The following is a 56,129-nucleotide window of genomic DNA, read 5'->3' as shown; positions in this document are numbered from 1 at the left end:
CAGCGCCACGACGATGGCCGAGCCCTCGGGAACATCGGCGAGCGCGGTTCGCACGGCCAGGCGGATCTCGGCGATGGCAGGAGGGAGAGACGGCACGGTTCCACGCTAAAGCACGGCGGCGGATCGTGCGCCCGATGCGTGCGGCCCCCGGAAGGGCAGGACTAGTCTGGCGCCGTGGCCGAACATCGCTCTGCGCAGAAGTTCTCGACCGAACGCTTCAAGGCATTCGTCGACGCGGTCGTCGCGATCGCGATGACGCTGCTGATCCTGCCGCTCATGGAGGCGGTGTCGGATGCCGGGTCGGGAAAGCTGACGACAACGGAGTTCTTCGACGAGCACTCCGGTCAGCTGCTGAGCTTCGCGCTGAGCTTCTTGCTCATCGCGACGTTCTGGATGGGACACCACAGTCAGTACCGCGACGTCGAGTGGATCACGGCGCCGCTGATGTGGATCAATGTGGCGTGGATGGCCACGATCGTCTGGCTGCCGGTGCCCACGGCGATGTTGGGGCAGATCGATTCCGACCCGCTTCAGAAGGTCGTCTACATCGGCACGCTCATCACGACGCAGCTCGCGACGCTCGCCGGCGGGATCTACCTCGTGCGGCACCCCGAGCTGTCGACGGCGCCGTCATCGACCTACCGTGCGGGGGTGCTCGGAGACCTCGCCGCGATCATCCTGTTCGCCGTGGCGCTCGTGGTCGCGGTGCTCGTCCCCTCCATCGGATACGCCGCTCTCTTCGTCATGCTCCTGAACGCCCCGGTGTCCCGCCTCGTCGACCGGGTCTCCCGGGGGCGTGACGACTCCCGCGCTCAGACACCCGGGAGCCCCGAGTAGGCTGGTTCGCGGCATCCAACCGATTTTTCTCCTGAGGAGCACACGCATGGGCGCACACGACGCCGTCATCGAGATTCCCCGCGGCAGCCGCGTGAAGTACGAGGTCGACCACGAGACCGGACGAGTGCACCTCGACCGCGTGCTCTACACGTCGTTCGGCTACCCCGCCGACTACGGCTACTTCGACAACACGCTCGGCGAGGACGGCGACCCGCTCGACGTGCTCGTGCTGCTCGACCACGCCATCTACCCGGGCGTCGTCGTCGAGGTGCGCCCCGTGGCCGTGCTGAAGATGAGCGACGAGGCCGGTGGCGACGACAAGCTGGTCGCCGTCCTGTCGAAGGACCCCCGCTGGGCCCACATCCAGGACATCGACGACATCGCCGAGTTCACGAAGAAGGAGATCTCGCACTTCTTCGAGCACTACAAAGACCTCGAGCCCAACAAGTGGGTCAAGGTCGACGAGTGGGGCAACGCGGCAGAGGCGCAGCGCATCCTCGACGAGGCGATCGTGCGGTTCGGCGAGCAGGGTCACTGACCCTCCCCTTCCCCTTGGGTCGCTGAGCCTGTCGAAAGCGAAAGACCCCCGGTTCCGCTCAGCGGCCGGGGGTCTTCTGCATGTCTGGAGGGCGGATGCTCAGATCGAGACGCCCCGTGCCGCCATGAAGTCGGCGGGGTTGGTGTAGCGGCCGTTGATGTAGACCTCGAAGTGGAGGTGGCATCCGAATGATCCGCCGGTGTTGCCCGCGTAGGCGATGACCTGTCCGGCGCTGACGCGCTGGCCGCTGCGCACCGCGAAACCGTTCGGCTTGATGTGCGCGTAGCCGGTGCCGACGCCGTCGCCGTGCTGGATGCGCACGTAGTTGCCGTATCCGCCGTTGGCGCCGGCGTAATCGACCGTGCCGGCCTGGGCGGCGTAGATCGCCGCGCCGCAGCCGTTGGCGAGATCGATGCCGTAGTGCCAGCTCGACGAGCATCCGTTCGCTCCGCACTGCTGCGAGCGGGGTCCGTAGCCCGAGCTGCGGGATCCGCCGTGGGGGCGCACCCATCCGCCGGTGCCGGGGGTTCCGCCGCCGCCGGAGTTGCCACCGGAGTTGGCCGCGGCCTCTGCCGCTGCCTTCTCCTTGCGGGCCTTCTCTTCGGCAGCGCGCTGCGCGACACCGGCCTGGTAGCCGGCGACCGTCTGCGTGGTCGCGTCCTTCAGGGCGGCGAGCTGCGCCTGCATCGTCTCGAGGTTCGCGGCCTGCTCGTCGAGCGCGGCCTGCGCGGCGTCGGCGGCCTGCTGCGCGGCGACCATCTTCTGCTCGGCGACCTGCTGCAGGCGGTCGCGCTCGGTGCGCGCGACGATGGCCTGATCGGTCAGCGACTGCGCGGAGTTGCGGGCCGCGACGGCGTCGTCGTAGACCGACTGGTTGTATTCGAGCAGCTTGTCCATCGTGCCGAGGCGCGACAGCAGCTCGTCGGCGTTCTCAGCGGAACCCGCGAAGAACAGTTCGAGCGAGGTGTCGTCGCCACCGTTGCGGTAGATCTGGGCGGCGACCTGGCCGGCCTTGCGAGCGGATGCATCGGCGATGCCTGCCTGCTCGTCGGCCTTGGCCTGCAGGGTGTCGGCTTCCGCGATCGCGGCGAAGTACTCCTGCTGCGCGACGTAGAACTCGTCGGAGGCGACCTGCGCCGCCGCCTGCGTCTCGGCCACCTTCTGGGTGAGCGACTGGATGAGGCCTTCGATGCGAGTGACCTCTGCGGCCTTGCTCGCTTCGTTGTTCTTGGCGCGCTGCACGTCGTCCCAGCTGGGGTACGACGCGGCGTAGGCGGCGGAGACGCCGGAGGAAACACCGAACGCGCTGAGCGCGACGACGCCGAGCACGCCGAGTCCGATCGCACCGCGGCGGCTCACACCGGGCTTGCGGAACGCGTCGCGTTCGGCAGGAGTGGGCGCGCAACCGCATTCTGCGGACGCCGCAGCTGCAGCATCCAGCGTGGTCTGATCGTTCACACGGCCCCTTCCACCGGTTTCACACGTTTCACAGTAACAACAACTTTCACATCCGCAACAGGGTGTGTCAGTGGATTCCGCGACAGGGTGATGTCCCCATCGTGCCCCGCAACACGCCCGCGATCCCGGCGGCGCGCCCTCGATTCGCAATTCGCCTCGAATATCCCTTATGCTTGAGCGTCGGCAAGGAAGTCCCCCGGGACTGACATCCGGCCCCATCGTTTAGCGGCCTAGGACGCCGCCCTTTCACGGCGGTAGCACGGGTTCGAATCCCGTTGGGGTCACAACATCCGATACAATTGAAAACAAGTATGGCCCTGTAGCGCAGTTGGTTAGCGTGCCGCCCTGTCACGGCGGAGGTCGCGGGTTCAAGTCCCGTCAGGGTCGCTCCGGTTCGTCGGGCTCTTTCTTCGGAGAGGGCCCTTCGTCTAGGATGCGACAGGTTCGCCGGTCGCACGGCTCTGTAGCTCAGTTGGTAGAGCGCACGACTGAAAATCGTGAGGTCACGGGATCGACGCCCGTCGGAGCCACAGGGTGATCATTACAGTCACCTTAGAAACCCCCACCTAGCTTCTAACATGGTGGGGGTTTTGCTTTGCCCTGGTGAGCCTTCTTCCCCGTTCCGTCGAGCGCGAACTCCTCGACGCCGCCTCAGTCGCTCGGGTGCCGCCAGGGCGCGGTCGGATCCGGCCGCAGCACGAGCACGTCGCCGGGCTGGATCTGCTTCGCACCGAACCGGTCGTTGTAGACGCCCACCGTGACGAAGTCGATGCAGAATCGCTCGCCGATGCCGATCAGGCTGTCACCCGAGACGACCGTGTAGCTCTCGATCAGACCTTCGGCGTTTAGGCCAACGGGGCCGGCGGCGACGGACGACTCCCCCATGTCGACCAGCTCGCCCACGAGCTCGACGGGATCGTCGGTTCCGGACTCGTGCCAGGGCGTCGTGATCACGGAATTGGTCGTGCAGTTGCCCGGACCTTGGGCGGAGAACGCGCCACGGCCGTCGTCGAGTGTGATGACCGCCTCCTCGTCGCCCGCAGCACTCCCGTTCACGCCCGCATCAGGGTCTGCGGTCCCGACCGCGCCGACGGCAACAGGGGCGGGTGCGGCCGCGGGAGCCGGCATCAGCGCAGAGACTGCGGGCGCCGCGACCGCGACGAGTCCTGCGACGACGAGGCCGGACACGGCGAGGGCGATCTTCTGCGAGCGATTCATCGCAGTGATCTTCTCATCGCGCGGCGTCGAAGTGCCAGAGCGAGCCTCCGCGCTCGGTCACTCGAGCAGGAGGTATCCGCCGAAGCCGGTCCCGACGCGAGACCGTTCGCCGATCGATCCGCTGCCGTTGCCCGGATAGAGGTAGAGCTCACCCTGTGCCGTGCGGGCGATGAAGTCCGCCTTGCTGTCGCCGTCGTAATCGACGCCCCCGGTGAGCGCGGTGAACTCTGCCCAGCCTCCTCCGACCTTCCAGCGGTCGCTGAACCCGTTCGTCACGCCCGGGTAGAAATGCAGGCGGCCCTCGTTGTCGACGGCCATGATATCGCCCCGGCCGTCATTGTTGAAGTCGCCGCCGACGAACTGCGGGAAGTACTGCCAGCCGGGGCCGATCGTCTGGGAGCCGGAGAAGCCACCGCTGCCGTTGCCCGCGTAGATCATGAGCGTGCCGTCGGCCGTGACGACGAGCACGTCCTGCTTGCCGTCGCCGGTGTAGTCCGCACCGGACGCGACGTGGAGCATGTCGTACCACCCGGTCGCGATGGAACTGAACGAGCCGAACCCGCCTGACGCGTTGCCCGCATAGAGTTCGAGCACGCCATCACTGCGCGCGACGAGGATGTCGGCGCGCTTGTCGCCATTGAAGTCGGTGTGCGTGACGTGCCGACGATTGCCCCAGACGCCCGTGATGATCGACGCGCTCTGGAACGACCCCGAGCCGTTGCCGGCCAGGAAGTGCAGATCGCTGTCGCCGGCGATCCCCAGCAGATCTGCCTTGCCGTCGCCGTTGTAGTCGGCCGAGAGAACCGTCGACGGGTTCGAGGCGGTCGCGAGTCCCGGGAACGTCATCGGGATCGTTGCGCCGCGCGAGACATTCGCGAGACAGGTGAAACCGTTGTTGATCGCCGCGTAGACGCTGCCGTTGCGCCACACCTCGAAGTGCAGGTGGTACGCGGTGGTGGCACCGGTCTTGCCGACCACGCCGATCTGCTGGCCACGGGTCACCCGAGTGCCCGGCGCCTGCATTCCCGGCGAGGCCATGTGCCCGTAGCGGGTGACGTATCCACCCGGATGCTCGATGTCGACGTAGTTGCCGTACCCCGAGTTCGCGGTGCGCGTCTTGATGACGCCGTCGTATGCGGCCAGGATCGGCGTTCCACCCTGGTTCGAGATGTCGATGCCGTCGTGCGCACGGTAGTTTTCGCGGCATCCGTCGCCCACCTTGGACTGGATGTTCCCCGATGCCGGGTAGACCATCTGCCCGTCGGTCGCCGCCGATGCCTGCAGTCCATCGGTGAACACCGGCGCGAACGCTCCGATGACGACCGCCAGGACGGCCACGATCGCAAGCCGGCGGAACGGCGCGCGGGACGATCGCTTCATGTCGCTTGACTCTCGTGCTCGATCGGCCCCAGTGGACGCCGCGTCCCCACCGTCACCGTATCAGCGGCCCGCCCCTCCATGAGGGAGCCGCTCGGTGCCGAGTCGCAGCCGATTTCGGTGCGGTGTCGAGCATCCGGCGATCGGAGGAACGGATCACAACATGTCGAACGCGCCTCCGAACGGAGCAGTATCGTCGCCGGTGTCACGGGGGTCGAAGTCCACCGTCCCGACCGAGATCACGACGTGGGTCGCCAACGAGACGAGCACGCTCACCACACGGTTTCCCACGGTCACGAAGTCGACGAATCGACCGCCCTCCTGCGCCGCCGCCTCGATCCGAGTTTTCAGTTCCTCGACGTCCTGGCCCTGCGCCAGCAGGAATCCGACGTCGTTCACTGCCACTTGGGTTCGCGTCATCGTGTGCATCTCGCCTGCGTCACTCATCTCTCTCACCCTCCTGTTCACGCGCCGACCATAACCCCGAGAGCACCTCTTCAGGAGGGGGATTGCATCGGAGGCGCAGATGAGGCAGGCACCACCCGTGAAGAGGGCGTAAGTTTCTGAGTATGGGCAGGCTCAGATACGACGGAATCTCCGATCCGATCCTCATCGAGGATGCGACGCTCGCGCACCTCAAGATCGTCATCGCCACCAAGCTCCGCCGCCAGGAGAGCTTCATGATGACCTGGCGCCCGCGCGGCGACGGCCCCGACAAGAGGGCCACCGTCTGGATCCATCCGGCCATCCCCCTGCAGTTCGGATTCGACGACGAAGAGATCCCCCCGGTCGATCCGCACCGCATCGCAGAACTCATGCGCCTGCTCAACGCCAGCGGCGAGCTGGTGCTCGACCACGTGCTGCTTCCGAGCTGAGCCGTCTCGCCCGACGTCGCGCCCGAACCACCGCTACGCTGTGGCCGTGGACAACCCGACCTATCTCCTCCTCGGCCTCTTGGTACTCGCCCTCATCATCGGCGGTCCCTTTCTCAAGGGCTGGGCGAACCGCAAGGCGGCGAGTGCGGGCGAGAACGCAGGTAAGAAGTTCGCCGCGTCGCAACTGGTGAAGGTGCTGCCGGAGTTCGGCACGACGCTGATCATCCACGCCCCGGAGCACTCCGCGCGGGAGATCGTCGCCGAGGCCGCGGCCAAGAAGCCCAAGGACTTCCCGGCGCGCGCCGACGGCGGCTACGGCATCCGCTTCGCCGAGGCCGACGACACGATCGTGCGGCTGGTCCCCGACCCTGCGGGCACGCGCGTGCAGGTCGAGACGTTCCGCGAATACATGGGATTCCCGCAGACCGCGCCGTTCTGGACGGACCTGCGCGAGCGCATCGCGAGCGCCGCGGGTGCACGCGACACCGCCGTCTCGGAAGGTCCGCGCCTGGAGTACCTGCGCGGGGCCCTCCTCGACGCGAGGAACGCGCGCTGGACCCTCGACGCCTGAGCGTTCGGCTCATCCGCGCCCTCCGAATCAGGCGCACATCTCACAGCCGACGCAACTAGGCTGGGCGTGTCAGCGAGCATGCGGCACGGGCTCCGCCCGAACGATGCCGCGGCACGGACCCTCACGACTCCCCCTCGGTCCCTGTGACCTGCGCCAGAAAGGCACGAACGCATGAGCGAATCCTCTGGAACCGACAATCGCGGCGACGACCGCTCCCCCGATTTCTTCGATCAACTGATCGAGACCACCCCGCGCGAACAGCAGTCCTCGCCGTCTCAGTCGGCGTTCACGATCGGCTTCCGCGGCTACGACAAGGCCGAGGTCGACTCGGCTCTCTCGACGCTGCGTAACCAGCTGCAGCAGGCCGCCGCCGACCTCGCCGATGCCGAGGTGCGCCATGCTGACGCCATCGACGCCGTGCGCGCCGAAGCGGAATCCGCACGGGAAGCCGTCGAGAGCGAACTCACCGCCGTCAAGGCGCAGGCCGCCGAGACCGAGCAGCAGGTCGCGACCCTCACCTCCGAGCTCGTCGACGCTCCGACCGCCGACGGCGAAGAGGCACCGTCCCGCCAGCAGTTCGAGGCGATCCTGCGGGTCGCTGAAGAGCAGGCCAACGTGCTCATCCAGAACGCGGCCGTGCAGGCCGACCGCTTGATGGCCGCCGCTCGCGAGCAGGTCACCTCGCAGCGCGCAGAGGCAGACGCCGATGTCGCACGCATCATCGCGCAGGCCGAACGCGACGCCGACCAGGTGCGCCTGAAGATCGATACCGAGTACACCGCGCACGAAGCACGCATCGAGCGGGAGTCCGCGCACGCCGCCGAGAAGGTCAACCAGGCCTCGCAGGAGGCCACGGCGATCCGCACCGAGGCAGAGAAGGGCGCCGCGGCGCTGCGCTCGCTCGTCACTCGCGAGACCACGCAGCTGCGCACCGACGCCGAACGCGACGTGCGCGAGATGAACGCTCGTGTGCTCGAATTCGAAGAGACGCTCACCCGTCGTCAGGACGACGCGCAGCAGGAGTTCCTCGTGCTGCACAACCAGGCCGTCGCCCATGCCGAGCGCATCACGAGCGATGCGAACGAGCAGGTCACGGCGTCTCTCGAGCACGCGCAGCGCATCTCCGGCAAGGCCGACGACTACGAGCGCCTCTCGCGCTCGCAGGCCCAGGCAATCGAAGCGGATGCTCAGGTCCGCGCCCGCGAGACCCTCGACCGTGCTCGCGTGAAGTCGCAGAAGATCGTCGAATCCGTCACCAGCCACACCACCGAGGTACTGCGCGACGCTGAAGACCGCACGCGTCAGCTGCGCTGGCAGCAGCAGCAGCTCACGAGCTTCATGGCCGAGGTCCGCGAGCTCATCCGCCCCGACGGGATCTTCTCCGACGAGGGCGCCGAATCGATCACCGCGCTCGGCGGCCGCAGCGCGTCGGCAGACGACAGCGCTGCGACCGAGGAGTTCCTCGGTGACGAGGTGCTCGACGACGAAGCCATCGATGACGACCGCCCGCTCGAGAAGATCACCATCGAAGTGGTCGACGCCGACGAGGAGTCGGGACGCTAACGCTCCCACATACGAAGAAGGCCCGAGCGGATGATCCGCTCGGGCCTTCTTCGTCATGTCTGCGTGCTTACGCGCGGCGGAACTGCGAGGCCGCCGGGCAGTCGAAGGGATCGGCTGCCGCGAGACCGACGCGGTTCAGGTACTCGATGATGATGCCGTACGACCGCAGGATGGTCGTCTCGGTGTACGGCACGTTGTTGGCCGCGCAGTAGTCGCGCACGATACCCCGTGCCTTCGACAGGTGCAGACGCGACATGTTCGGGAAGAGGTGGTGCTCGACCTGGTGGTTGAGACCGCCCATGAACCAGGTGGCCCACCAGGTGCCGGTGACGTTACGCGAGGTGCGCACCTGCTTCGAGAAGAAGTCGAGCTTCGCGTCGGGAGCGATGATCGGCATGCCCTTGTGGTTCGGGGCGAAGGAGGCTCCCATGTAGACGCCGAAGACGGCGAGCTGCACGCCCATGAAGGCGAACGCCATTCCGAGCGGCAGGAAGAGGAAGACCGGCACGATGACCAGCGAGAGGCGGAGGGTGATGAGCGCCAGCTCGGTCCAGCGTCCCTTGACGTTCTTCTGCGTCGTGAGGTGCTTGAGGCTGATGTAGTGGAGGTTGATTCCCTCGAGCATGAGCAGGGGGAAGAACAGCCACCCCTGCTTGCGGGTGATCACTCGAATGAGACCGCGCGACTTCTCGGCATCCGTCTCGAGGAACGAGATCGTGTCGATCTCGATGTCGGGGTCGCGACCGACCTGGTTCGGGTTGCCGTGGTGGCGGGTGTGCTTCGAGTCCCACCAGTGGTAGCTCATGCCGACGGCGCCAGCGGCGAGAACGCGCGCCAGGCGGAAGTTCGACGGCCCCGAGGCTAGGATCTGACGGTGCGCCGCCTCGTGAGCGAGGAACGCGATCTGGGTGAAGACGATTCCGAGTGCTGCAGCGATGAGCAGCTGGAACCAGCTGTCGCCGAGCAGGATGAAACCGGTGATGCAACCACCCAGTGCCAGCAGCAACGCTGCGCCGACGAGAGAGTAGAAGACGGGGGTGCGCTGCAGGAGTCCGGTCTCGCGGACCACCTGCTGCACATCACGATAGGCCTTGGCCATCGGGGGGAAATCAGCATTTCCGGCATATGTCTGGCGCACGCGTCCGAGAGTGGACGATGTGGCGTCGACCTGAGTGATGGAGATGATTCTCTCCTTCCGTTCAGAAGCCCTGAAGCTCGGGAGCAAAGGCGGATGCCGTTCGCTGACCTCAGGCTAGCCCGGGCCGCATGCGCCGTACGGCATACGAATACGGTTCACGGCGCATTCGTAGACGGCGTCATCGGGAAATTAGGCGCCTCGAAAACGGGGGGTCAGGGCCGCGCGCGGCGCGGACGCCGCAGGAGGGCGCGGGGAATGGAGAATCCGCGCACTCGACGGGTGGGTTCGCCGACGGTCTCGAGGGCGTTGCGGGCGTCGTCGAATCGGACGAATCGGCCGATGTCAACCCCCCGCGCATCGCGGACGAGGTGGGCGGATCCGTCGAATTCGACGAAGCCGGCGAATTCGCCGTCGCGAGTGGCGACGTGCACATCGGTGTCGGCCTGCTTCCAGGTCAACGGATCGGACGGAGGAAAAGTTGTCGTAGTCATGGTGGTGCTCATTGCTATGGGGCGGGCGCATGGGCGCTCCGCAAATCTGAAGATCAAGGGCGGATGCCGCGCGCATCGATGTGCGTGGTCCTTAATGGCCCTGATCAGTGGCGACGTGGCGGCCGAGAGGGGCGATGCACACACGTTGCACGATAAGCATAACAGATCTCAGGCAGATGCCGTTTTCTCACCGAGAGGCGGCCGGATCACGAGCACGACGACGATGATCACCATGATCAGCGCAGTCAGGGCCACCGGAACGGGAAGCGCGGGGTCGAGCAGCACCAGGACGGCACCGAGCGGGACCACGGTGTTCACGACCCTGTCGGCGCTGCGCCTGATCGCGACCAGCCAGACGCAGATCAGGAAGACGGCGATCGGAATCGTGACGGTGAACGACGCCACCATGCTCGACAGCTCGCTCTTGCCCGTGAGCACATCGAGCTCCACCTCGATGCCGGCCGAGAACGCGGCGGCCGCCGCGAAGACGAAGTAGTGCGTATAGCCATAGGCCAGGGAATTGCGGAACGAGACGATCGCGCGGTGGTGGGGCGGCCAGAAGTAGATCCACCAGAGCGATGCCGTCACCACGAGCGTGAGCACGCTGATAGAGATGAACGGAACGAACGATTCCGCCTCGTGCAACGCCTCGATGATCGCGTTGGCAGACGCGAGCAGACTCTCGCCGAGAACGATGAGAGTGAAGAGTCCGTATCGCTCGGTGATGTGGTGCGGATGCCAGGGGGTCTGCTGCTTGTGTTCGGCGAAGACGGGAACCGATATCTCGAGCAGTGCGAAGCAGACGAAGGCCACGACCTGCAACGAGCCCTCGGGGATCAGCAGGAAGAGAATCCAGAGAATCTGCACCGCGGCGATGCTGCACGCGTATCGGAGCGTCGCGGCGCGTAACCGGCCCGCCGCCCGGGATGCGCGCAGCCACTGGGCGACCATGGCGATGCGCATCACCACGTACCCGATGACGACGAGAGTGAATTTCCCGTGCTCGAACGCGCTGGGTATCCCCGCTGCCAAGATCAGCACGCCACTCATCTGCACGATGGTGGTCACCCGGTAGAGCCAGTCATCCGTGTCGAAGGCGGTGGCGAACCACGAGAAGTTCATCCACGCCCACCAGATCGCGAAGAACAACATCGCATACGAGGTGATCCCGTGCACGAAGTGCCCGCCGCTGAGGGCGTGGTGAAGCTGGGCCGACGCCGTGCTGACGGCGACGACGAAGACGAGGTCGAAGAAGAGCTCGAGTGAGCTGGCGGCACGGTGCGGCTGGGTCGGATCCCGCGGGATCATGCGGCTGAGACGAAGTCGCGGCACGGTGGCGTTAGGGATCACCGCGCCAGAATAGACCCGAGCGCGCGATGGGCGCCCGGACTTCCGGAATATCGTTTCGTCCATTCGTGTGAGGAATCTTCCGAACGTCCCTGCCTTCAGCTATGCTGAGGCTGTCTGCAGTATCTGCTGTGTGCGTTCGCCGTGTGGGACGGTGATCGCTCGGACCGTGGTGTGGGATCACGGATTGACAGCAGAACCCGAGGGGTCGGGATTGCAGACGAAACCGCGAGCGTGGGGCTGGCGGTCTGGGGAAATATCTGGGGAAACGAATGTCGCACTGGGGATTTTTGCGTACATCAATGGCTCATGGAGCCTCGGCATGACTTCCGTCGAGGGTGCCGTGAGCATCACTCGCGCGGGCTCGGCGTTCGTGCCGCTTGCCACTCCACGAGCCGTAAAGCCGGTGCCGCGCACGGTGGAAACGCCGCGCGCCTCCGCAACGCTGGAACGCCGCCGTCAGTGGGAACGGCGATATCGGATGCGACTGCGGACAACGGATGCTGCGGTCATCCTGCTCGCCGTCGGTCTGACGGCGGCGATCCAGTTGTTCATCGGCCTGAGCGGCACCGAGGTGCTGCGCGCGAGCCTTCCGCTCGCGGGACTGTGGTTCGTCATGTTGAGTGCGCTGCACACGCGTGATGCCGCCCTTTTCCAGGCCAGCGCCACGGAGTATCGCGGCGTCGCGCACGCCAGCGGTCTGGCCTTCGGGCTCGTCGCGATCATCGCGGTACTCCTCGCGTGGGAATCGATGCAGCTGACGCTCGTCGTCGGCTTCCCCCTCGGTCTGGTCGCCCTCCTGCTCACCCGTTGGGCATGGCGGCACTGGCTGCAGGGACAGCGGCGTCACGGACGCTTCGCCTCGCGCACGCTCGTCGTCGGCAACCGAGACGACGTCGAGTACGTCGTCCGCACGCTGCACCCCATCGGAGCCTCCGGCTACCAGGTCGTGGGGGCGACGCTGCTCGACGGCAACGCGCGCGACGTCGAGGTCGAGGGCATCCGCTTCCCCGTGCTCGGCAACACGAACACCGTCGCCGCCGTCGCGAGCGAACTCGGCGCCGACACGATCATCGTGGCCAGTCGACCGGAGGGCGATCCCGACTTCGTCAAGCAACTGAGCTGGCAGCTCGAGGGCACGGCGGCAGAGCTCGTGCTCTCCAGCCGGCTGACCGATGTCGCCGGCCCCCGCATCTCCTTCGCCGCGGTGGAGGGACTTCCTCTGATCCAGGTGCAGATCCCGACCTACGAAGGTGGAAAGCATCTGCTCAAGAGAGCACTCGACATCGCCGTCTCGGCTCTCGCCCTCATTCCGATCGGGCTGGTCCTTCCCCTACTCGCACTGCTCATCAAGGTCGACTCCGCGGGGCCGGTCTTCTTCCACCAGGAGCGCGTCGGCCGCGACGGACGTCGATTCAAGATGGTGAAGCTGCGCTCGATGCGCACAGATGCCGAGCAGCAGCTGGCGGCTCTGAAAGAGCAGAACGAAGGATCAGGACTTCTCTTCAAGATGAAGGACGATCCGCGCGTGACCCGTATCGGGCGCGTGCTGCGCAAGCTCTCACTCGATGAGCTGCCCCAGTTCTGGAACGTCCTCATCGGCGACATGAGCGTCGTGGGCCCTCGCCCCCCGCTGCCGAACGAAGTCACCGCCTACGACGGCACGGTCGTGCGACGCCTCTACATCAAGCCCGGCATCACGGGCCTCTGGCAGATCTCCGGTCGAAGCGACCTCTCGTGGGACGAGAGCGTGCGACTCGATCTGCGCTACGTCGAGAACTGGTCGGTCATGAACGACCTTCAGATCATGTGGCGCACCGCCAAGGTCATGGTGCAGCCGAGCGGGGCATACTGAACGCATGAGCACCCCGGCGCCCTCTGACGACGGCCCCTCCGTTCTGGTCGCCGTCACCACGTTCCGGCGGGTGGAGCTGCTGCCGCCACTCGTCGCCGCGATTCGAGCGAACGCCGGAGACGCAGGCGGCAGGATGCGGATCGCCCTCGTCGACAACGACCCGCTGCAGTCCGCGGCCGCGAGCGCCGTCGCGCTCGACGTCGACTACGTCTCCGAACCCACCCCGGGGATCGCCGCGGCCCGCCAGGCAGCACTCGATGCCGCCCGAGGAGATGAACTCGTCGCCATGGTCGACGACGATGTCATGCCGCAATCCGGATGGCTCGACGCCCTCATCCGCGTCTGGGTCGCCGAGCACCCCGCCGTCGTCATGGGGTACGTCGAATACGTGTGGCCGGAGGGCACCGATCCCTGGATCATCGCCGGCGGTTTCATGCGTCGGCGACGACGCGTCACCGGCCAGCACCTCGAGGCGCTGGCGACCGGAAACGTTCTCGTCGACGCTACGCAGGTGAAGCGCCTCGGGGTGCGGTTCGACACCAGCCTGGGTCTCGCCGGAGGCGAAGACATGCTCTTCGGACGCGCGATCCTCCACAGCGGCGCGAAGATCATCGCATCCGCGGACTCCGTCGTGCGCGACGATGTGCCGCTCGCGCGCACCACGCGGGCGTTCGTGCGCCGTCGCACGATCTCGCAGGGCCAGATGCGCACGCGCCTCCTCACGCGAAGCGGTTCGAGCGCGCGACGTCTTGTTCTGCGCGCCGTGCATCTTTTCGGCGGGCTCGTGCGGTGGGTCGTCTTCTCTGTGCGCGGACTGGTCGCTCGTCTGCGCCGAGACCAGGCCGCGCAGGCCGTGCTGCAGCGTCGCACCTGGTTCGCCCAGGGCCGCATACTGGGTGCCGTTGGTCGCATCACGCCCGAGTACGCGCGCACGACGACCGCCGCGACGTCGGCCACTGCGTCCTGAGGCAGGTTCCGGGGCTCACGGTTGCGCGGCGAGTCTCCGCGCGCGGAGCGAAGCCGAGGTGTGCCGACCGCTCGGCCCCACGCTCCGCCCACCGCGGCCCAGATGCGGGGAGAAACGGATCTTCCGTCCGCCCTCCCCGCATCGTGTCTACTGCGGGATGACCACCGCGAAGCGGTCGAACGCGAGCTTCGTCGCCGGGTTGGTCGATGCCGAACTGAGCGACGTCTTGATGCCGACTCCCCCGGCAGCTTGCAGGGCGGCTGTCGTGTCCGTGCCCTGCAGCTGCCAACCGGTGGGTTCGGTCTGACCTTCGACCCAGACCTTCGCGGCGATCGTCGTCGGGTTCGTCCCCGTGACGGAGAGCCGGGTGTGCAGAACCTGACCCGGCGTGTAGGCGGTCGGGAGAACGTAGCTCCCCCCGATCGCCGTCTCGTCACGCAGGATGTAGAGGCGGATGACGCCCGCCGGTTCGAAACGCACTCGAGCGGAGTAGTTCGACGTGCCCACGGTGCGCCCGAGCAGAGTGACGCTCGCCGTTCCTCCGGTCGAAGCGACATCGGACGAGAACGTCGTGTCGAGCACGGTGTTCGTCGCCGACACCCCGAGTCGGGCCTCACGGGTCTGCGAGGGAGCGAGAGTCACCACCCCGGCGCCACCCGCGACCGTGAAGGCCGGGTTGCCGCCGGTGGTCGTCCATGCGCCTCCGAGATCGGCCGTGCCCCACCCACCGGCGACCGAGCGGTTGAACTCGTCGGTGGCGAGCGGCGTCGGACCCGCAGGCGGGTCGACTGGCGGATCGACCACGGGCGCCGTCACCGTGACGGGCGCCGTGACGGTGTGCGTCGCGCCGTCGTCGTCGGTGACCGTCAACGTCACGGTGTACGTACCGGTCGCGGCGTACGGGTGCGACGCGGTGACCCCGGTCGCTGTGGCCCCGTCGCCGAAGTTCCAGGCGTACGACGTGATCGTTCCGTCGGAGTCGCCCGACGTACTGGCGTCGACACTCGCCGTGAGGCCGCTCGCCGAGGAGACGAACGCGGCTGTCGGCGCCTGGTTCGGCGGTGCCACGACCGCGCCCGAGACCACCTTGATGTCGTCGATGCTGATGACCGACGAGACGGTGGAGACCGAGCTGATGGCCATCTTGAGACCGACGGAGCCTGCCTGTTGCATCGCGGCCGTGGTGTCGGTCGCCTGCAGCTGCGGGTTCGTGGGTTCGGTGGTTCCGGTACGCCAGACCTTGAGCGACAGCGTGGTCGGAGATGTTCCCCGCACCGACAGTGCCGCCGACAGGCTCTCACCTGCGGTGTAGTTGCCCGGGAGCACGACGCTGTTGCCGATCGCGGTCTCGTTGCGCAGCAGGTACAGACGGATGACGCCCGTCGCCTCGACCTTGATACGGCCCGAGTACACGTCGTTCCCGACCTGTCGACCGTTGACCGTCAGGTTGAATGCTCCGCCCGAGGTGGCCTTGCTCGACGAGATCGTCAGCGAGGTGATCGTCTCGGTCTTGCTGATGCCGCCGAGGCGCGCCTCTCGGGTCTGCCCCGGGGCCAGCGCGATCTTGCCGACACCGTCAGCGACCGAGAACGCCGCTGCGCCGCCGGTGGTCGTCCAGGCGCCTCCGACGTCGGCGCTCCCCCACGACGAGGTCGCGGAGCGGGCGAAGGCATCGCGGGCGATGACGTCTTCGGTCGAGGCCGGAGCCACGATGACCGAGGAGGTCGTCTGATGCGTCGCACCGTCGTCGTCGGTCACGATGAGCGTCACCGTGTACGTACCGGCGGTCGTGTAGGCGTGCGTCGCCGTCGCGCCGGTGGCGGTCGCACCGTCACCGAAGTTCCACGAGTACCCGACGATCGTGCCGTCGGTGTCGCTGGAGCCGCTTCCGTCGGCCGAGACAGTCATGCCGTCGGCACCCCGCACGACGTTCGATACGGCCTTGGGCGCCACGTTCGCCGCTTCGACGACGACCGACTGCGTGCTCGTCGCCGAGCCGCCGCGGTCATCTGCGACGGTGAGCGTCACCTCGTACGTGCCGTTGGCCGTGTAGGTGTGGGCCGCCGTCGCCCCGGTGGCGGATGCCCCGTCACCGAAGTTCCACGAGTACGCCGCGATGGTTCCGTCGGGATCCGTACTCCCCGAACCGTCGACTGACAGTGCGCGGAAGTCCTTGGCCGTCGTGAACGCCGCCGTCGGCAACGCGTTCGGAGCGCGGACCACCACGTCGTGACTGACCGAGGTCGTGAGGGATCCGCTGTCGCGGACCGTCAATGTCACCGTGTAGGTGCCCGGCGTCGTGTAGACGTGGGTCGGGGCGACCCCGGTTCCCAGCTCGCCGTCACCGAAGTTCCAGCTGTACTCCGCGATCGGCCCTTCGGCATCGCTCGACGTCGAGGCGTCGAACGCCACCGACAGGTCGGTCGGAGTGGTCGTGAACTGCGCGACCGGAAGCTCGTTGCCCTGACCGGTCTTGCCCAGCTGGAAGTGCTGCAGCACCTGGCTGCTGGTGAGCGGCGCCGAGTAGATGGCGACCTCGTCGACGGAGCCGACCCAGAACGGGTTGCCCTCCCACGTGGTGTCGCCGCCGACCCGCCAGTATCCGGCGTAGTCCTCGGCGTTGGAGACGCTGTTGGACGCGACCTCCACGCCGTCGACGAACAGCTGCATGCCGCTCGGCGACTGCTGCGCCACGACGTGGTGCCACTGGTTGTCGCGGTAGGTGCTCGGCGCGGTGAGGATGTTCTCCCCGCCGTTGTAGACGCCGAACTTCAGCCGTCCGCTGGTGTCCATATAGAGATGACGGTCGTAGTTCGTGCTGGCGTTGGCGGCGTTCGTGTTGCTGTTGCCGAAGCCGACGATCTTTCCGCCACCGGTGGTGGTGGTCTTGAACCATGTCTCGATCGAGTAGATGTCGGAGGCGGCGTACTGCCGATCACTGACCACGTTCTGGCGGTTGTTCCAGGTCGTGCCGCTGCGCGACGAGGTGAACCGGATCGACTTGTCGGTCGCACCTGCCAGCGCGCCGGTCTCGCCGCGCTGGATCGATGCGCTGCCGGTGGTCTTGTAACTCCCGGTGCTGCCGTCGCGTCCGGAGTCGGCCGCGACCGTTCCCGAGGTTTCGCCCAGGCGCCAGTACAGCGTGGGGTCGAGGTCGTACACGGCCTTGCCGTAAGCATCCGCCGGCGCCGCCGGCAGAGCCGAGGCGCGTCCCGAGGCGACGAAGTGCGCGTCGACGACATCGCGGGTGATCGCCGTGTCGTAGATCGCCACGTCGGCGATGCGCCCGTTCAGGTACCCGGAGGACCCGGCCGAAGGCCAACTGCCCAGGGAGTCGCCGCCGATGCGCCAGTAACCGGAGTAGCTCTGCCCCGTCGTGGTGTCGGACCGCGACCCGACGCGCTTGCCGTCGAGGAACAGCACCATGCCGGAGGAGCTCATCGTGCCGACCACGTGGTGCCACTGACCGTCGTTGAACCCGGCACTGCTGGTCACTGCACGCGAGGTGCCCGGGTAGACGCCGAACGAGACCTGACCGGTGTTGTTGATGTAGATGTGCCGGTCGTAGCTGCCGGAGTTGCCGGTGGCGTTGTTGCCGAAGCCGACGATCTTGCCGCCGCTCGTGCTCGTGGTCTGGAACCAGGCCTCGACCGAGAACGTGTTGGGTCCGACCTCGGAGACCGAGGAACCCGCGGTGCCGTTCGACCCGTTGAACGCCGTCGACGACGAGGGGGCTCCGACGACCTGGCCGGCCTGGCCACGTGTCGTCCCGCCTGTGAGGCCGACGTCATTGCCGGCCATCCAGTCGATGCCGGAGGCACCGGATGCCTCGTTGAGCGGCCAGTAGTACTTGGGCGCCGAATTCAGAACTGCCGTGTTGTAGGCGTTCTCGGTACCGGCGGCGGCGACGGTCGCCGACGTCCAGTCGGACGTGGTGCTGTTGCCGTTCGGGTCGGTCACCTTGACGCGATATTGATATGTCTGCCCCGCGGTCACCGTGGTGTCGGAGTAGGTCATGCGCGGTCGCACCCAGTAGGTGGACTCGGCGGTCGTCGTGTAGACCGGCTGCGCGATGTCGCGCCGGTACACCTCGTATGTGAGCTTGGCGTTGTCGGCATCGTGGTTGGCCGACCACGCCACCCGCACCTGACCGGCGCGGAACGACTGGGTGCTGATCTGGTACGCGCCGCCCTGGATGGTCGGACCGACCTTGTTGGGCGCGGTCGACGGCTTGGCGAAGCGCACCAGACCCTGCTGGGCGACCCCGCCGACGGCCGTGAACTCACCGCCGTAGATCAGGTATTCACCCGCTCCGGTGACCGACCAGCCGGCCTGGTCCATGCCCGAGACCGAGCCCGGCTGCCACTTCGGGTACCAGTGCAGCAGCTTCGCGGCAGGGTTGCCGGTGAAGCTGCGGTACCCGTAGGGGTCGGGAGTGATCGTGCGGTTCGACGGGTTCTTGTCGAACGCGAGCGAGTGGTTGAAGTTCCACGGGTCGAGTTGCGGGAACTCGCCGATGTTGCCGCAGTAGTGCGTGTGCGAAGCGGTGTAGAGCACGCCGCCCGTCGGGTAGATCGAGTACGTGTCGCCGTGGCAGTCTTCCATCCACGCCATCGACCCGTCGCTCCAGTTGGCGCGGAAGGCGCCTTCGAAGTCGTCTTCGGTCTTGGATCCGCCGAAGTCGTAGCCACTGCCGTAGACGCTGTCGCCGTCGGAGGCGAGGGCGTAGATGGATGCTCCGGTGCCGGCGTTGCGGATCACGCTGTTGATGGCCCAGGGCAGGCTCTGACCCGTCGTCGCGTCGAGGGCGGCCATGCCGCGCCCGGGGTTCGTCGAGCCGTTGGTCGAGGTGAACGACCCGCCGATGACGACCTTGGACTTGTCGGGCGAGACGACCACGGCGCGCACGCCGTAGCCGCCGGCGAGCACCGGGTTGAAGTCGAGGACGGCGCCGGTGGATGCGCTCAGCGCGGCCACGCCGGTGCGGGCGACGTTGTTGATGTTGGAGAACTCTCCGGTGACGTACACCGTGGTGTCGGTGGCGACGATGCCCTGCACGACGGTGTTGGTGCCCGGGGTCCAGGTCGAGATCAGCTGACCGGTGGCGGTGTTGAAGGCGGCGAGGCGGTACCGGTTCTGGCCGTTGACCGCGGTGAAGCCACCGCCGATGTAGAGCCGGGATCCGTCGGGCGAGACGGCGACCGCAAGGATGCGCCCGTTCACGGTGGGGTTGAACGACGTGTCGAGCACCCCGGTCGCGAGGTCGTATGCGAGCAGGTTCGACCGGGCGGTCTCGTTCGTGCCCGCGGCGGCGCCCGCCGGGCGCGCACTGGTGAACTGTCCGCCGGCGTAGACCTTGCTGCCCGCGACGGCCTGCGCCCAGACGATCCCGTTGATCTGCACGGTCGGCAGCGGATCGGCGCTCATGGTCTGCGGCAGGGCCGGATCGGTCGGAACCGTGTCAGCCTGCGCGGCAGGAGCCGTCAGGGCGGCACCGAGGAGCGTCGTCACCACAACGGTGACGATCCCCATCGCGATACGGCGGAACGGACGTGCATTCGAATCGAGATCGTGATCGATCGCGTCGAGTCGACGGACTCGCATAGCGCCTCCCCAGGCGGCTGCCGAGTGATCGGCAAAAGAAGTGGATTCCCCCGCGTCCCCCATAGACGCATCCGCGGTAACCATAGCGCAGAACGGCGGTGGATACCAGAAGAACTTTCTCGGCCCGTGGTGACGGGCATCCGTCGGTCCGTCAGAGCAGGATCGCGGCCAGGTGCGCGCACATCTCCCGGGTGGTGAATCGTTCCTCGACCTGGCGTCGCCCTGCGACGCCCATCGCTTCGGCGCGCTGCGGATCGTCGAGCAGACCGATCAACCGCTCCGCCATCGCGTCGGCATCGCCGAGAGGAACGAGATGTCCCGTGCGCCCCTCGGCCACGTACTGCGACATGCCGGGGGTGTCGGTGTTCACGACGGGGCGCCCGGTGGCGAAGGCCTCGAGCGTCACGGTCATGCCCGACACGTGCAGGTTCGGTCGCGTGGCCGTCGCGATCACGGATGCCGTCGCATAGAGCTCGTGAAGCTCGCCGTGGCTCATCCGCTGCACGATCTGCACGCCCTCGGGAGCATCCGTCGCCGAGGTCTGGACGATGAGCTCTGCGTCGGGTCGCGCCTCGTGCACCCGGGCGAGCGCGCGGAAGAGCGTCTGCGGGTCGCGGTCGCGGTCGTTGCCGATGCTCACGATGCGCGGACGCTCGGGGAACGGCTGCGGCGAGAAGAAGTCGGCGTCGACGCCGAACGGCACCGCGACGACGCGCGGCCCGGTGGTTCCGAACATCGCGCGCAACGGCTCCACCTGCGCCTCGCTCAACACCCACAGGGTCTCCGCGCCGCGGAGGACGTCGATCAGACGATCGGGCACCGTGCCACGCTGCACCATGTCGGTGAGCCAGATCACTCCGGAGGCGAAGCGGCGATGCGGGGTGGCGACCTGCATGCGGAACGCGGCGTTCTCGTCCCACGTGAACGCCGTCTCGACGCGCTGTCGGGGGCCGAGCCCCGCACGCGCACGCAGTCGCGCGACGCGGCCGGGGGCCGGCAGGTCGAGCACGGCCACCGGGGCGTACTCGCAGAGCCCGTCGAGTCCGTAGGGCCAGATGCTCGGCACCTCGCCCGCGGAGTGCCGCCGCTCCCAACGCGTCACCGAGTGCTCGGCGGGGAAACCCCAGACCAGGGGGTGGCGTTCGTGCTGCGCGGTGGACACGGCCTCAGGATAGCCCCACGGCCCGGAGCGGTGTCGGCGCCCTCGGGCATACTTGTGCGATGCACACCGCCACCGATCCGTCGTCGACGTCCTTGCGCATCGCCCTCATCGGCACCCGCGGAATCCCCGCCGCCTATGGCGGGTTCGAGACCGCCGTCGAAGAGGTGGGTCGTCGTCTCGTCGAGCGCGGCCATCGCGTGCTCGTGTACGGACGCGATGCGGGCACCGCGGGCGATGTGCATCTCGGCATGCGGCGCGTGACGCTGCCCGCGGTGCGCCAGAAGGCGCTCGAGACCCTGAGCCACACGGCGCTGTCGACGATGCATGCGGTGACCAGGGCGCGCCCGGATGCCGCGTTCGTGTTCAATGCGGCGAACTCGCCGTTCCTCCCCCTGCTGCGGGCGCGGCGCATCCCCGTCGCTCTCCACATGGACGGCCTGGAGTGGCGTCGATCGAAGTGGGGGCCGCGCGGCAAGGCCTACTACCGCTCGGCCGAGTCCTTCGGTGTTCGCCAGGCCGACGCGATCATCGCCGATGCCCCCGGCATCGCCGACTACTACGAGCACCAGTTCGGGGTCGGCAGCGAGATGATCCGTTACGGCGCCCCGCTGCTCGATGAGGCACCGACCGACGGCATCCGCGAACGGGGTCTCGAGCCCGGCGGCTACCACCTGGTCGTCGCCCGCTTCGAACCCGAGAACCACGTGCGCGAGATCGTCGAGGGCTATGCGGCATCCGCTGCGACCAAGCCGCTCGTGGTCGTGGGTTCGGCGCCGTACGCGGCCGAGTACACGGCCGACATCGATCGGATCGCTGCCGCCGACCCGCGCATCCACCTGCTGGGTGCGGTGTACGACCAAGAGCTGCTCGACGCGCTCTACCACCACGCTTTCACGTACCTGCACGGCCATTCGGTCGGCGGCACGAACCCGTCACTGCTGCGCGCGATGGGTGCCGGCACTGCAGTGATCGCGTTCGACGTGGGCTTCAACCGGGAGGTGCTCGACGGGCAGGGGTGGTACTTCGCCGGGCCGTCGGGTGTCGCCGCCGCGGTCGACGCCGCCGAAGCGGACGCGTCTGCTGTCGAGACGACCGGCCTGCGCCTGCGCGACCGCGCGGCGGAGGCGTTCTCGTGGGACGACGTGGCCGCCGCGTACGAAGACCTCGCCGTGCGGCTGGTCGCCGGCGAGTCCATCCACCCGCACGCCCGCCGCGCCCGCCGCGCGGATACGGAGTGGCCCGGCTAACCGACCTCGACGTCGGGCGAGGCCACCGGATCGACCTCCGGCTTCAACAGCCGTTCGCGGTGCCGATGGATGTAGATCGAGTACGGGATCACCTGGCAGACGAGCAGCGCGAAGCACACGCCCAGCAGCGGGCCGACGATGCCGAGCAGCGGGGTCAGCACGAGCGAGAGCACGATGCTCACGGCCGCCATGGCGAGGGTCGGGATCACCTGGAAGCGGATGCCGGGCTTGTCCATGATGAACATGCCGAGCGGGTACACGGCGGCGGTGAGCATGATCATCGCGCCGAACGCGAGGATCGTCGATGTGCGCACGTCGAGCTCGCCCCGGGTGATGAACTCGAACAGCCACGGCGAAACGAGCCAGACGAAGAACGTCGCGACCGCGATCGCCCCGGCGAAGAGCAACGAGAGCAGGTACGGCCCGCGCTGCAGCTGTCCCTTGTGGCGCAGCCGGGCGAACTGGGGCCACAGCGCCACTCCGGCGGCCATGACCAAACCGTTCAGCGCGAAGAACACCTGCCCGGCGACACCGTACTCGGCGACGTCGGTCGGCGTGCCGAACTGGGCGAGCACGTAGCGCTGCGACCCGACCGCGATCGGGTACGTGACCATCTGCGCGAGCATCGGCCAGCCGACGTCCATCACGCGCACGCCGGGCACGCTGCGCCAACGGAACAGGTTCTTGAGTGCCGACGGGATCAGCGGCCGCGTCGAGCGGGTGACCAGCAGGAACCCGACGATCGCCGAGAACAGCGACGCACCGTACGAGGCGATCGCGAGGAATGAGTCGAGGTCGCGCCCGCCGAAGGTGAGCATGAGCCAGACTCCGCCGAGCGTCACGGGCGAGATCATGCCCTGCACCAGGATCACGAGGTGGTTGCGTCGCTGTCCGAGCAGGATGCGGAACCAGACGCCGAGGGTGATCGACAGGCTGAAGAGCGTGATGCAGAGGAACGCGGCGAGCGCGGCGCCGGGAATCGCTCCGGCATCTCCGAACAGCGCACGCCACCCGCCCGTCACGAGGAGCACGGTGTTGATGACCATGAGCCCGGTGGCGAACATCAGCAGGATGCGGCCGACCGAGGTGACCTGCAGGCGCAGCTTGCGGTCGGTGCGGATGTCGTCGCTCGTCGCGACTGCATTGACGAGAACCGCGCCGCTGCCGAGGTCGGTGAACGTCAGCAGCGACGGGATCGTGATCAGCAGCGAGTACAGCGCGTAGTGCTGGATGTCGGTCTCGCCGAGGATGAGACGGGTCGTGATCACGCCGCAGACGAGCGACACGACCATGGTCAGCGCGCGGGCGCCGAGTGCCAGAAGAGAGTTCATGGCGCCGTCAGCGCGTGGTTCGCAGGCTGAACCGGGGGCGCACGCCCTTCGGTCGATCGTCCGTGTAGTACGGGCTCTTCGCCGCCCCGCGGATGCCGTTGAGCACGATGCCGAGAACCGGCGTCCTGGTCGACTCCAGCGAGCCGAGGGCTCGTGCGAGGTCGGCGGCCTTCGTGCGGTTGGATCGCACGACGAACAGCGTGCCGTCGGCCATCGTCGACAGCCACAGCGCATCGCTCACCGACAGCACCGGCGCGGTGTCGATGATGACGTAGTCGTAGGCGTCGCGCGCCTCGTCGACGATGCGGTGCAGTCCCCCGCTCGACAGCAACTGACCGGGGTTCGGGGGCTGGGCGCCCGCGGTGAGGATGTCGAGTCCCGGCCGTCCCCACTGCTGCACGGCGTCGGCGAGTTCGACGTCGCCGATGAGCACCGTGGTGAGCCCGACGGACCCCTCGAGCTGGGTGTAGGTGGCGGTGCTCGGCCGGCGCAGGTCGGCTTCGATGAAGAGCACCGAGCGACCGCCCTCGGCGAGGGTCAGGGCGAGGCCGAGGCTCACCGATGACTTGCCCTCCTGCGCGGAGCAGGAGGTGACGAGGATGACGCGGCGGTTCTTGTCGACGTCGACGAACTTCAGGCTCGCGGCGACCTGTCGCATCGCCTCGGCGACGCGACCGTCGGGCTGCGAGCGGATGATCCGGGCGATCGTGTGGGTGTCGGATGCTTCGGGGATCTCGCCGAGGAGCGCGACATCGGTGGCTTCGGCGAGCGTGCGGGCGGTGGTGATGCGGGTGGCGAACCGGCGGCGCAGCACGGCGAACAGCACACCGAGCGCGATGCCGGCGGCCGCACCGACCGCGACGTTCAGGCGGGTGTTCGGCGAGACGGGAACGGTGGGCGTGCGGGCCGGGGAGATCGTCTCGATCCGCACGGCCGGGGCTCCGTCGGCGCTGACGGGCGAGACATCGGCGACCGCGGTCGCGAGCTCGTCGGCGATCGCGTTCGCGGTGTCGGCAGCACTCTCGCCGTCGGCATCCGTCACGCCGATCTCGATGACGACGGTGTTGAGCGGCACGTTGACGTCGACCCGGCGCGCCAGACGGTTCGGGGTCTCATCGACGCCCAGTTCGTCGATCACCGGATCGAGCACCGTGGGCGAGCTCACCAGCAGCGTGTACGTCTGCACGAGGCTCTGCACGTAGTTCGAGCCCTGCACCAGTTCGGTGGTGCTCTCACCGCGGGTCGGGATCACCATGACCTGCGCTTCGGCCCGATACTCCGGGTCGATGAACTGCGAATACCCGTAGGCGGATCCCGCGCCGAGCACCATGAGTACGACGATCACGATCCAGTGGCTCTTCAACGACTGGAAATAGTCCTGCAGTGTCATGTGTCCCCGTATCCCCTCGGCACGTCGTCGTGCCTTGGTATATCGCACGGTGCCTTCCCCGCGACCATTATCACCTATGTTGGAGGATCGGGCCGGTGCGATCGTGTCGGCACCACGACGGGGGAAACACACGTGACGCACAGACTGATCTTCGTCTGCGAGGCCAACATCTGCCGGTCTCCTCTGATGGAGCTCGTTCTTCGGGCACAGGAAGACGCGTCGGAGTGGCAGATTTCCAGCGCCGGAACACGCGTCGGCCCTGCGGGCGGTCGCATGTGCGCCACGTCTGCCGAGATCGCGACGACCGCCGGCGATGCCGAGACGGAGGTGCTCGCCGCGGGGCACCGCTCCGAGGGCATCGATGCCGACGATCTGCGGGCGGCCGACCTCATCCTCACGGCGAGCCGTGCCGAACGCGGCGCCGTCGCAGCGCTCGTCCCCGAGGCCCGATCGCGGGCATTCACCCTGCGCGAGGCGATCCATCTGGGCGCCGAGCCCGTGGAGGTCCGCGAGTTCGAGAACATCGCCCAGTTCGATGCGGATGCCGCGAACACCACCGGTCTCGCCCGCTACGCCGAGGCGCTGCACGCCCGCCGCGGGTTCACCGCTCCTCCGAAGGCCGGGCGCACGCTGTTCGGCAAGCGCCGACGCAACCCGTACGACATCGCGGATGCGCACCACGATTCGCCGCGCGAGCATCGCGCGATGCTGACGGCGGTCGCCGCCGAGGTGCAGCAGTTCCGGCAGCAGGCCGCGGCGTTCCTCGACTCCGCGGCGGCGGATCCCCGCTAACGCCGCGCGAGCGCGCGGAAGAACTCCGCGGTCGTGCGCCGGTACTGCGCGGGGGCGAAGCGTTCGCGCGCCGACTCCCGATCCGCCACCGCCTGACGGCTTCGTTCCGACCAGTCCTCGGCGACGCGAGTGAGGGCCGCGGCGAGGGCCGGAGCATCCGCCGCCGTCACGAAGGTCGCCGACTCGTAGACGCCCACCGCCTCGCGCAGCCCGGCGATATCGCTCGCGATGACCGGGCGCGCGGCGAGGATGCCCTCGACGGCCGTGTTGCCGAAGGATTCGTCGAGCCGTGACGGGACGACGAGCACATCGGCCTTTGCCAGCAGCGGCCACACGTCGGCCTGGAACCCGCGGTGCCGCACGCGATCGGCCACGGCGAGGTCGGCGGCGCGGTCGCGAAGCGCCCGATCGTAGGCTTCGTTCCCCTCGAACACGGTGCCGATGAGGTCGAGTTCGGCGTCGACGCCCGCATCACCGAGCAGCGCGAGCGCGTCGACGACGACGTCGGGACCCTTGCGGTGCGAGATGCGCCCGACGTAGGCGATGCGCAGTCGGTCGATCCGGGTGCGCGGTTTCGCCACGGCATCCGGCGATCCCACCCCGTTGGGGATGACCGTCGCGCGACGAGCGAGTGCGGGGATCGCGCCGGCGACCGTGCGCCATGTGAAGTCGCTGTTGACGATCAGCCGGTGCGACGCCAGGTGCGGTGCGTACAGCGCGAGGGTGACCGCGCGGGGTGCATTCGGTTCGGCCTCGTGCACGTGGGTGATGGTCGGCACACGCATCAGTCGCCCGACGAGGGGCCACAGGGGCAGCACGATCGTGCTCACGTACAGGGTCTGCGGGCGCAGCCGGCGGACGATCACGATCGATGCCACGAATCCCCGGATCGCATCCCGGATCGAGCGCAGCCAGTTGCGCGGGTGCAGCGAGGACTTGCGCAGCACGAAGGTCGGAGGGAGCAGCACGTCGACGCCCTCCGCCTGCAGGTGCGCGACGAGCGGTCCTCGCGCGGGGAGGGCAACGACGACGCGTTCGCCGGCCTCCCGCAGACCTCGGGCCGTCTCGAGCAGCATCCGGTCGGACCCGAACAGTTCCCACCCGGGGTGCACGAGCAGATGCGGGGGGCGGGGGGCGGCGGTCACGGATCCATTCTGCCCGGGCGGATGCTCCGGCGCTCCCCCGTCTTCGTCTGCGGGTAAGACGGAACCCGCCCGCCCCATCGAACGATGGGACGGGCGGGCGGATCGGATGCCGGGTGTCAGCGTCCTGTGCCGAGCAGAACCGCCCCCGTCGTCACTCCGAGGAGTGTGGCGAGGGCCGCGCTCAGCGGGCGAGCCGTGGCCGCGTTCGCCGCCACGTCGTCGGCCATCGCCGCGAACGGCTCGGGCGACGAGGTCATCGCGTTCTTCCACGCCGGGTTCTTCGCCGCGGCGAGGGCCTGCGGGGTCGAGAACGTCTCGTAGACGTTGCCCGAGCCGCCCCAGGTCACCATCGACGGTCCGCCCTTCGACTGGCTGAAGAGGTTGCCGTCGATCGTGAGGTTCCACGTGTCGACCGCGCGCCCGGTCTGCGTGTCGTGGGCGAAGATGGCCCGCGGTCCACCGGCGCCGAACACATTGTTGCGGATCGTGATGTTGCGCGTGATCCACGTCACGGTCGGGTCGGCCCCGCTCACCCGCGGGTCGCGCCCGACCTTGTGGGTGGCCTGGCGACGTTCGTCCTGCATGAGGTTGATGTCGTGCCGCGAGTTGTTGCCGAGGTCGTTGTTCGTGATGAGCACGTTCTCGGAGTCGAAGACGCGGATGCCCTCCTTGTTGTTGAACGTCTGGCTGCGCGCGATCGTCACCTGCGACGAGAGCTCGGCATGGATGCCGATCTCGGTGTTGTCGTTCGACGTGACGTCGACGATGTTCACGTCGAAGCACGACTCGTCGAACCAGGTGCCGCTTCCCACGTTGCGACTGGTATCGACGTTGGTCATGTCGACACCGCGCGAGCGCGTCACCTTGATGCCACCGGCGACGGGAGACCCGTTGAATCGCTCGTTGTTGTTATCGGTGATGAGCGAGTCCGACACGGTCGAGTTGTACGCGGTGGTCAGCGACATGCCGAGCAGCCCGTTACGACGGATCGTGAGGTTGTCGACGGTCGCGCGGTCGTTGCCCACGAAGAGCCCGATCGTCGCGTTGTCTTCGATCACGAGGTCGCGCAGGGTGATGTCGACGTTGTGCATACGGATGGTTCCGAGCACGTCGTACGAGGTCGCGTAACGCCGCACACCGAAGCCCTTGAGCTGCGAGTTCGCGGAACGCACGTTGAACGCCTGCCCGAGGTCGCTGGCGCGCACCTGCTTGCCCGTCGGGTCGGTGCCGAGGATCAGTCGGTCGCTCGCATAGTCGACGGCGAAGGTTCCCGCGACGACCTCGGATGCCGAGGCGACCTGCTTCTGGGCGACACCGTCGATGAACAGCATGTCGGGGTGGTTCGCCATCGGGTACTTCGGGTCGACGAACCAGCTGGCGTTGCCGTTCAGCATGTCGTCGTCGAACTCAGCCGTCCATCCGGCGCTCACCCACGACGACCCGGACTTCGACCACGAGGTGACGCGGGTGGATCCGTCGAACCAGACCACCTCGCCCGGGTAGGCCTGGATGGTCATGGTCTTGTTGAAGGGCACTTCCACGGACTCGTGATACTCACCGGCACGCACCACGATGGTGGAGCCGGCGGGCGAGGCGTTCACTGCGGCCTGCACGCTGCGGTACGGCGCGGCGGCCGAGCCGTTCTGCGCGCCGGCGGTCGATGCCCCGTTGACGAACACGGCACCCTGGGGCACGGAATACGACGCCGTTCCGACGGTGGCGGAGCCGCGGGCGTCGAGACCGGTTCCCGGCTGGGGCTGCGGCTCGGGTTCGGGTTCCGGCTGCGGCTCCGGTTCGGGTTCGGGCTGCGGCTCGGGCTCGGGCTCCGGCTGCGGAACGATGACCTCGCTGCTCAGCGGGCCCGTGGCGACCGTGGCCTCGAGCGCGTCGAGCTGCAGGGTGGATGGCGCGTTGCCACTGCTGGAGGCATAGCCCCAGATGGCCAGGCCGCCCTCACCGGCGAGCCTGTTCGCCGACGAATCGGTGACGGTCAGCTGCGGCGCACCGGGCGTGGTGCCCGCAGGCGTCAGCCGGGCTTCGAAGGTCACGGCATCCGTTCCGGTGACGGTCGCGTCGAACGTGTACCAGGAGTCGCCGAGGATGCTGCCGGGCACCGTGACCGACTTCAGCTCGGTCTCTTTGCCGCCCTGGGTGCGCAGCACCGATAGCTGCACCTGCCCCTGGGCGTCGGTCAGGAGCCGCACGCGGTACGACGAGCCGTCGCTCTGCACGCGGGTGGTGAAGGCGTAATAGCCGCGCCCGCCGGTCGACGAGAGTCGCACGTCGGCGGAGAGTCGCACGTCTTGCGCCTGCACCGATCGCGGCGTCAGGTAGGCGGATTCGCCGGGCTTGAGCGCGATGGTCGCTGCGCCGTCGGCGACGCTCGCGACAGCCGCACGCGAAGACCACGAGGTGTAGGTGAGCCCGTTGTCGGATTCTCCCCAGCCGGTCGCGGCCGTGCGGTCGAAGTCATCGGCGAGGAGCACCGTGGGGGCGACGGCGGTGGCTGTCGTCGGAGCATCCGATGACACCGGGGAATCGGATGCCGTCGGTTCGGGCTCGACGGCACCGGTGTCGGTGTCGGTATCGGTACTCGTGTCGGTCGCCGTGGGTTCGGGCGCCGGCGTCTCTTCCGCGGATGCGGGAGCGCCGACGAGGCCGAACAGCAGAGTCACGGCTGCGATCGCAGCGGTGGCACCGGTGGCCGCCAGGCGAGGGGAGGGATCGGAAGGGTGAAGGTGACGTCGAAGACGCAACAGGGTTCTCCTTGGGGTTTCAGCCCGCGTACACCGCGCCCCTCCAACTAGCCCCCTCCAGGGCGAGATGGTGTGCAGTTTTCGGTACGCATCGCCTGCCCGGAGGGCGACGACCAGGGGTCAGTGTACACACGAGCCCTGGGAGATCGTTGCCGAAACGAAATATTCCGACGACACGAGCGCCCGCTTCACTGCGGTGTGGCCGGGGCCTCGCTGCGGATGAACCGCATCTTGCCGCCGACCTGCGCGATGCTGTCGACTTTCTCGAGCGTCACCGGCGCGAGGCCCTTGGTGGCGAATCGCAGACGCGCCAGGGCGCCGTCGATCCCGTGCTGCGCCTCGGCCGAATCGCTCGGGATGCAGCGCAGCGTGACCGCGTAGTCGGCTGCCTGGACGATCTCGAACTGCCGGATCGACAGGGGCGCGTCGTCGAAGATGTGGCCGAGCGCGCCCGCGATCGTCGTTCCGTCGGGCAACCGCACCGCGTCGGACGAACGACCCGAGATCGCTCCCAGTCGCGGCAGACCGCGCCCGCACGCGCACGTTCCCGGAAGGTAACTGCTGATGTCACCGAGTCGGTAGCGAACGACGGGGAACACCCTGTTCGTGAGATCGGAGGCGATGACCTCGCCCTCGACGCCGTGCGGGGCCGGGGCATCTTTCCCATCGACGATCTCGATGCGGCGCACATCGGAGAACACGTGCAGCCCGCTCTGCTCGGCGCACTCCCCCGCCATCCACGGGATCTCCGCCGAACGATAGTGGTCGTAGCAGGGTGCTCCGAAGGCCGACTCGATCTCGGCGCGGGTACCGGGGGTCAGCGGCGCGGCCGTGACGGCGACCGCCCGTGGCGCGGTGACCGAGAGCCCCAGCCTCTGCATGCGACGGACCGTATCGAGCACGCCGCCGCCGTACCCGATGAGGAACGGAGGGCGGACGCGGTTCCAGGACCGCACGAACTCGGCGACGGCTTCGTCGGTGATCTGGAAGGCGTCGAGCTGCACGCGGCGCGAGGGCAACCAGCCCAGATCGTGGCGCAGTCGCGCAGCTCCGCTGAGCACGTGCCGGGTGACGATTCCGCGGTCGTCCCAGGGGTTCACCCCCCACCAGTCGAAGAGGCGCCATTCGAGCGCGCGCGCCGGGAATCGCAGATCCCGCAGCAGATGCAGCGGAAGCCCGGTGCTTCCGCCGGTCTTCGACACCACGCTGGTGCGGTCGTTCGCCTCATCGGTGCGGATGCTGTCGAAGTTCTCGCGCAGCATCGCCTTGTCGACGATCGGCAGCGTCGAGAAGGCTGCGGGGTCCCGCAGATCATCGGCTGTGAAACCGTGCGATGAATAGAGCTCGCGATAGAACGGGCTGTGCGCGAATGCGAAGCGGGCATGCTCCGAGGCGCGCTGCGCACTGATGTCGGCGAGGGGTTCGGGTTCGAGCGCGTCGATGGCGAGGAACTCGCGGTACGCCTCGGTGCTGGTGCGTCCGCCGAGCGCGGTCTTGAGCCGGAACGCCGCTTCGCGGATCACGCGTCCGCTCCTCGCGGGCGCACGCCGGCCCGCCGTCCGCGCAGTGCGGCGCGGTACGCCGAGGCATGCGCGGCTCCGGCATCCGCCCATTCGCGGCGCGACAGGTCGGGCCGCTCGGAGGTGATCGCACGCACTTCGCGCAGAGCATCCGTCAACGCCCGCCCGTCGACCTCGCCGTCGTACATCTGCACCCACTCGGGCCCGACCTCGGCGGCGAGCGCCTCGTTGGGCTCGTTGCGCGGCACGAGCACCGGACGATCGAGCGACAGCGCAGCGAGCACACTGCCGGAGTTGTGCATGAACCGGTAGGCGAGCACGACCAGCTCGGATGCCGTGACCAGTTCGACGAGTTCGGCATCGCTGAGGAACGCGAGCTGCAGAGTCACCCCGGGGAGTCCGTCGACGCGTGCCCGCAGATCGTCGGCCAGCTCCTGCGTCGAGGCCTTGCCGCCGATGACCATGCTGAGATCGTCGTCGCGCGTGACCGCCTCGGCGTAGGCGTCGACGAAACCCGAGACGCCCTTGTACCGCCGCACTCCCCCGAACGTGCCGAGTCGTCCCGGCACACGCTCGGCGCGGGGCTGGGGTCGGTACCAGTCGCGGTAGTGACCGTGCAGGATCACGGTGCGCGCCGTGCCCTCGGGCAGCAGCGTCGTCTCATTGAGCACGATGCGATGGTCGGCCTGGTGCTCGATGCGACGCAGCAGCCACAGACGGGCGGCGTTGTCGTCGGGCAGTTCGAGGTTGTGCACCGTGCGCACCACGGCGATCCGGCGGGAGAACGAATGCCGCAGCGACAGCAGCGTCGCGAGCACGTACTTGCCGAACGCCGACACCGGACTGCCCGCGTGCAGCTTGACCTCGGGCCAGTGCCAGTGGAAGACGTCGTACCGCCCCAGGAGCGCGCGCTTCCACGAGAACCGCAGGTGCTCGACCTCGTCGGACGCGGCGAGCGCCTGGTCGAGCATCGTGATGTACGGGTTGGTGGTCACCCGCGGAGCGCCGAACGACTGCATGACCCGGATCGGGCGGCGCTGTTCAGCCATTGCTCTGCAGCCCTCGGATCGACCGGTACCACCGCAGGGCGGCCAGGAACAGCAGCAGCGCGTTGATCGCCGCGAGCGCGGTGTAGATCACGACGAAACCCTGCTGCCACCACAGCAGCGCGAAGGCGAGGCAGAGGAAGCCGTAGTCGCTGGGGATGACGGCGAGCGAGTAGAGCGACCCCGATCGCCACGCTTCGCGCGGCGCCTCTTCGGTCTCGGGCGGAGACTGCAAGCGATGGATGCGCCTCAGGAAGTCGGCGGCGATGATGCCGAAGAAGAACGTGTTGGCGATGACCGCGAAGGCGAGCGGCACGAACAGCCAGACGTCGTCGAGATCGTAGAAGCGGAACCAGCACACGAGCACCGCCAGGTGGATGCTCGCGAGCTTGAGCGAGTCGAAGAAGTGGTCGATCCACTCACCGGCCAGCGAGCCGGTGCCGGTGAGGCGCGCCAGTTGCCCGTCGGCCGAATCGAGCGCGTACCCGAGCACGAGCAGGGCCGCCACGAGCACCGACGACCAGATGGTCGGCGCGAGCAGCGCGATCAGCGCGACACCGGTCAGCGTGCACAGGGCGCTCACGATCGTCACCTGCGCGGGCGTCATCCCCAGCACGAAGGCGGTCGCCGCCAACGGGCGCCCCAAAGGTCGATTGACGTAGCGCGAATACGCGGCTGCGCCCTTCGATGATTTCTGCGCCTCTTTCAGACGCAGCATTGCCCCACGAATCTCTGACACGACATCTCCCCAGGTGGCGTCAAATGTAGCCTTCACTATAGCCACAGGGTCCCTCATGCGGGTCCTGGGTTCGAACAACGGGGAGAACGCACCGATGGATGCAGCGAGAGCGCTGGCGATCGTCGTGGTCAACTACGCCTCGGCAGGGCTGCTCGCCGAGAATCTGGTGGCCACCGCCGACGCGGTTCCGGATGCTCGCATCGTCGTCGTCGACAATCGTTCGAGCGCCGAGGAGCGCGCCCTGGTCGAATCGCTGTGCACCGCACAGGGCTGGCACCTCGTGGCGATGCACGACAACGCCGGCTTCGGCGGCGGCGTCAATGCCGGAGCCGCCGCCGCGTTCGACGAACTCGGCGCGACGGACATTCTGCTCCTCAACCCGGATGCGCGGATCGACGCGCGTTCGGTCGCCCTGCTCGCCGACGCGACGGCCGACGGCATGACCGTCGCGTCGCCCCGCGTCGAAGACGTCGCGGGGCGTACGTGGTTCGCGGGCATGGATGTGTACCTCGACGACGGTTCGATGGGCGGTCCGCGCCGACGAGATCGCGAACCGGATGCGCGCCGACTCCCCTGGCTCAGCGGCGCATGCCTGTGGATCCCGAAGGACGTCTGGGCGCTGGTGGGCGGTTTCCACGACGCTTACTTCCTCTACTGGGAAGACGTCGACATCTCAGTGCGGGCGGCGCGGGCGGGCGCCCGTCTGCGCGTCGTCGACGACGCGCTGGCCGTGCACGACGAGGGTGCCACGCACCGGTCCGACGCGCAGCGTCCCGAGGCGAAATCCGAGCTGTACTACTACTACAACATCCGCAATCGCCTGCTCTTCGCGGCGCTCCTGCTCGACCCGGCGGATGCCCGGGCTTGGTCCCGCTCGGCCTGGCGCAATGCCTGGCAGGTGCTGCTTCGGGGTGGGCGGCGCCAGTTCGTGCGCCCGCTCGCCCCGCTGCGCGCCGCGTGGCGCGGAGTGCGCGACGGTCGTCGACTTCTCGCACAGGCAGGTTCGCCGACGGGGCCCGCGGTCTAAACTCTGATCACCGGTCCCGCACTCCACGGGTTCCGGAATGGGGAGACATGGGGAACACGGGGGTCATGCGATGACTGCGAACGAGGTGACACCGCCGAATCGTCGGCGCGTCTGGATCACACTGTCGGTGCTGGTGGTCGTGATCGCACTGGCGGTCGTCGGGGCGATCTTCGTGCCACCGCTGCTCGCAGGGACGCCGAGTCCGTCACCATCGGCGACCCCGACCGTGCCGCCGCGCGACATCGTCGACCCCGACGCCCCGCGCCCCACGCAGACGCCCCTGCCGGCTCCGGTCGAGAGCGACGCACCGTTCGCCGAGCTCACGCCCGTCGAACCCGATCAGACCATCGTGACCGACGAGGGCATCGAGATCTCGCTGTCGAAGCTGCAGGCCGTTCAGGGCGAGGCCACCCTCGCCGGTGAGACGTCGGGCCCCGCGATCCGCGCGACCGTGCGGATCGTCAACACCGGCTCCGAACCGCTCGACCTCGAATACGTCACCGTCAACGCCTATGTCGGCGAAGACCGTGCGCCCGCGGGCACGCTCACCCAGCCCGGAGGAGCCCCGTTCGAGGGCGAACTCGCACCGGGAGCATCCGCCGAGGGCACATACATCTTCAGCGTCGCCGAGGCCGACCGCGACGACGTCACCCTCACGGTCGACTACCTGTTCGGCGCGAAGATCGCCGTCTTCCGCGGAGACCTGCGCTGAGCGCCACCTCGAGCATGCTCCACGCGGAGAAGTACACCACCACGTCGATCGTGGCGGCCGCTGCTGCCGCCGCCACGGCGATCAGGTACCAGTTCGGTCCGGGTGTCAGCCTCTCGTTGATCGCCGCGATCGTGCTGCTGCCGGTGTGGTGGTCGGCGCTCGGAAAGTTCCGCTTCGCCCGGTTGCTGCTGTCGCTCGCGGTGATCGCGACGGTGTGGGGCGCCGTATTGACCCTGTTCGAGACGATGCGCCCGGTGTCCACGAGCCTGCTGCTGGAGCAGTCATTCACGCTGCTGTCACTCGCGGGCGGAATCGGGGTGCTGCTGTGGTCGCGCACCCAGATCGGACTCGGCGGCACGGCCATCGCGTTCGGGGTCGGCGCCCTCGCGAACGTCGTGCTGACCGGTGGCAATTCCGCGAACCTGTGGAAGTACTCGCTCGCGGTGCCGGTGATCATCATCCTGCTCGGCATCACGGCCACGAATCGCCGCCGGTGGCTCGATCTGCTCGCGCTCGGCGCGCTGGCCGCCGTCTGCCTGGCATCCGATTCCCGATCGATGACCTCGTTCCTGCTGCTCGCCGGCGTGATCGTGCTGTGGCAGATCTTCATGCCTCCGGGCAGCCGTCGGCCCCGCCCGCTGCAGACCCTCGTGCTGTTGGGGGTGCTCAGTCTGGCCGCGTTCAGCCTCCTGCAGGCCCTGATCCTCGACGGCGCTCTCGGCGATGCGGCTCAGCAGCGCACGCAGGCTCAGATCGATACATCGGGTTCGCTGATCGCGGGCGGTCGCCCCGAGCTCGGCGCCGCGACGGCCCTGATCTCGGAACGCCCGCAGGGCTTCGGCAGCGGTGTGCTGCCGGTCTCGCACGACGTGTGGATCGCGAAGACGGGCATGAGCGAGCTCAACTACGACCCCGACAACGGGTACGTCGAGGGCTACATGTTCGGCGGGCAGTTCGAGGTGCACTCCGTGGTGGGCGATCTGTGGCTGCGTTTCGGGCCGGTCGGCGCGGCTTTCGCCCTCGTGCTGATCGTGTGCGCGATCTACGCCGTGGCACGCAGCGTCTCGCTGAAGGCGGCATCCGGTCTAGCCGTGTGGTTGACGCTGCTGGGAGCCTGGGACACGTTCTTCAGCCCGCTGCTGACCTCGTCGCGCACGCTCGCCCTGCTGTTCGCACTGACCGCGATCCCGCTCGCCGAGCTGGCCTCGCGCACGACGACACCGGCGCCGAGCACCGCCGCCGTGAACCCCTAGAGTTCGCCCGGCCGCATCGCCTCGTGGTCGATCGCACGGATGATGCGCAGCGCCGCCGTGTCGGGCTTCGGTTCGGTGCCGGCACCGCGACGACGGGGGGCGTAGACGACCAGCGAGTGGAACAGGAACCGGGCGAAGAACGCGACGATCAGCGAGAGTCCGGTCGCGAGCACGCTCGAGATGTGCCACGTCTCGACCATGAGCGCCATGACCGGGATGCGCAGCGCCGCTTCGATGCTGTTGAACGCGAACGATGCGGCGAACCGCTGCCACACGCCGCGGGCATCGGTGCGCATATCGGCGAACACGAAGCGTTCCTGCAGCAGGAAGTTGCCGATGATCGTGACGCCCGCGCCGACGATCGCCGCCCAGATGTAGGGCACTCCGGCCGCCGTCAGCGCCCACATGATCGCCAGGTTGGCGACGGCGCCGATCACGCCGATGAGCGCGAACAGCGACATCTTTCCGAACCGCAGCCGCGCCAGGTGCGCGATGAAGGTTCCGCCCTGGCGCAGGCTCGCCTTCGAGGTGCCGTGGCGTCGCTCGCCGAACTCCATCGGGACTTCGGCGATGCGCAGATCGGTGCGGGCGAGGATCTCGAGCAGGATCTTGAATCCCTGCGGCTTGAGGGCGGCCAGGTCGAGGCGGCGCCGGTCGACGAGGAAGAACCCGGTCATCGGGTCGGTGCTGCGCGCGAGTCGGATCGGGAACATCGCCCGCGTCAGCCACGTGGCTGCGCGCGAGACGCCGAAGCGCACCGCCGTGCCGAGCCCGCTCGTGTCACCGCCGCCGATGTACCGCGACGCCGCGACGACATCGGCGTCGCCCTCGGCCTGCCGCGCGAGCAGAGCGGGCAGCAGTTCGGGCGGATGCTGCAGGTCGCCGTCCATCACGATGCACAGGTCGGATGCCGCGGCGTTGAGCCCCACGACGACCGCGCCGCCGAGTCCGCCGGTGTTCGACTCCCGGTGGATGACCCGCACGGGGAGCGGAGCATCCGCCGCGATCCGGTGGATCTCGGCAGCCGTGTCGTCGGTGCTGTCGTCGACGAAGAGGATCTCGGCGTCCCAGCCCGCGAGGGCGGTCGCCGTGCGGGAGACGAGTTCGGCGATGTTCTCGCGCTCGTTGAAGGTCGGCACGATGACCGTGACCGTCGACCCCATGTCGCCCCCTCCGCGCGCCGTGGCGCGGATCCATCGTGCCATGTGTTGCTATGCGCCGGAAACCTCGACCCCGGCTGCGCGATGAAATCAATGGTCGCGGAGGCGTGGCGGCGGCGTTAGACTGACCGATGCGGCTGTGGGAGTCGCGGCGGATGGGGATCCGTCTTCTGGGGAATTACTGATCTGGGGAGATCATGGGGACGCGTATCGGCTACGCCGCGGGAGCATTCGACCTGTTCCACGTCGGGCATTTGAACCTTCTGCGCCACGCCAAGCAGCAGTGCGACATTCTGATCGCCGGCGTCGTGAGCGACGAGATGCTGCGCGAGGTGAAAGGCATCGAGTCCGTCATTCCGACGGCGGAGCGTGCCGAGATCGTTCGTCACATCTCGTTCGTCGACGACGTCTACGTCGAGACGATGCCGGCGAAGATGGATGCCTGGCGCGACGTCCAGTTCACGCACTTCTTCAAGGGCGACGACTGGCGCGGCACCGACAAGGGCCTTCGCCTGGAGCGGGAGTTCGCCGAGGTCGGCGTCGAGGTCGTGTACTTCCCGTATACGGCTCACACGTCGAGCTCGACCCTGCGGCGAGCGCTCGACGCGATCACGGCGGGCGCGGGGGCTCCGGCTCTCGCGTCGTCGCGCTGACGTCAGTTCGAGACGCCGAGCAGGCTGCGCGCCATGCGCGCGACGTGCGGCGGCGTGTGCGGGCCGAGCCACACCGTCCACTGCGCGGGCGGTTCGCTGCAGGCCCACTCGACGCACCAGGAGTGCACGGCGTTCGCCAGGCGCTCCCCCTTGGTGTGGGCGCGGATGCCGTCGCTTCGCACCAACCACCGCACCGAGACACCGTCGGGCACGTCGATGTGACGCATCTGGATGCGGGCGGCGGCTTCGAGCAGGATCACGCCCATCGCGTCCCACGGGAGGCGGGCGGCGATCCCCGCGATGACGCCGGCGTCTGCAGCATCTCCGGCGATGAGCACGGCTCCCTCGATGTTCTCCCAGTCGGGGTCGTCCAGGTGCTCGCTCGCGCTGTTCATGACTTCAACTATAGGTAAGGCTACCCTTACCGGCAACCCTTTTTCAGCCCTCACCCTGCGGAAGCGTCTTACGCTTGTCTCATGACTTCTCCTGCTGAATCCACCATCACCATGTTCGGCGCCGACTGGTGCCGCGACTGCATCCGCACCAAGAAGCAGCTCGACGAGCTGGGTGTCGAGTACACCTACGTCGATCTCGTCGCCGACCCGGCCGGTGCCGACGTCGCGAAGGAGATCTCGGGTCGCACCAACATCCCCGTCGTCGTCTACCCCGACTCGTCGCACCACGTCGAGCCGTCGAACGCCGACGTCGAGTCGAAGCTGCGCGAGCTCTCCCTCATCTGACGCGCCTCCGCGCCGTCGCGGTGCGGTGATGCGGCCCCTTCCGCCGCGACACCGCACCGCTACACTGGCGCGATGAGCACAGAGGCTCGACCCGAACGAGCATCCGTCCGCCTGTCACCACGCACGATCGTGCTGTACGCGATCGGCTCGCTGGGGACCGGCGGTTATGCCACGCTGCCCGGCCTCGTGCTGACGTACTTCCTCACCGACAATCTCGGTGTCGCGGCTCTCGCCGCCGGTCTCATCGTGACGGCCGCGAAGATCTGGGATGTGGTGATCGACCCGCTCATCGGCGCCGCCTCCGACCGGCAGTTGGCTCGCACCGGCTCGCGTCGCGGCTTCATGGTCGTCGGCGCACTCGCGCTCCCCCTCTTCTTCGCGCTCACCTTCGCGGTGCCTCCGTCGTGGGGCCCGGTCGCCGGCGCGATCTGCGTGCTTCTGGCGTTCCTCGGCACCGCCACCGCGTTCAGCCTGTTCCAGGTGCCGTACGTGGCGCTGCCCGCCGAACTCACCGACAGCTACGACGAGCGCACGCGTCTGCTCGGCTGGCGCGTGGTGGTGCTGACGGCATCCATTCTTCTGTTCGGCGCCGGCGGGCCCGCCCTCCGCAAGGCCGGCGACGACCCGGTGCAGGGCTACCTGCTCATGGGGATCGCCGCCGGCATCGTCATCGGCGTCGGCATGCTCATCGCCGCACGCACGGCGGATGCTGCGGCCGCCCGTCGCGCGGGCGACCAGCCGTCCGCCCCGCCGGCGGTCGGCCTGCGCGAGCAGTATCTCTCGGGGTTCCGGGCGCTGCGACGCAGCCAGCCGTTCCGCGCACTGCTGGGCACCTTCCTGCTGCAGGCGCTCGCCACCGGAACCATGCTCGCCGGAGCGCAGTACGTCGCGACGTGGGTGCTGCGGTCGGAAGACGCTGTGACCTTCGTGTTCGTCGCGCTCGTCGGCCCCGCGCTGATCGCGACCCCGGCATGGACGGTGATCGCGCGCCGCGTGGGCAAGGAGCGGGCGTTCGCGATGGCGAGCGTGCTGTTCACCCTGGCGGCGGCATCGATCACGATCGCCGTCTGGGCTCCCGGCGCATGGATCTACGCGTCGGTCGCGGTGGCGGGAGTCGCCTACGCCGGGCTGCAGTCGCTGCCGATGGCGATGCTGCCCGACGTCATCTCGCACGATGAGCGCACGAGCGGAGCGGGGCAGGCCGGCACCTTCACCGGCATCTGGACGGCCGGGGAGACGGTCGGGTTCGCGCTCGGCGCGACAGCGGTGTCGCTGACGCTCGCCGCGACGGGGTACATCTCGACGGTGGCGGGGATGACCGTCGAGCAGCCGGATGCCGCGATCACGGGCATCGTGCTCAGCTTCAGCATCCTGCCCGCCGTGCTGATGCTCGCGAGCCTCGCACCCCTTCGCCGCTACCGGCTGCGCCGTTACGACATCGACGCCTGAGCCAGAACCTCGGCATAAGCTGGGATCCCGTTCGAAGGAGACGCCGATGACCTCCACGCCCACCGCGCCCGCGAAGCCCGCGCCCACCCACGAGATCGGTGAGGGCGAACGCGAGCGGCTCGACACCGCGATCGCGGCGCTGCAGACGGGAACGCAGGCCTGGACCGCTCTCACTCTCGCGCAGCGGGTGACGCTTCTGCGCCAGGTGCGCACCAGCGTCGCGACGACGGCCGAAGACTGGGCGACCACGGCTGCGGCGTCGAAGGGTCTCGACCGGGAGCATCCGCTGCGGGGCGAGGAATGGTTGAGCGGGCCGTACAGCGTGCTCGGCGCGCTCGACGCCTACATCGAGACGCTCTCTCGCCTGGCCCGCGGAGCCAACCCGCTCGACGGCATCACGATCGACCGCGCTCCGGGCGGACGCACGCGCGTGCACGCGTTCCCGCTCACCGGCATCGACAAGTTCCTGCTCTCGGGCTTCACGGGCGAGGTGTGGCTCGAGCCGGGGATCACTCCGCGCGCCGCCCGGGCATCCGCCGGTCTCGGCCAGCGCACCCCGACCGAGTCGGGCGGTGTCGGCCTGGTGCTCGGCGCCGGCAACGTCACCTCGATCCCCGTGCTCGACGTGCTCTATGAGCTGCTCGCCTCGAATCGCACGGCCCTGCTCAAGGTCAACCCGACGCAGGATTCGCTGGTGCCGATCTACAAGCGCGCGTTCGCGCCGCTCATCGAACCCGGATTCCTGCGGATCGTGCGGGGCGGCCCGGCGGTCGGTGCGTACCTGACCGCCCATCCCGACCTCGCGCACGTGCACGTCACGGGATCCGCGGCGACGTTCGACGCGATCGTCTGGGGTCCGAAGACGTCGACCGGCAACCGCCGCAAGAAGCCGCAGCTCACCAAGCCCATCACGGCCGAGCTCGGCGGCGTCTCGCCGATCATCATCGTGCCCGGCGCGTGGACCGACGCCGACCTGCGTCACCAGGCCGAGCATGTCGCCACGATGCGTCTGCAGAACAGCGGGCACAACTGCATCGCCGGGCAGGTCGTCATCCTGTCGTCCGATTGGGATCAGGCGGATGCTTTCCGTGCCGCGCTGCGCCGGGCCTACGCGAATGCGCCGGAACGTTCCGCCTGGTATCCCGGGTCGGCGTCGCGCATGCAACACGCGGCCGACGACTACCCCGACGCTCTCGTGCTGGGCGACCGCGTGCTCGTGGAGATCGAGGGCGACGACGATGCCACGGCACTCGAGAACACGGAGTACTTCGCGCCCGTGCTCGGCGTCGTGACGGTGCCCGGCACCGGCCAGGAGTTCCTCGATGCGGCAGTGGCCTACGCGAACGACAAGCTGCAGGGCACGCTCGGCGCGAACCTGCTGATCGACCCGGCGACCGAGAAGCAGCTCGGTGCCGGGTTCGAGCGGGCGATCGCCGCCCTGCGGTACGGATCGATCGCGATCAACAGCTGGACCGCCTTCGCCTTCATCACGCCGACGCTCACCTGGGGAGCGTTCCCCGGCAGCACGATCGACGACGTGGGCAGCGGCATCGGCGTCGTGCACAACGCGCTGCTGCTCGATGGCGTCGAGCGCTCGGTGCTGCGCGGGCCGTTCCGTCCGTTCCCGCGTTGGATCGCTGGGTTCCTGAGCCTGTCGAAGGGCGGCGGCGGTCGCATGACGATCCTGCCGACGCCGCCGTGGTTCGTGTCGTCACGCACGGGGGCCGAGGTCAGCGAAGGCCTCACCCGCTACCGCGCGACCGGCAAGCTGCCCGGTCTGGTGAAGACGCTCCTCGCGGCGCTGCGCGCCTGAGTCGCGTCCCGACCGACCCGCGCGCGCCTCAGCCGGCGAAGCCGTCGGTCGCGGCGCGGAGCGCCCGCTGCGTGCCGGGTTCGGATGCCGAGTGACCGGCGTCGTCGATCACGACGAACTCGGCCTCGGGCCACGCCCGATGCAGGTCCCATGCGGTCATCATGGGCGTGCACACGTCGTGCCGCCCCTGCACGATCACGGTCGGGATGTGCCGGATCGCGTCGACTCCGGCGATCAGCTGACCCTCGGTCCACCAGCCGCGGTTCACGAAGAAGTGGTTCTCGATGCGGGCGAAGGCGGTGGCCGAGCGCGGGTCCGACATGGCGGCGATCTGCGCGGCGTCCGGACGCAGCGTGACGGTCGACGCCTCCCAGGTCGACCACGCGATCGCGGCGGGCACGTGCACCGCGGGGTCGGGATCGAACAGGCGACGGTGGTAGGCGTCGATCATGTGCGAGCGCTCGACGACCGGGATCGGCGCGACGAAGTCCTCCCACAGATCGGGGAAGAGCGCGGCCGCTCCCCCTTCGTAGAACCACTCGAGCTCGACGCGGCGCAGGGTGAAGATGCCGCGAAGAACGAGCTCGGTGACGGCATCCGGATGCGCCTGCGCATACGCGAGCGCCAGGGCACTGCCCCACGACCCGCCGAACACCTGCCACCGGTCGACGCCGAGGTTCTTGCGCAGCAGTTCGATGTCGGCGATGAAATGCGCGGTCGTCAGGAAGCGCAGGTCGACACCTGGCTCGCCCGCGTGCGGGGTGCTGCGCCCGCAGCCGCGCTGATCGAACAGCACGATGCGGTACTTCTCGGGATCGAAGAACTGCCGCTGCCAGGCGGAGGTCCCGCTGCCGGGGCCGCCGTGCAGGAACACGACGGGCTTGCCATCGGGATTCCCGCTGACCTCCCAGTAGAGGCGGTTGCCGTCTCCGACGAGCAGTTCGCCCGTCTCATACGGCTCGATCGGCGGATACAGCGCATCCAGGTTCATCGTCGTCGACCCCCCAGTCAGTCGTTCGGTACTACCCCTCCACGGTATCGGACGCACGGCGCCCGCCTGGAATCACGGGTCGAGCTGGTCGGCCGGGAGAGTGAAGACCTGGGCGCAGACGCCGAGGCCGTTGGCGTAGCCCTCGGCGAACCAGCGCTGGCGCTGCGCGCTCGACCCGTGCGTCCAGCTCTCGGGGTTCTGGAAGCCGGAGAGCTCTTGGATGTGGTCGTCGCCGACGACGAACGCGGCGTTCAGAGCATCTTCCAGCTCGGTCTCGGTGGGCTTGACGAGGTACGGGTCGCCCTCGGCATCCGTCTCCTCGGTGATCCGCCCGATCCACGCGCCGGCGTAGCAGTCGGCCTGCAGCTCCATGCGCACGCCGTTGGTGCCCTCGCCCGTGCCGTTGTTCGGGTACTGGTCCATGGTGCCGGTGATGTTCTGGATGTGGTGGCCCCATTCGTGGCCGACGATGTAGAGCTGGGCGAGATTGCCGGCGGATGCTCCGAACTGCTGCTGCATCACCTGGAAGAACGTGGGGTCGACGTACACGCCCTGCTCGGGCGGGCAGTAGAAGGGGCCGACGGCGTTGGATGCCGTGCCGCATTGCGTCTGCGTCTGTCCGTCGACCACGGTCAGCGTCGGGGCGACGTAGCCCTCGACGTTCTCTTCCCAGAACGCGTCGAGCGCGACCTGCGCGCCGGCCATGCGGCAGTCGACGTTCGCGTTCGCATCCGCCCCCGTGTCGCAGTCCTCGATGACCGAGCTACCCGACGATCCCCCGCGCGGAGCGGCGCCACCACCGAAGAGGCCCGAGAGATCGATTCCGAGCAACGGCCCCGCGATCAGGGCGATGATGCCGAGCACACCGACACCGGTGCCGCCGGCGATCGCGGCGTTGCGTCCGCGCCGACGCGTGGTGTTGGTCGAGAGGTCGGCGTCGGGGTTGAAGGTCATGAATCCGAGGGTACTCCGCCCCTCGGACGGTCGTAGGCTCGGTGTATGACCACGACGATCACCATCACGGGCGCGGGTGGACAGATCGGCTACGCGCTGCTGTTCCGCCTCGCGGCGGGAGACCTGCTCGGACCGGACGAGAAGGTGCGGCTGCGGCTGCTCGAGATTCCGCAGGGACTCGGCGCCGCCGAGGGCGCGGCGCTCGAACTGCAGGACGGCGCGTTCGGCCTGCTCGAGCACGTCGAGGTCACCGATGACGCAGCCGTCGGCTTCGACGGTGCCGATCTCGCTCTCCTCGTCGGAGCGCGTCCGCGAGGGCCGGGCATGGAGCGCGGCGACCTGCTCGCCGCGAACGGCGGCATCTTCGGCCCGCAGGGTCAGGCGATCGCGGCGCACGCGGCGCCGGGAGTGCGCGTCACGGTGGTCGGCAACCCCGCCAACACGAATGCGCTGATCGCCGCGGCATCTGCTGATGGGGTGCCCGCCGAGCGTTTCACCGCACTCACCCGTCTCGACGAGAACCGGGCGCGGGGTCAGTTCGCGCAGACGCTCGGGGTCCCCGTGGCGACCGTGCGACGCCTGCCGATCTGGGGCAACCACTCGGCCACGCAGTTCCCCGATGTGTCGCATGCGACCGTCGGTGGGCAGCCGGCGGCGGATGCTCTCGCCGCGATCGTCGGTGATGTGCCGACGTGGCTCGACCAGACGTTCATCCCCCGCGTCGCGAAGCGCGGTGCCGAGATCATCGAAGTGCGCGGTTCGTCGTCGGTCGCATCGGCCGCGAGCGCGACGATCGACCACGTGCGCGACTGGGTGCAGGGCACCGACGACTGGACGTCGGCGGGGGTCGTCTCGCATGGAGAGTACGGAGTGCCCGAGGGACTGATCTCGTCGTTCCCCGTTCGCTCGGTCGATGGCGAATGGCAGATCGTCGAGGGGCTCGAGGTGAGCGATTGGGCTCGCGCCCGCATCGACGCGTCTGTTGCGGAGCTCGTCGAAGAGCGCGACGCGGTTCGCGCGCTCGGACTGCTCTGACCTCACTTCTCCGGCATTCGGGGTGTGGATAACTCGTTCTCCACAGTCTACGGATGAGGTCGTTTACTCGACATATGGTTACTAGACGAACTCGGCTCTGCGGAGCAGAATGGACTGGTGACCGTGACCCCTGATGCGCTCGGAATGCTGATCGCCCTCTTCGCCTTCGTGGTGACGGTGTTGGGCGGCGTCGGCGGAATGCTCTCCCATCTGATGAAGCGGATCGACGCACGATTCGAACACGTCGACGCGCGGTTCGACCTGGTCGACGCGAGATTCGATCGCATGGACACACGACTCGATCGTATGGATGCTCGCTTCGATCGGATGGATGAACGGTTCGACCGCATGGACTCGCGATTCGACCGGGCCGACGAGCGTGTAGGCGGCGGACTCACGGCCGTCGAGCACGAGCTGGGCGAAGTGAAGATCGCGGTGGCGCGCCTCGAAGGGCCTCGCCGACACCTGCAGCAACTCTGAGGCCACATATGGCTCGGGTTACAGGGCAGAATGAGTACCGGAGGTGCGCCCATGAGCGAAGCGACAGACCGGACGACCGCAGCAACGACGGTAGACGAGGCTCTGACCAGCCCCCTGCACCTGCCGCATGCGGCGGCCGAGTGCCCGAAGTGCTTCACCGAGCTGCAGCAGAACCGCGACTTCTGGCTCGCCCGCCCCGATGGGTCCCGACTCGTCGGCCTGGTCGTCTCCCGCGAGGGGATGCCCCCGGTGGTGCAGCAGCGCGACGATCTGACCCGGTTCGGGGTACCGATCGAGGGGTTCCGGCATCCGGCACCCGACATCCTCGAGAGCTGGGGCGACCGTCTGGCACGACTGATCGGCACGCTGCGCCCGGGCGATGTGCTCGTCGTGACGAACACGCACGCGCTCGGCCACGACTCCGAAGAGGAGTCACGCACGCTCGCAGATCTGCGCCAGCGCGGCATCATCGTGAAGGTGCTCAATCACGACGCACGACACCTCGCCGACCTGACGCGCTGAACCAGCGGCACTGCGCGAGCAGACTCAGTCGCCGTCGGGGTCGCTCTGATTGCGCAGGGCCTCATCGTCGAGAAGAGGAAGATCGGCGCGCGTGACCACCTGCGAGGTGACGGCGTACTCGACCAGGCGGGCTCGACGGTTGGTCGCCAGCTTGCCGGCGCCTCCGCGCAGACCCTGCACACCCATGCGGTCGAGCTTGTCGCAGACGTTGTCCAGCTTGCGGTTGAACTTGCTCATCGTCCATCCGAGGCGTTTGGCGGCAGCGCTCGATGACGGCAGTTCGTTCATGCTCACGCCCTCGCGGCGCAGCATCGGTTCGGCGAGCGCGACCATGAGCTGCTTCTGCAGCGGCGTGAAGCTCGCCGGCATCACGGTCGTCTCACCGCTGAGCGACATCTCCACCTGACGCGACACCTCATAGGGCGCCTGTTCGGTGTGCAGACTCAGCTCGTATGTGACGGGGCCGGCTGTGAACACGATCACCGTGCGCTCGAAGACCAGCGGCATCCGCGCGCCGGGCGAGAGCCAGGACTGCACTGCACCACCCGCGCTCGAGATGGTCGCTGCGAGGCGCACGCCGACGTTGGCCAGCCACCACAGCCCGTCGCGGTACTGCAGTTCGAGGAAGTGACGGTGCAGGTAGAGGTTGTCATCGATCTCGAGGTCGCCCTCGCGTCCGATGATGAACGGGCGATCCGACGGCAGATCGTGCCACTCTCCAGCGAACTCCAGACGAAGCGGTACCGGCTTCTTCGGCTCGGTCGCACCGTCGGCGTCAAGACCTACCGCAGCATTCACATCGCTCACGTTTCCTACCCCCTGGCCAACATCCTGCCATGTGGAGGCAGCACCCGTGCACTGCGACCGCTATCGCTTCTCCTGCATCTGCCCGACCCAGGCTTCGAACGGGTCGGGATCGGCGGTCGACCAGACGGGCGGCACCGTGGTGTCGAACTCCGATTCGACCCACCGGCGGAAGGCGGCGTGCGCCTCGACCGCATCCTCTTCTTCGGGTTCGCTCTCGAGGTCCCAGGTGTTCAACTCGTGATGGCCGATCGCGATCAGACGCAGAAAATCGACGGCGGAATCGGCGAGCAGAAAGGTATCGCCGTCAGACCCGAGACCGACGAATCGCACCCGGTCACCATCGAGCCACATCGCGCCGGTCCCGCCGTCACCGGAGATCTCGGCGATCGGCACGAGCTGGTCGTAGCCGGGGTCGCCGGGCTCGAACCAGCCGACCAATGACTCCTGCGGCGAGAAGACCGGCCCGAGCTGACGGTCACCGGCGTACGGCGTGACGAAGTACCCGTTGCCGTTCTCCCGCCCCCAGCCCTGCGCCTCCATCCACGACCAGGCACGGTCGAGCGGCTCGGGAATCGTGAAGCCCTCGGGCAGGGATGGCGTGAGCAGTTCGGCGAATCGCGACACGGGGTGCACCTTTCGGGTTGGAGTGCTTCAGGGTCAGTGACCGATGACGCCTTGGAACTCGACCATCATCTGGATCGCTGTGATCGTCTCCCGCTTGTGAAGGTTCTCGACCTTCACAGTTCCGCCGAGAGACAGGAGCGGCGCAAAAATGAACGACTGATCGTAGGGCAACTCGCCGTATGCTTCGACGGCTTGGGCGAAGATCTCACCCTTCAGACGGCTGGCGATGAGACCGTCTTCGACAAGCCGCAGCACGCTGCGCACTCGGGTACCGAGTCCATAGACGGTGCCGAGTCGATACTGGACCGCGACCAAACCGAGGCTCGGCTCCCACGTGATCAAGTCTCCCAACGCAGTGACCATGATCGGGATTGCGATGCCGTCGCCCTGGGTCTTGCCGATGCAGTCTCCGATCTCCGCCTCATACAGCTTCGGATTGATCACCCGTAGGAAACCCTCACCGAACGCGCCGTAGCCGTACTGTTCCCACAACTCCACAAGCTCGTCCGGAACACGACCCCGATACTCCGTAATGACCTCCGGCTCCACGGGCGCATGCGAAACGAAGTCAGCGATCTCAACCATGCCAAGCAACCTACCCCAGCCGGCAGTCACTCGAACTGCGGGCGCAGCTTCTCACGGATCTCATCGATGTTCGCCGGCGTGACCTTCCACCGCGACACATCCGAGTCCTCGAATGTCACCTCGTACTCGCCCTTCGTGCGATCGAACTGCACAAGAATCGCCACCGACAACGCCGCACCCGGCTCGTACAGGCTCTCGGTGTAGGCGTTCACCGTCGGCCGGATAGCCGAAGGACGCGAAGCCACCGCAGAAACCACACCGTCCGGAGAGTACGTGTAGCCATGGGTTCCACTGAACCTTCCGCCGCTGAAGTCGATGACCATCGCCAACGACTCCCAATCGTCACGCTCACCTTTCATGTGCTCGATCAGCGCGCGGATCAGGTCCACTGTGACATCACTCGACATTGCTGGCGATGTCAGAGCTCGACGCCGGGCTGCACGACAGTCACGGCAGTACTCACATCCGACTCGAAGTCGAATCTCAAGTATCGGTCGTCGACGAGATACAGATCCATGTACTGGCTCGAACGCTCCGGCTTGCCGAAGTGCGCTTGAACACCCTCGCGAGACGACGGCAACGAAAGACCGGAGACCAACTGATCCGGCGACGGGTAGGCGGCAGAACCGTCCTTACTCACAATCTCGACCAATGCAGCCACAAGCACCTCTTCCTTGAACTGCAAGGTCACACCGCTGTTGGGGAAGATGTCGTAGGCCCAGTTTGCCCCGCCGCGCACATCTTCGTGGGTCTCCATCGCGGGACCGGCAAGCGTCATCAATGCAACGTGCTCCCGCGAGAACATCGGCAGGCCAACGGCACGGATAAACGATGCGATCTCACCGTCCACGGTCACTTCGTCAGCAACCTCATCTGGCTGGGGCTGCGGGTCAAGCCCGCCGATCAGCTCGCGCATCACAACAGCGGTCTTGATCGAGTCGCCGTCGAAGTCGAACTGCAAATACCCCGGGTCCGCCTTGTACGTCACGAAGGTATCTCGCGATCGCAACGGTCCACCCAATGTGCGCACGACATCCTCTCGCGAAGATGTCGGGGCAACGCCCTCAACCAGCGTCGTCCACCCTGGATACGTGCCATCCTTCGACGCCGCCGACAAGAACACGGTGCTCAATTCACCGTTGGTCAGCAAGAACTCGGCACCCTTGTCTTCCAGCGATAGGTAGGTACTTCTCACCCCGCCATCGACGAATGTCTCCACTTCAGGCTCCCCGCCAACCAGCGCGAGAGCGCGATCCAACCGCGCATCGCCTTCGCTCGCGCCCAGCGCGCTCAGGAACGTGGAAACATCACCCTGGATCATCCGATACCCCGATTTCTGTTCAGAAGGTGAGTGGTTGACCCGAATCGTTGTCGATGATGGTGATACGGCCGTCTGCGTCCCGCTCGATGGTGACATCCGTCCCCTCGGGCAGATACAGCAGCGGAAGAACAGCAGGCTCGATTCTCACAACCGTGTTGAAGCTCACGACGACCAAGTTCGCCGAGTCGCTGAGAAACTCGTCGTCATCGATCGCCGACAAGAACCGCCACCCGTTGTCGACCGGATTCGCCTGCTCCTCACGAAACGCCCACCGGATCGGCGCCTTGCCATCCAACGCATTCCGAGAAAGAAGCGACCCGCCCGAATCACGAACGAACTCAGGAGTGCTCTGCGACATATCGTTCCATTCGCTCAAGGATGCTCGCGCGGTACGGCACAGCACGCGCGTACGCCAAAGGAGTCGCCCCGCGCGTTGAGGGCGTCTCAAAATCAAGGGTCACCGGCTGCTCGAACCACAGATCATAAAGAGGCGCCAGGTCTTCATCGGTGTACTTCATCTGAAGCACCTCACAGAAAACCAGGCCTCCACGCGGACTCACTGCATTCACGTCCGCCCCAATCTCAATCAACTGCTTCGCAATCGTGAGGTCAGACGGGATGTCATGTTTCACTTGCCCGAACAACACATGGAGCTCCGTGTAGCCTTCCGAATTGGGAGCGCCGAGCGGACAGCCCCGATCGAGGAGCCACTGGGTCGAGGCGTAACGCGACTCGAGGGCCGTGTTGGACAGCGTCGACATTAGGAGACTCTTGCCGTCCGCGAGAGGGACTGTGACGTCCACGCCTGCGGTAGCCTCGATAAACTCGGTGGTCGGCTTCATCGAAGCGATCAGATCCAGGCTTTTCATTCGCGTTGATGTCAGCGAGCTTGCGTCCTACTTTCCGAACGTGCCGGACTCGAATTTCGTGAGCTTGCGCTTCGTGTAGACGATGATCGCATCGAAGTACTCTTCGAAGGAGTCGAATACCTCGATGATGCCCGACGGGTCGAGCGAGATCACCTGACTAGCCACACGTCCGTCGACCACCGGCATCGCGGCGTAGAAGGGCATCTCAAAATCGACCGCGATCGGCAACAGCGTCGCCGACGAATACCCCTGTTCACGTGCCTGTGGAGGGGCGGAATCGATCCACGCAGTAAACACGTCGCGGTGCTCGCCCGATGCAAGCTGTTCGACGCTGAGAAGGTCTTGCGTCTCGAAGAACGCCCGCCATCCATCCGCTGCTGCCAGGAACGACCGATGTCCTGGATCGAGAGTCAGGCCAGTGCCTTGCTCATAGGCATCCAACCGCTCCGGGGATGCTGCGACCGAGGGCAAGGTGTAGGGAAAGATACGGTCAACGTCATACCGCGAGATCTGCTCCTTGAGGCGCACCAGCTCGACAATTCTCGGGGCCCAATCGATCATCATTCCCTCACTACAAACATGGTGGGGTTGTAACCCACCGGATATCGGTTGACCTGACCAGCCAGGCTGGAGTTGACTCGACTAGTGTAGTCACCCCAACCAGGCGGAGTGCCCTGCCCGACCCATGTCGAATCTGGTACATGTGCGACGACACCCTGATAGGGGGTACCGGCGCCTGCGGCTCGATTCCGCTCGGCCCGCGCAGCATCACGCGCGTCCGCGGCGATCTCGCCCTTAGTGGTCACGCGCCCGGCACTCGAGAGCTGGCCGTCGGCGAGATACTGGTTGCTGCGATTGACATAGTCATGGAACTGGGCAACCTCGGCGGGGCTTGCGCCCTCGGGGACGTTGAAGTGGACGGGTCCGTCGCCGTTAGGGTTCGGAAGGTGAGGCCCATACGTCGGGCCGTTACCACCAGGCGTGTCGAACTTGTCGACGTCGGACACGCCGTCACGGTTGCGGATCTGCTTCGCCTTCAGCCCGTCGACCACGTCACGCAACTGACGCATGTGCACCGGAGCGTCATCCAGCGCTCGGATGATGGGGCGGAAGACCTCGTCGCCGATTTTCGTCATGGTTCAGTCCCCCGTGATGTTCAAGCTCGACAGATCAGCGGCAAGCTGATCGATCAACGATTCGATGTCAGAGGCATGCATGTCGAGATCCCCCTCGGCAGCCTCCAACGCCTCCAGATCGGCGTAGAACTCATCCGGGTCCCCCGCGACAGCCTCCACCACCGGAGCATCCAACGCCGCCATGATCACACCCGGCAGTTCCTCCGCCAACGGCTCGATGACCATCGGCAGCACCTGATTCAACACCTGCTCAACCGCGATATCAACGGCCGCGTTCAGCGCCATCTTCTTCAGGATCAGCATGCCGGGCGCGCCCGCCGCGGTCAGCGGGTTGGTCAACATGGGCAGCAGGATCATCAGTGTCGACGTCACATCCGCGATCACCTTGATCTTCAGCCCCGTGACCACAACCGCCGCGATATCCATCCCCGCCGGCACCGACCCCAGAATGTCGAGCAGCTTCTGCAGGTTCTGCGAACGGTTGGTGTTCCATGCCGACACGAACGCAGGCCCCGCCTGCCCCCGCATCGCCGACGCGAGATCCCCATTGACCTTCCGGTCAACCGCCATCAATCGACCCTCGAGCTCGTCACGGAACGTCCCGACGATCTGAGCCCCGCGGCGCACCTCGTCCTCGTCGATATCCGGCCACTCGAAACCGAGCTTCTCCATCACCCAGATCAGCTCATTCGGCAACATCATCCCCATAGCAACACCTCCTGCACAGACTGTACGTGGCGAGAGGTTATCCACACCATGGGTAGGACTTCCCACTTCTGGAATCTGTGGAGGAAGAGTGCGTGCTCAGACTCGCCAAAGCCATTGCTAGTCGGCGGTTCCCGGCGGACTCTTCACCGCGAGGCGCCTCACTCAGAGCGCACCGTCACTCAGGTCCCGGACGGGACGGTTCAGTCCCCCGGCGTCACAGCTTTTCGGACCGTGCGATCTCGATGCTCACGAAGCGCGAGTCGGGAATCGTCTTCACCTCGACGGTCGCACCATCGAGAGAGCCGCTCTCCAGCCCGAAGCGGTCTTCGAGCTCACCGTTGCTCAGACCGCTCAGGTCGCCGGCCTCACCGGCGGGCGCCAGGAACCGCATGTCGCCCTGGCTCTTCTCGCCGTACTTGTCGGGGCTGTCCTGACCGATCGCGTCTTCGTAGAGCTCCTCGACCAGCTGCTTGGGTGCCTTCTTCGGCACGCCCTTGATCTCGTCGAGCACATCGCCGGGAAGCCCCCGAACGTCTTTGCCCACCGAGGTTCCGAGATCGCGGGCGGCGTTGTAGTCGGGATCGCGATGCTTGGGCGTCGACCCCAGCGACTGCAGACCGCTGCGCACATCCTCACGAATGTCGTAGTCCTTCGCATGCGAGGTCGGCTTGCCGTCTTTGCGATGCTTCGGAGTGCCGTCGGCACTGCGGCGATCCAGGCCGCGGATGGCGTCGGCATCCGCCCGGTGCTTTCCTCCGCGCTTACGGAACGCTCCCCCGAATCCCTGCTTGAACTCGCGCCCCGCCCCATCGACCGCGTCGACCAGGTCACGCATCAGCTTCTTCAACGACATCGTTCACTCCCCCGAGATCTGCAGATTGGAGATGTCTGCGAGCAGACGGTCGGTCAGTTCCTCGACGTCGGCGGCCTGCGCATCCATCTCATCGGCCGCCTGGTCGAGCGCCGCGAGATCGGCGAAGAACTCGTCAGAGTCGCCGATGGCCCCCTCGACGACCGGAGCATCGAGCAGCGCCGCCACCAGCACCGGCACCTGCTCGGCGAGAGGTTCGATCGCCAGCGGCAGCACCTCGTCGATGACCTTCTCGAGCGTGATCTCCATCGCCATCGAGAACAACTTCTTGCGCGCCAAGATCAGCAGGGCCGCCCCACCCGCCCCGAGTGGACCCGCAGCCAGCAGAGGAATCAGCTGGGCGAGAGTCACCGTGATGTCGACGATCACCTTCAGCTTCAGCGCGACGACGATGTCGGCAGCGATGTCGATGCCGGTCGCGGCCGGCCCCAGCACATCGAGCAGCTGCTGCACGTTCTCGGAGCGGTTGCGATTCCACCCGGTCACATGCGCCGTGCCCGTCTGACCGCGCATCGCCTCGACGATTTCCCCGTTGATGCGCCGATCGGCGGTCTGCACCAGCGTCTCCATGTCGTCGCGGTATCCGCGCACGTAGACGGCAGCCTTGCGCACCTCGTCCTCATCGATGTCGGGCCATTCCAGGCCCAACTTGTCCATGATCCAGATGAGCTCGTCCGGCAACATCATTCCCACAGCGACCACCTCCGCGCATGACGCTACCCAGCGGTGCGTGCGAGCGCGATGGGGAGATCAGCCCATAGGAGCGTGGAGGTCAGCTTCGAGGTGCGTCGCCCGGCACGAAGTACCGCGCCGGTGACAGGCCGGTGCGCACGATGGCATCGCCGCCCGCATCGAGGAACTGGTTCATCGTCGCCACGCTGATCGACCCCGACGGGTCGGCGATGATCACGTTGTCGACCACCGGCAACAGCGTCGCGGTGCCCTTGGGCCAGGCCGCGAACGTGGTGGTGACCCCGGTCTCGAGCACCTGGATCTTGGGATCGGCGATGTGCACGTCGGGGCGCTGCAGCACGACGGTCTGCGCCTCGTATGCGCGCACGCTGAACAACCGCAGCACGCGCTCGAACCGCAGTTCGAGCGACGGGAACCGCTCGCGCCACGGGAACGGCGCCCACGCGTCATCGACGCGCACGATCGGGTGAGCGCTGACCAGGGGGCCGCCGGCTTCGTAGAGTTCTTCGGCGAGGTTGAGCACGCGGGCGACGCCCGCTTCGTCGTCGGCACCCACGATCGCGACGCGCGAGCGAGACAGGGCGAAGACGACAGGAGAGCCCGTGACGGCGTCGGCCGAGATGCGTGCCGGGTCGAGGAGAACAGCGGATGCCGTCGCCTCGTCGTCGATCACGATCACACCGGCATCGGCCTGAGGCAGCGCGGAGACAGAGGCCACAGCATCCGTCAGCAGATCACGGAACGGGCGAGACAGGCCCTCGGCCTGCCCCTGTGTGATCGCCGCACCATCGGCATCGAGACCGATGAAGATCTCACCGCCGACGTACTCGACCCGGGGGTGGATCTCGCCGGGCGCCGTCAGCGACAGCACGCCGAGTTCACTCGCACCGTAGACCCGCGCGACCGCGTTCGCGGCGACATTCCCGACAGCATCCGTCATGCTCATAGCCCTCTCGTCGAAACCTCAGCCCAGACTATCCGGCGCATCGAGATCGGCCGGCGACCAGCGCACGTCGATCCCGTCAACGGTAGCCCCTAAGTGTCGTGGCGACACCCAGCTCGCGGGAACGATGTGCAGACTGAGGGCGACTTCTCCCCCCTCGCGTTGCCAGACGAGCACAACAGCGCGGTCGTTGCCGAAGTCCCAGAAGGTCGCTTCGGTCACACCCGCCGCGCGCAGGGCCTCGGCATACGAACGGATGCTGTCGTTGTCGGCCTCGTCGAGGGGCAGCGCGATCCCTCGCCCCGCCCGATACTCGCATGCGTCTGCGAGTTCGTTCGCCAGTGCCGTCATGCGGCGGATTTCCTCGTCGGCCGATCGGCCGCTCGTCGAGTCGGTCTGGAAAGCCAGTGGCAGTATGCGAACGGCGCCTCGGTCCCACGCCGGAACGGCCGTCGACTCCGACTCACCGGCGACGATCGCGTCCACGACCCGCATGATGTCCCCCACGGACGATTGCACTCGCCAGCCGCCGAGCGCGACGACCTCGTCGTTGGAACCCGCTCGATCGGCAGGCACGCAATCCTCGGCGAACGCCGTGACAGCATCGAGAGCGTCCAGCCCGAAACGCTCCAGATCGGGCGGAGTCGAGGCGGCGAGAAGCGGCGCCCACTCACCGAACTCGGGCACCGCACGTCGAAATCCATCATCCGAGTCCAGCGTGACCTCACGGAACTCATCGTCACCGAGGGGCGACGCCAATGTGACCGTGACAATGCGGTCGGTGGAGATCTGCTGGGTGACCGTGAAGACCTCGGAATAGGGAACGCGGCGACCGGGATCCCCATCGGGATAGAAGAGATCGATGATTCGACGGCAGAAGAGCGATCCTCCGTCGTCTTCCCACGTCACCTCGCGGATGGGCGTGCCCGTCGCCGCGTAGAACGTCAGGGTGAAGCGGTGACGTTTGGGCGAGACGAGAAGAAACCACGCCGTCGGGTTGCCGTCGTCGACCACACGGAGGCTCTTCCCCTCGCTGTAGCGCCCTCGGGCGTCGTCCGAATCGAGGTAAGGAGGGTCGCCGATCGCCTCTAGGCGCGACGTCTCGAACTGGTTCGGATACCGAAAACTAGTCGACATAGAAGTTCGTGTAGCTCCCGGTCCCGGTATCGGACACATTCACGACAGCCTCCGGGATCCCCTCGGGAAGGTATCCGCCGGGGATCCACTGGGCGTTGGCTCCGCCCTCGTTGCCCTGCGGCATCCGAATATTGCCGTTGGTGATCTCGTCCGGTGTGAAGTCGGCACGAATGATCTCGACGGCGTTGCCGTTCTTGTCGACGAAGAAGTTCTCGCCGAGACCCAGCATGGTGCCGAGCTTCTTGGGGTCTCCGCCCGCCTGGTCGATGATGTTGTCGATCTCGCTGGTGGGGAAGACGAACGTCGTTCCGTTGTTGCCCGGACCGTAGGTGTTCAAGCTGTCGGCACGGTAGAAGCGCGTCGCGCCGTCGCCGAACTTGTCGATGTGCTCACGGATATAGTCCGCGTCGAGGTACTCCGCCGGGTACGGCCGGTTCGGCTTGCCCGAGCCGACGATGCGATCCGGCGTGTGCCAGGAGTCCTTCTTCCACCCGTCGCGGAGGGCATCCGGCACATCGGTCGCGTCGAGGTCGTTGACGCCTGCCGTGTTGCGGTTCTGCTTCTGCCCGTGCTTGCGGAACATCTCGGCGAGTTGCCGAATGTGGATCGGCATCCCGTCGAGCGAGTCCTTCATTGATCGGACAACCGGTTTCAAACTCATGGTCAGTCTCCTCCGATA

Annotated in this window: 55 protein-coding genes and 3 tRNA genes (1 of these 58 running past the window's edge); 22 read left to right on the top strand and 36 right to left on the bottom strand. The window is 67.3% G+C overall.

The window, feature by feature from the left end:
• Positions 1-96: the 5' portion of a tRNA lysidine(34) synthetase TilS gene (gene tilS, locus ACIOSY_RS15955; RefSeq protein ID WP_400855048.1), read on the bottom strand. 900 nt of this gene lie to the left of the window's left edge; 96 of the gene's 996 nt are visible here — the first part of the coding sequence; its start codon is at positions 94-96; its stop codon lies beyond the left edge, outside the window.
• A gap of 78 nt (positions 97-174) precedes the next feature.
• Between tilS and ACIOSY_RS15950 the strand changes: the two genes are divergently transcribed.
• Positions 175-837 carry a TMEM175 family protein gene (locus tag ACIOSY_RS15950; protein ID WP_400855046.1) on the top strand — a complete coding sequence of 221 codons (663 nt, stop codon included), beginning with the start codon at positions 175-177 and terminating at the stop codon, positions 835-837.
• A 46-nt stretch (positions 838-883) separates the two neighbouring features.
• Positions 884-1,375: an inorganic diphosphatase gene (locus ACIOSY_RS15945; RefSeq protein WP_400855045.1), complete on the top strand. Its 492-nt coding sequence runs from the start codon at positions 884-886 to the stop codon at positions 1,373-1,375.
• Between the two features lie 99 nt (positions 1,376-1,474).
• On the opposite strand, the gene ACIOSY_RS15940 is transcribed toward ACIOSY_RS15945, so the two are convergent.
• Positions 1,475-2,833: a peptidoglycan DD-metalloendopeptidase family protein gene (locus ACIOSY_RS15940; RefSeq protein ID WP_400855044.1), complete on the bottom strand. Its 1,359-nt coding sequence runs from the start codon at positions 2,831-2,833 to the stop codon at positions 1,475-1,477.
• Positions 2,834-3,044: 211 nt separating this feature from the next.
• On the opposite strand from ACIOSY_RS15940, the gene ACIOSY_RS15935 reads away from it, so the two are divergent.
• The 3 genes from ACIOSY_RS15935 (at position 3,045) to ACIOSY_RS15925 (ending at position 3,363) form a co-directional block, all read left to right on the top strand.
• A tRNA-Glu gene (locus ACIOSY_RS15935) sits at positions 3,045-3,117 on the top strand.
• Between the two features lie 29 nt (positions 3,118-3,146).
• Positions 3,147-3,220, top strand: a tRNA-Asp gene (locus ACIOSY_RS15930).
• 70 nt (positions 3,221-3,290) lie between these two features.
• Positions 3,291-3,363, top strand: a tRNA-Phe gene (locus ACIOSY_RS15925).
• A gap of 121 nt (positions 3,364-3,484) precedes the next feature.
• Here ACIOSY_RS15925 and ACIOSY_RS15920 read toward each other — a convergent pair.
• From ACIOSY_RS15920 to ACIOSY_RS15910, 3 genes are all read right to left on the bottom strand, one after another.
• Positions 3,485-4,051, bottom strand: a complete 567-nt coding sequence (locus ACIOSY_RS15920; protein WP_400855043.1) for a hypothetical protein — start codon at positions 4,049-4,051, stop codon at positions 3,485-3,487.
• Positions 4,052-4,108: 57 nt separating this feature from the next.
• Positions 4,109-5,431: an FG-GAP-like repeat-containing protein gene (locus tag ACIOSY_RS15915; protein ID WP_400855042.1), complete on the bottom strand. Its 1,323-nt coding sequence runs from the start codon at positions 5,429-5,431 to the stop codon at positions 4,109-4,111.
• 153 nt (positions 5,432-5,584) lie between these two features.
• Positions 5,585-5,875 (bottom strand): hypothetical protein, encoded by a 291-nt coding sequence (locus ACIOSY_RS15910; RefSeq protein WP_400855040.1) that lies wholly within the window; start codon positions 5,873-5,875, stop codon positions 5,585-5,587.
• Positions 5,876-5,997: 122 nt separating this feature from the next.
• On the opposite strand from ACIOSY_RS15910, the gene ACIOSY_RS15905 reads away from it, so the two are divergent.
• The 3 genes from ACIOSY_RS15905 to ACIOSY_RS15895 all read left to right on the top strand — a co-directional run bounded on the left by ACIOSY_RS15905 (position 5,998) and on the right by ACIOSY_RS15895 (position 8,437).
• Positions 5,998-6,303 carry a hypothetical protein gene (locus ACIOSY_RS15905; protein ID WP_400855038.1) on the top strand — a complete coding sequence of 102 codons (306 nt, stop codon included), beginning with the start codon at positions 5,998-6,000 and terminating at the stop codon, positions 6,301-6,303.
• Between the two features lie 46 nt (positions 6,304-6,349).
• Positions 6,350-6,874: a hypothetical protein gene (locus ACIOSY_RS15900; protein WP_400855036.1), complete on the top strand. Its 525-nt coding sequence runs from the start codon at positions 6,350-6,352 to the stop codon at positions 6,872-6,874.
• A gap of 171 nt (positions 6,875-7,045) precedes the next feature.
• On the top strand, positions 7,046-8,437 hold the full coding sequence (locus ACIOSY_RS15895; protein ID WP_400855035.1) for a cell division initiation protein: 1,392 nt from the start codon (positions 7,046-7,048) through the stop codon (positions 8,435-8,437).
• Between the two features lie 67 nt (positions 8,438-8,504).
• On the opposite strand, the gene ACIOSY_RS15890 is transcribed toward ACIOSY_RS15895, so the two are convergent.
• From ACIOSY_RS15890 to ACIOSY_RS15880, 3 genes are all read right to left on the bottom strand, one after another.
• A complete protein-coding gene (locus tag ACIOSY_RS15890; RefSeq protein WP_400855158.1) occupies positions 8,505-9,623 on the bottom strand; it encodes a fatty acid desaturase family protein in 1,119 nt (372 codons plus the stop codon).
• 164 nt (positions 9,624-9,787) lie between these two features.
• A complete protein-coding gene (locus ACIOSY_RS15885) occupies positions 9,788-10,066 on the bottom strand; it encodes a hypothetical protein (protein WP_400855033.1) in 279 nt (92 codons plus the stop codon).
• Between the two features lie 168 nt (positions 10,067-10,234).
• Positions 10,235-11,374 carry a low temperature requirement protein A gene (locus tag ACIOSY_RS15880; RefSeq protein WP_400855156.1) on the bottom strand — a complete coding sequence of 380 codons (1,140 nt, stop codon included), beginning with the start codon at positions 11,372-11,374 and terminating at the stop codon, positions 10,235-10,237.
• A gap of 361 nt (positions 11,375-11,735) precedes the next feature.
• Here ACIOSY_RS15880 and ACIOSY_RS15875 point away from each other — a divergent pair, with 361 nt between their 5' ends.
• Positions 11,736-13,268: a sugar transferase gene (locus ACIOSY_RS15875; RefSeq protein ID WP_400855031.1), complete on the top strand. Its 1,533-nt coding sequence runs from the start codon at positions 11,736-11,738 to the stop codon at positions 13,266-13,268.
• A 4-nt stretch (positions 13,269-13,272) separates the two neighbouring features.
• The gene (locus ACIOSY_RS15870) at positions 13,273-14,235 is read left to right on the top strand and encodes a glycosyltransferase family 2 protein (protein WP_400855029.1); all 963 of its coding nucleotides are present in this window, start codon (positions 13,273-13,275) and stop codon (positions 14,233-14,235) included.
• A gap of 147 nt (positions 14,236-14,382) precedes the next feature.
• Here ACIOSY_RS15870 and ACIOSY_RS15865 read toward each other — a convergent pair whose 3' ends face one another.
• Positions 14,383-19,839: a PKD domain-containing protein gene (locus ACIOSY_RS15865; protein ID WP_400855027.1), complete on the bottom strand. Its 5,457-nt coding sequence runs from the start codon at positions 19,837-19,839 to the stop codon at positions 14,383-14,385.
• Between the two features lie 151 nt (positions 19,840-19,990).
• Positions 19,991-21,001: a glycosyltransferase family 4 protein gene (locus ACIOSY_RS15860; RefSeq protein WP_400855026.1), complete on the bottom strand. Its 1,011-nt coding sequence runs from the start codon at positions 20,999-21,001 to the stop codon at positions 19,991-19,993.
• A gap of 59 nt (positions 21,002-21,060) precedes the next feature.
• On the opposite strand from ACIOSY_RS15860, the gene ACIOSY_RS15855 reads away from it, so the two are divergent.
• Positions 21,061-22,248, top strand: coding sequence for a DUF1972 domain-containing protein (locus ACIOSY_RS15855; RefSeq protein ID WP_400855025.1), 1,188 nt, complete (start codon positions 21,061-21,063; stop codon positions 22,246-22,248).
• Here the strand turns inward: ACIOSY_RS15855 and ACIOSY_RS15850 are convergent.
• A complete protein-coding gene (locus ACIOSY_RS15850; protein WP_400855023.1) occupies positions 22,245-23,579 on the bottom strand; it encodes a hypothetical protein in 1,335 nt (444 codons plus the stop codon). The genes ACIOSY_RS15855 and ACIOSY_RS15850 overlap by 4 nt on opposite strands.
• Positions 23,580-23,586: 7 nt before the next feature.
• Positions 23,587-24,969, bottom strand: coding sequence for a polysaccharide biosynthesis tyrosine autokinase (locus ACIOSY_RS15845; RefSeq protein ID WP_400855022.1), 1,383 nt, complete (start codon positions 24,967-24,969; stop codon positions 23,587-23,589).
• Between the two features lie 132 nt (positions 24,970-25,101).
• Here ACIOSY_RS15845 and ACIOSY_RS15840 point away from each other — a divergent pair, with 132 nt between their 5' ends.
• Positions 25,102-25,761: a hypothetical protein gene (locus tag ACIOSY_RS15840; RefSeq protein WP_400855020.1), complete on the top strand. Its 660-nt coding sequence runs from the start codon at positions 25,102-25,104 to the stop codon at positions 25,759-25,761.
• Here the strand turns inward: ACIOSY_RS15840 and ACIOSY_RS15835 are convergent.
• The 5 genes from ACIOSY_RS15835 to ACIOSY_RS15815 all read right to left on the bottom strand — a co-directional run bounded on the left by ACIOSY_RS15835 (position 25,758) and on the right by ACIOSY_RS15815 (position 32,967).
• Complete coding sequence (locus ACIOSY_RS15835; RefSeq protein ID WP_400855017.1) at positions 25,758-26,906, bottom strand: glycosyltransferase family 4 protein; 1,149 nt, start codon at positions 26,904-26,906, stop codon at positions 25,758-25,760. The two genes, ACIOSY_RS15840 and ACIOSY_RS15835, sit on opposite strands and share 4 nt — an antisense overlap.
• A 116-nt stretch (positions 26,907-27,022) precedes the next feature.
• Positions 27,023-29,581, bottom strand: a complete 2,559-nt coding sequence (locus ACIOSY_RS15830; RefSeq protein WP_400855015.1) for a right-handed parallel beta-helix repeat-containing protein — start codon at positions 29,579-29,581, stop codon at positions 27,023-27,025.
• Positions 29,582-29,850: 269 nt separating this feature from the next.
• The gene (locus tag ACIOSY_RS15825) at positions 29,851-31,185 is read right to left on the bottom strand and encodes a phenylacetate--CoA ligase family protein (protein ID WP_400855013.1); all 1,335 of its coding nucleotides are present in this window, start codon (positions 31,183-31,185) and stop codon (positions 29,851-29,853) included.
• Complete coding sequence (locus ACIOSY_RS15820) at positions 31,182-32,231, bottom strand: glycosyl transferase (RefSeq protein WP_400855010.1); 1,050 nt, start codon at positions 32,229-32,231, stop codon at positions 31,182-31,184. Before ACIOSY_RS15820 ends, ACIOSY_RS15825 begins: the two co-directional genes overlap by 4 nt.
• A complete protein-coding gene (locus tag ACIOSY_RS15815) occupies positions 32,224-32,967 on the bottom strand; it encodes a CDP-alcohol phosphatidyltransferase family protein (protein ID WP_400855007.1) in 744 nt (247 codons plus the stop codon). The genes ACIOSY_RS15820 and ACIOSY_RS15815 overlap by 8 nt, the downstream gene beginning before the upstream one ends.
• A 94-nt stretch (positions 32,968-33,061) precedes the next feature.
• Here ACIOSY_RS15815 and ACIOSY_RS15810 point away from each other — a divergent pair, with 94 nt between their 5' ends.
• The 3 genes from ACIOSY_RS15810 (at position 33,062) to ACIOSY_RS15800 (ending at position 35,959) form a co-directional block, all read left to right on the top strand.
• On the top strand, positions 33,062-33,994 hold the full coding sequence (locus tag ACIOSY_RS15810; RefSeq protein ID WP_400855005.1) for a glycosyltransferase family 2 protein: 933 nt from the start codon (positions 33,062-33,064) through the stop codon (positions 33,992-33,994).
• A gap of 70 nt (positions 33,995-34,064) precedes the next feature.
• Positions 34,065-34,706 carry a hypothetical protein gene (locus ACIOSY_RS15805; RefSeq protein WP_400855003.1) on the top strand — a complete coding sequence of 214 codons (642 nt, stop codon included), beginning with the start codon at positions 34,065-34,067 and terminating at the stop codon, positions 34,704-34,706.
• Positions 34,707-34,720: 14 nt separating this feature from the next.
• Positions 34,721-35,959, top strand: a complete 1,239-nt coding sequence (locus ACIOSY_RS15800; protein WP_400855001.1) for a hypothetical protein — start codon at positions 34,721-34,723, stop codon at positions 35,957-35,959.
• Here ACIOSY_RS15800 and ACIOSY_RS15795 read toward each other — a convergent pair.
• Entirely contained in the window at positions 35,956-37,164 is a 1,209-nt protein-coding gene (locus tag ACIOSY_RS15795; protein WP_400854998.1) for a glycosyltransferase, read from the bottom strand. The genes ACIOSY_RS15800 and ACIOSY_RS15795 overlap by 4 nt on opposite strands.
• A 152-nt stretch (positions 37,165-37,316) precedes the next feature.
• On the opposite strand from ACIOSY_RS15795, the gene ACIOSY_RS15790 reads away from it, so the two are divergent.
• Positions 37,317-37,772: an adenylyltransferase/cytidyltransferase family protein gene (locus ACIOSY_RS15790; RefSeq protein ID WP_400854996.1), complete on the top strand. Its 456-nt coding sequence runs from the start codon at positions 37,317-37,319 to the stop codon at positions 37,770-37,772.
• 2 nt (positions 37,773-37,774) lie between these two features.
• Here ACIOSY_RS15790 and ACIOSY_RS15785 read toward each other — a convergent pair whose 3' ends face one another.
• Positions 37,775-38,167: an SIP domain-containing protein gene (locus ACIOSY_RS15785; RefSeq protein WP_400854994.1), complete on the bottom strand. Its 393-nt coding sequence runs from the start codon at positions 38,165-38,167 to the stop codon at positions 37,775-37,777.
• Between the two features lie 81 nt (positions 38,168-38,248).
• On the opposite strand from ACIOSY_RS15785, the gene ACIOSY_RS15780 reads away from it, so the two are divergent.
• The 3 genes from ACIOSY_RS15780 (at position 38,249) to ACIOSY_RS15770 (ending at position 41,774) form a co-directional block, all read left to right on the top strand.
• Positions 38,249-38,512: a glutaredoxin family protein gene (locus ACIOSY_RS15780; protein ID WP_400854992.1), complete on the top strand. Its 264-nt coding sequence runs from the start codon at positions 38,249-38,251 to the stop codon at positions 38,510-38,512.
• A gap of 72 nt (positions 38,513-38,584) precedes the next feature.
• Positions 38,585-39,961, top strand: a complete 1,377-nt coding sequence (locus ACIOSY_RS15775) for an MFS transporter (protein ID WP_400854990.1) — start codon at positions 38,585-38,587, stop codon at positions 39,959-39,961.
• Between the two features lie 46 nt (positions 39,962-40,007).
• A complete protein-coding gene (locus ACIOSY_RS15770) occupies positions 40,008-41,774 on the top strand; it encodes an aldehyde dehydrogenase family protein (RefSeq protein ID WP_400854988.1) in 1,767 nt (588 codons plus the stop codon).
• A gap of 28 nt (positions 41,775-41,802) precedes the next feature.
• Here the strand turns inward: ACIOSY_RS15770 and pip are convergent, their stop codons facing one another.
• Complete coding sequence (gene pip / locus ACIOSY_RS15765; RefSeq protein WP_400854986.1) at positions 41,803-42,765, bottom strand: prolyl aminopeptidase; 963 nt, start codon at positions 42,763-42,765, stop codon at positions 41,803-41,805.
• Between the two features lie 72 nt (positions 42,766-42,837).
• Entirely contained in the window at positions 42,838-43,719 is an 882-nt protein-coding gene (locus ACIOSY_RS15760) for a neutral zinc metallopeptidase (RefSeq protein WP_400854983.1), read from the bottom strand.
• A gap of 45 nt (positions 43,720-43,764) precedes the next feature.
• On the opposite strand from ACIOSY_RS15760, the gene ACIOSY_RS15755 reads away from it, so the two are divergent.
• The 3 genes from ACIOSY_RS15755 to ACIOSY_RS15745 all read left to right on the top strand — a co-directional run bounded on the left by ACIOSY_RS15755 (position 43,765) and on the right by ACIOSY_RS15745 (position 45,756).
• Complete coding sequence (locus ACIOSY_RS15755) at positions 43,765-44,754, top strand: malate dehydrogenase (protein ID WP_400854981.1); 990 nt, start codon at positions 43,765-43,767, stop codon at positions 44,752-44,754.
• A gap of 117 nt (positions 44,755-44,871) precedes the next feature.
• Positions 44,872-45,234 carry a response regulator gene (locus ACIOSY_RS15750; RefSeq protein ID WP_400854978.1) on the top strand — a complete coding sequence of 121 codons (363 nt, stop codon included), beginning with the start codon at positions 44,872-44,874 and terminating at the stop codon, positions 45,232-45,234.
• A gap of 51 nt (positions 45,235-45,285) precedes the next feature.
• Positions 45,286-45,756, top strand: a complete 471-nt coding sequence (locus ACIOSY_RS15745; RefSeq protein WP_400854976.1) for a dehydrogenase — start codon at positions 45,286-45,288, stop codon at positions 45,754-45,756.
• A gap of 24 nt (positions 45,757-45,780) precedes the next feature.
• Here the strand turns inward: ACIOSY_RS15745 and ACIOSY_RS15740 are convergent, their stop codons facing one another.
• From ACIOSY_RS15740 to ACIOSY_RS15670, 15 genes are all read right to left on the bottom strand, one after another.
• Entirely contained in the window at positions 45,781-46,554 is a 774-nt protein-coding gene (locus tag ACIOSY_RS15740) for a hypothetical protein (RefSeq protein ID WP_400855155.1), read from the bottom strand.
• A 69-nt stretch (positions 46,555-46,623) separates the two neighbouring features.
• Positions 46,624-47,187: a hypothetical protein gene (locus tag ACIOSY_RS15735; protein ID WP_400854973.1), complete on the bottom strand. Its 564-nt coding sequence runs from the start codon at positions 47,185-47,187 to the stop codon at positions 46,624-46,626.
• 33 nt (positions 47,188-47,220) lie between these two features.
• Entirely contained in the window at positions 47,221-47,772 is a 552-nt protein-coding gene (locus ACIOSY_RS15730) for a GAD-like domain-containing protein (RefSeq protein ID WP_400854971.1), read from the bottom strand.
• A gap of 26 nt (positions 47,773-47,798) precedes the next feature.
• Positions 47,799-48,161: a hypothetical protein gene (locus tag ACIOSY_RS15725; RefSeq protein ID WP_400854969.1), complete on the bottom strand. Its 363-nt coding sequence runs from the start codon at positions 48,159-48,161 to the stop codon at positions 47,799-47,801.
• A gap of 29 nt (positions 48,162-48,190) precedes the next feature.
• On the bottom strand, positions 48,191-49,093 hold the full coding sequence (locus ACIOSY_RS15720; protein ID WP_400854966.1) for a hypothetical protein: 903 nt from the start codon (positions 49,091-49,093) through the stop codon (positions 48,191-48,193).
• Between the two features lie 19 nt (positions 49,094-49,112).
• Complete coding sequence (locus tag ACIOSY_RS15715; RefSeq protein ID WP_400854964.1) at positions 49,113-49,451, bottom strand: DUF2185 domain-containing protein; 339 nt, start codon at positions 49,449-49,451, stop codon at positions 49,113-49,115.
• Entirely contained in the window at positions 49,432-49,854 is a 423-nt protein-coding gene (locus ACIOSY_RS15710) for a hypothetical protein (protein WP_400854962.1), read from the bottom strand. Before ACIOSY_RS15710 ends, ACIOSY_RS15715 begins: the two co-directional genes overlap by 20 nt.
• A 135-nt stretch (positions 49,855-49,989) precedes the next feature.
• Positions 49,990-50,526 carry an SMI1/KNR4 family protein gene (locus tag ACIOSY_RS15705; protein WP_400854960.1) on the bottom strand — a complete coding sequence of 179 codons (537 nt, stop codon included), beginning with the start codon at positions 50,524-50,526 and terminating at the stop codon, positions 49,990-49,992.
• Complete coding sequence (locus tag ACIOSY_RS15700) at positions 50,523-51,098, bottom strand: hypothetical protein (protein ID WP_400854957.1); 576 nt, start codon at positions 51,096-51,098, stop codon at positions 50,523-50,525. The genes ACIOSY_RS15705 and ACIOSY_RS15700 overlap by 4 nt, the downstream gene beginning before the upstream one ends.
• A 3-nt stretch (positions 51,099-51,101) precedes the next feature.
• A complete protein-coding gene (locus tag ACIOSY_RS15695; RefSeq protein ID WP_400854954.1) occupies positions 51,102-51,800 on the bottom strand; it encodes a hypothetical protein in 699 nt (232 codons plus the stop codon).
• 220 nt (positions 51,801-52,020) lie between these two features.
• Positions 52,021-52,659 (bottom strand): hypothetical protein, encoded by a 639-nt coding sequence (locus tag ACIOSY_RS15690; protein ID WP_400854951.1) that lies wholly within the window; start codon positions 52,657-52,659, stop codon positions 52,021-52,023.
• Between the two features lie 3 nt (positions 52,660-52,662).
• Positions 52,663-53,364, bottom strand: a complete 702-nt coding sequence (locus ACIOSY_RS15685) for a hypothetical protein (protein ID WP_400854949.1) — start codon at positions 53,362-53,364, stop codon at positions 52,663-52,665.
• 85 nt (positions 53,365-53,449) lie between these two features.
• Positions 53,450-54,316: a hypothetical protein gene (locus ACIOSY_RS15680; protein ID WP_400854947.1), complete on the bottom strand. Its 867-nt coding sequence runs from the start codon at positions 54,314-54,316 to the stop codon at positions 53,450-53,452.
• 18 nt (positions 54,317-54,334) lie between these two features.
• The gene (locus tag ACIOSY_RS15675) at positions 54,335-55,450 is read right to left on the bottom strand and encodes a hypothetical protein (protein WP_400854945.1); all 1,116 of its coding nucleotides are present in this window, start codon (positions 55,448-55,450) and stop codon (positions 54,335-54,337) included.
• Positions 55,440-56,111, bottom strand: a complete 672-nt coding sequence (locus tag ACIOSY_RS15670) for a hypothetical protein (protein WP_400854943.1) — start codon at positions 56,109-56,111, stop codon at positions 55,440-55,442. Before ACIOSY_RS15670 ends, ACIOSY_RS15675 begins: the two co-directional genes overlap by 11 nt.
• Positions 56,112-56,129: the final 18 nt, after the last annotated feature.

The sequence above is a fragment of the Microbacterium sp. NPDC087665 genome (assembly GCF_044743285.1).
Taxonomy (GTDB): Bacteria; Actinomycetota; Actinomycetes; order Actinomycetales; family Microbacteriaceae; genus Microbacterium.
Note: the sequence above shows the minus strand (reverse complement) of the source record. Positions and strands in the feature narration are given on the sequence as shown.

What these genes read in the sequence shown, in the direction of transcription:
- ACIOSY_RS15945 (WP_400855045.1), top strand. Translation starts at nt 884, where the DNA reads ATGGGCGCACACGACGCCGTCATCGAGATTCCCCGCGGCAGCCGCGTG.
- ACIOSY_RS15920 (WP_400855043.1), bottom strand. Translation starts at nt 4,051, where the DNA reads ATGAATCGCTCGCAGAAGATCGCCCTCGCCGTGTCCGGCCTCGTCGTC.
- ACIOSY_RS15915 (WP_400855042.1), bottom strand. Translation starts at nt 5,431, where the DNA reads ATGAAGCGATCGTCCCGCGCGCCGTTCCGCCGGCTTGCGATCGTGGCC.
- ACIOSY_RS15910 (WP_400855040.1), bottom strand. Translation starts at nt 5,875, where the DNA reads ATGAGTGACGCAGGCGAGATGCACACGATGACGCGAACCCAAGTGGCA.
- ACIOSY_RS15905 (WP_400855038.1), top strand. Translation starts at nt 5,998, where the DNA reads ATGGGCAGGCTCAGATACGACGGAATCTCCGATCCGATCCTCATCGAG.
- ACIOSY_RS15895 (WP_400855035.1), top strand. Translation starts at nt 7,046, where the DNA reads ATGAGCGAATCCTCTGGAACCGACAATCGCGGCGACGACCGCTCCCCC.
- ACIOSY_RS15885 (WP_400855033.1), bottom strand. Translation starts at nt 10,066, where the DNA reads ATGACTACGACAACTTTTCCTCCGTCCGATCCGTTGACCTGGAAGCAG.
- ACIOSY_RS15880 (WP_400855156.1), bottom strand. Translation starts at nt 11,374, where the DNA reads ATGATCCCGCGGGATCCGACCCAGCCGCACCGTGCCGCCAGCTCACTC.
- ACIOSY_RS15875 (WP_400855031.1), top strand. Translation starts at nt 11,736, where the DNA reads ATGACTTCCGTCGAGGGTGCCGTGAGCATCACTCGCGCGGGCTCGGCG.
- ACIOSY_RS15870 (WP_400855029.1), top strand. Translation starts at nt 13,273, where the DNA reads ATGAGCACCCCGGCGCCCTCTGACGACGGCCCCTCCGTTCTGGTCGCC.
- ACIOSY_RS15865 (WP_400855027.1), bottom strand. Translation starts at nt 19,839, where the DNA reads ATGCGAGTCCGTCGACTCGACGCGATCGATCACGATCTCGATTCGAAT.
- ACIOSY_RS15855 (WP_400855025.1), top strand. Translation starts at nt 21,061, where the DNA reads ATGCACACCGCCACCGATCCGTCGTCGACGTCCTTGCGCATCGCCCTC.
- ACIOSY_RS15850 (WP_400855023.1), bottom strand. Translation starts at nt 23,579, where the DNA reads ATGAACTCTCTTCTGGCACTCGGCGCCCGCGCGCTGACCATGGTCGTG.
- ACIOSY_RS15845 (WP_400855022.1), bottom strand. Translation starts at nt 24,969, where the DNA reads ATGACACTGCAGGACTATTTCCAGTCGTTGAAGAGCCACTGGATCGTG.
- ACIOSY_RS15820 (WP_400855010.1), bottom strand. Translation starts at nt 32,231, where the DNA reads ATGGCTGAACAGCGCCGCCCGATCCGGGTCATGCAGTCGTTCGGCGCT.
- ACIOSY_RS15810 (WP_400855005.1), top strand. Translation starts at nt 33,062, where the DNA reads ATGGATGCAGCGAGAGCGCTGGCGATCGTCGTGGTCAACTACGCCTCG.
- ACIOSY_RS15805 (WP_400855003.1), top strand. Translation starts at nt 34,065, where the DNA reads ATGACTGCGAACGAGGTGACACCGCCGAATCGTCGGCGCGTCTGGATC.
- ACIOSY_RS15800 (WP_400855001.1), top strand. Translation starts at nt 34,721, where the DNA reads ATGCTCCACGCGGAGAAGTACACCACCACGTCGATCGTGGCGGCCGCT.
- ACIOSY_RS15795 (WP_400854998.1), bottom strand. Translation starts at nt 37,164, where the DNA reads ATGGCACGATGGATCCGCGCCACGGCGCGCGGAGGGGGCGACATGGGG.
- ACIOSY_RS15790 (WP_400854996.1), top strand. Translation starts at nt 37,317, where the DNA reads ATGGGGACGCGTATCGGCTACGCCGCGGGAGCATTCGACCTGTTCCAC.
- ACIOSY_RS15785 (WP_400854994.1), bottom strand. Translation starts at nt 38,167, where the DNA reads ATGAACAGCGCGAGCGAGCACCTGGACGACCCCGACTGGGAGAACATC.
- ACIOSY_RS15780 (WP_400854992.1), top strand. Translation starts at nt 38,249, where the DNA reads ATGACTTCTCCTGCTGAATCCACCATCACCATGTTCGGCGCCGACTGG.
- ACIOSY_RS15775 (WP_400854990.1), top strand. Translation starts at nt 38,585, where the DNA reads ATGAGCACAGAGGCTCGACCCGAACGAGCATCCGTCCGCCTGTCACCA.
- ACIOSY_RS15770 (WP_400854988.1), top strand. Translation starts at nt 40,008, where the DNA reads ATGACCTCCACGCCCACCGCGCCCGCGAAGCCCGCGCCCACCCACGAG.
- pip (WP_400854986.1), bottom strand. Translation starts at nt 42,765, where the DNA reads ATGAACCTGGATGCGCTGTATCCGCCGATCGAGCCGTATGAGACGGGC.
- ACIOSY_RS15760 (WP_400854983.1), bottom strand. Translation starts at nt 43,719, where the DNA reads ATGACCTTCAACCCCGACGCCGACCTCTCGACCAACACCACGCGTCGG.
- ACIOSY_RS15755 (WP_400854981.1), top strand. Translation starts at nt 43,765, where the DNA reads ATGACCACGACGATCACCATCACGGGCGCGGGTGGACAGATCGGCTAC.
- ACIOSY_RS15745 (WP_400854976.1), top strand. Translation starts at nt 45,286, where the DNA reads ATGAGCGAAGCGACAGACCGGACGACCGCAGCAACGACGGTAGACGAG.
- ACIOSY_RS15730 (WP_400854971.1), bottom strand. Translation starts at nt 47,772, where the DNA reads ATGGTTGAGATCGCTGACTTCGTTTCGCATGCGCCCGTGGAGCCGGAG.
- ACIOSY_RS15720 (WP_400854966.1), bottom strand. Translation starts at nt 49,093, where the DNA reads ATGATCCAGGGTGATGTTTCCACGTTCCTGAGCGCGCTGGGCGCGAGC.
- ACIOSY_RS15715 (WP_400854964.1), bottom strand. Translation starts at nt 49,451, where the DNA reads ATGTCGCAGAGCACTCCTGAGTTCGTTCGTGATTCGGGCGGGTCGCTT.
- ACIOSY_RS15710 (WP_400854962.1), bottom strand. Translation starts at nt 49,854, where the DNA reads ATGTCGACGCTGTCCAACACGGCCCTCGAGTCGCGTTACGCCTCGACC.
- ACIOSY_RS15705 (WP_400854960.1), bottom strand. Translation starts at nt 50,526, where the DNA reads ATGATGATCGATTGGGCCCCGAGAATTGTCGAGCTGGTGCGCCTCAAG.
- ACIOSY_RS15700 (WP_400854957.1), bottom strand. Translation starts at nt 51,098, where the DNA reads ATGACGAAAATCGGCGACGAGGTCTTCCGCCCCATCATCCGAGCGCTG.
- ACIOSY_RS15695 (WP_400854954.1), bottom strand. Translation starts at nt 51,800, where the DNA reads ATGATGTTGCCGAATGAGCTGATCTGGGTGATGGAGAAGCTCGGTTTC.
- ACIOSY_RS15690 (WP_400854951.1), bottom strand. Translation starts at nt 52,659, where the DNA reads ATGTCGTTGAAGAAGCTGATGCGTGACCTGGTCGACGCGGTCGATGGG.
- ACIOSY_RS15685 (WP_400854949.1), bottom strand. Translation starts at nt 53,364, where the DNA reads ATGATGTTGCCGGACGAGCTCATCTGGATCATGGACAAGTTGGGCCTG.
- ACIOSY_RS15680 (WP_400854947.1), bottom strand. Translation starts at nt 54,316, where the DNA reads ATGAGCATGACGGATGCTGTCGGGAATGTCGCCGCGAACGCGGTCGCG.
- ACIOSY_RS15675 (WP_400854945.1), bottom strand. Translation starts at nt 55,450, where the DNA reads ATGTCGACTAGTTTTCGGTATCCGAACCAGTTCGAGACGTCGCGCCTA.
- ACIOSY_RS15670 (WP_400854943.1), bottom strand. Translation starts at nt 56,111, where the DNA reads ATGAGTTTGAAACCGGTTGTCCGATCAATGAAGGACTCGCTCGACGGG.